56 protein-coding genes and 1 pseudogene (2 of these 57 cut by a window edge) are annotated in these 56,035 nt (G+C 71.4%); 39 read left to right on the top strand and 18 right to left on the bottom strand.

The features are described from left to right. Nucleotides 1-825, bottom strand: partial view of a methyltransferase gene (locus ACH34T_RS23765; protein WP_396023096.1) — the 5' portion only. The gene continues 216 nt to the left of window position 1, outside the view; 825 of the gene's 1,041 nt are visible here — the first part of the coding sequence; its start codon is at nt 823-825; the stop codon falls past the left edge of the window. 225 nt (nt 826-1,050) lie between these two features. Here ACH34T_RS23765 and ACH34T_RS23760 point away from each other — a divergent pair, with 225 nt between their 5' ends. Then, nucleotides 1,051-1,677 carry a DUF1524 domain-containing protein gene (locus tag ACH34T_RS23760; protein WP_396023095.1) on the top strand — a complete coding sequence of 209 codons (627 nt, stop codon included), beginning with the start codon at nt 1,051-1,053 and terminating at the stop codon, nt 1,675-1,677. 307 nt (nt 1,678-1,984) lie between these two features. On the opposite strand, the gene ACH34T_RS23755 is transcribed toward ACH34T_RS23760, so the two are convergent. Further along, complete coding sequence (locus ACH34T_RS23755; RefSeq protein ID WP_396023094.1) at nt 1,985-2,485, bottom strand: HAD domain-containing protein; 501 nt, start codon at nt 2,483-2,485, stop codon at nt 1,985-1,987. A 113-nt stretch (nt 2,486-2,598) separates the two neighbouring features. Between ACH34T_RS23755 and ACH34T_RS23750 the strand changes: the two genes are divergently transcribed. Further along, nucleotides 2,599-3,462, top strand: coding sequence for a class II glutamine amidotransferase (locus ACH34T_RS23750; protein ID WP_396023093.1), 864 nt, complete (start codon nt 2,599-2,601; stop codon nt 3,460-3,462). Between the two features lie 54 nt (nt 3,463-3,516). Next, a complete protein-coding gene (locus ACH34T_RS23745; protein ID WP_396023092.1) occupies nt 3,517-4,329 on the top strand; it encodes a PIG-L family deacetylase in 813 nt (270 codons plus the stop codon). 44 nt (nt 4,330-4,373) lie between these two features. On the opposite strand, the gene ACH34T_RS23740 is transcribed toward ACH34T_RS23745, so the two are convergent. Next, on the bottom strand, nt 4,374-5,045 hold the full coding sequence (locus ACH34T_RS23740; protein ID WP_396023091.1) for an ARPP-2 domain-containing protein: 672 nt from the start codon (nt 5,043-5,045) through the stop codon (nt 4,374-4,376). 16 nt (nt 5,046-5,061) lie between these two features. On the opposite strand from ACH34T_RS23740, the gene ACH34T_RS23735 reads away from it, so the two are divergent. Both ACH34T_RS23735 and ACH34T_RS23730 read left to right on the top strand, forming a co-directional pair. Next, on the top strand, nt 5,062-5,733 hold the full coding sequence (locus ACH34T_RS23735) for a hypothetical protein (protein WP_396023090.1): 672 nt from the start codon (nt 5,062-5,064) through the stop codon (nt 5,731-5,733). A gap of 71 nt (nt 5,734-5,804) precedes the next feature. Beyond that, nucleotides 5,805-6,512: an APH(3') family aminoglycoside O-phosphotransferase gene (locus ACH34T_RS23730; protein ID WP_396023089.1), complete on the top strand. Its 708-nt coding sequence runs from the start codon at nt 5,805-5,807 to the stop codon at nt 6,510-6,512. Here the strand turns inward: ACH34T_RS23730 and ACH34T_RS23725 are convergent. Continuing rightward, nucleotides 6,485-7,030: a GNAT family N-acetyltransferase gene (locus ACH34T_RS23725; protein ID WP_396023088.1), complete on the bottom strand. Its 546-nt coding sequence runs from the start codon at nt 7,028-7,030 to the stop codon at nt 6,485-6,487. The genes ACH34T_RS23730 and ACH34T_RS23725 overlap by 28 nt on opposite strands. A 43-nt stretch (nt 7,031-7,073) precedes the next feature. On the opposite strand from ACH34T_RS23725, the gene ACH34T_RS23720 reads away from it, so the two are divergent. Next, entirely contained in the window at nt 7,074-8,159 is a 1,086-nt protein-coding gene (locus tag ACH34T_RS23720) for an amidohydrolase family protein (protein WP_396023087.1), read from the top strand. 41 nt (nt 8,160-8,200) lie between these two features. On the opposite strand, the gene ACH34T_RS23715 is transcribed toward ACH34T_RS23720, so the two are convergent. Further along, nucleotides 8,201-8,563: a VOC family protein gene (locus ACH34T_RS23715; protein WP_396023086.1), complete on the bottom strand. Its 363-nt coding sequence runs from the start codon at nt 8,561-8,563 to the stop codon at nt 8,201-8,203. Nucleotides 8,564-8,709: 146 nt separating this feature from the next. On the opposite strand from ACH34T_RS23715, the gene ACH34T_RS23710 reads away from it, so the two are divergent. The 4 genes from ACH34T_RS23710 to ACH34T_RS23695 all read left to right on the top strand — a co-directional run bounded on the left by ACH34T_RS23710 (nt 8,710) and on the right by ACH34T_RS23695 (nt 12,943). Further along, complete coding sequence (locus ACH34T_RS23710) at nt 8,710-9,774, top strand: phosphotransferase family protein (protein ID WP_396023085.1); 1,065 nt, start codon at nt 8,710-8,712, stop codon at nt 9,772-9,774. Between the two features lie 272 nt (nt 9,775-10,046). Next, nucleotides 10,047-10,994 carry a TIGR03621 family F420-dependent LLM class oxidoreductase gene (locus tag ACH34T_RS23705; protein WP_396023084.1) on the top strand — a complete coding sequence of 316 codons (948 nt, stop codon included), beginning with the start codon at nt 10,047-10,049 and terminating at the stop codon, nt 10,992-10,994. A gap of 675 nt (nt 10,995-11,669) precedes the next feature. Next, a complete protein-coding gene (locus tag ACH34T_RS23700; RefSeq protein WP_396023083.1) occupies nt 11,670-12,086 on the top strand; it encodes a hypothetical protein in 417 nt (138 codons plus the stop codon). Between the two features lie 62 nt (nt 12,087-12,148). After that, nucleotides 12,149-12,943 (top strand): IclR family transcriptional regulator, encoded by a 795-nt coding sequence (locus ACH34T_RS23695; protein ID WP_396023082.1) that lies wholly within the window; start codon nt 12,149-12,151, stop codon nt 12,941-12,943. A 162-nt stretch (nt 12,944-13,105) separates the two neighbouring features. On the opposite strand, the gene ACH34T_RS23690 is transcribed toward ACH34T_RS23695, so the two are convergent. The 3 genes from ACH34T_RS23690 to ACH34T_RS23680 form a co-directional block, all read right to left on the bottom strand. Further along, nucleotides 13,106-13,747, bottom strand: a complete 642-nt coding sequence (locus ACH34T_RS23690) for a hypothetical protein (protein WP_396023081.1) — start codon at nt 13,745-13,747, stop codon at nt 13,106-13,108. Between the two features lie 1,010 nt (nt 13,748-14,757). Then, on the bottom strand, nt 14,758-15,213 hold the full coding sequence (locus ACH34T_RS23685; protein ID WP_396023080.1) for a hypothetical protein: 456 nt from the start codon (nt 15,211-15,213) through the stop codon (nt 14,758-14,760). A 136-nt stretch (nt 15,214-15,349) separates the two neighbouring features. Further along, nucleotides 15,350-16,108: a siderophore-interacting protein gene (locus ACH34T_RS23680; protein WP_396023079.1), complete on the bottom strand. Its 759-nt coding sequence runs from the start codon at nt 16,106-16,108 to the stop codon at nt 15,350-15,352. 460 nt (nt 16,109-16,568) lie between these two features. Here ACH34T_RS23680 and ACH34T_RS23675 point away from each other — a divergent pair, with 460 nt between their 5' ends. The 3 genes from ACH34T_RS23675 (at nt 16,569) to ACH34T_RS23665 (ending at nt 20,001) form a co-directional block, all read left to right on the top strand. Beyond that, nucleotides 16,569-17,660: a winged helix DNA-binding domain-containing protein gene (locus ACH34T_RS23675; protein ID WP_396023114.1), complete on the top strand. Its 1,092-nt coding sequence runs from the start codon at nt 16,569-16,571 to the stop codon at nt 17,658-17,660. Nucleotides 17,661-17,919: 259 nt separating this feature from the next. After that, a complete protein-coding gene (locus ACH34T_RS23670; RefSeq protein WP_396023078.1) occupies nt 17,920-18,183 on the top strand; it encodes a hypothetical protein in 264 nt (87 codons plus the stop codon). 849 nt (nt 18,184-19,032) lie between these two features. Then, nucleotides 19,033-20,001: a DUF2786 domain-containing protein gene (locus ACH34T_RS23665; RefSeq protein ID WP_396023077.1), complete on the top strand. Its 969-nt coding sequence runs from the start codon at nt 19,033-19,035 to the stop codon at nt 19,999-20,001. Nucleotides 20,002-20,078: 77 nt separating this feature from the next. Here the strand turns inward: ACH34T_RS23665 and ACH34T_RS23660 are convergent, their stop codons facing one another. Next, nucleotides 20,079-20,291, bottom strand: coding sequence for a helix-turn-helix domain-containing protein (locus ACH34T_RS23660; RefSeq protein WP_396023076.1), 213 nt, complete (start codon nt 20,289-20,291; stop codon nt 20,079-20,081). A 774-nt stretch (nt 20,292-21,065) separates the two neighbouring features. Here ACH34T_RS23660 and ACH34T_RS23655 point away from each other — a divergent pair. The 3 genes from ACH34T_RS23655 to ACH34T_RS23645 all read left to right on the top strand — a co-directional run bounded on the left by ACH34T_RS23655 (nt 21,066) and on the right by ACH34T_RS23645 (nt 25,970). After that, nucleotides 21,066-21,599: a 2,4'-dihydroxyacetophenone dioxygenase family protein gene (locus ACH34T_RS23655; RefSeq protein WP_396023075.1), complete on the top strand. Its 534-nt coding sequence runs from the start codon at nt 21,066-21,068 to the stop codon at nt 21,597-21,599. 548 nt (nt 21,600-22,147) lie between these two features. Beyond that, nucleotides 22,148-23,107 (top strand): hypothetical protein, encoded by a 960-nt coding sequence (locus tag ACH34T_RS23650; protein WP_396023074.1) that lies wholly within the window; start codon nt 22,148-22,150, stop codon nt 23,105-23,107. Between the two features lie 2,077 nt (nt 23,108-25,184). Next, nucleotides 25,185-25,970 (top strand): hypothetical protein, encoded by a 786-nt coding sequence (locus ACH34T_RS23645; protein WP_396023073.1) that lies wholly within the window; start codon nt 25,185-25,187, stop codon nt 25,968-25,970. 88 nt (nt 25,971-26,058) lie between these two features. Here ACH34T_RS23645 and ACH34T_RS23640 read toward each other — a convergent pair whose 3' ends face one another. Then, a complete protein-coding gene (locus ACH34T_RS23640) occupies nt 26,059-26,844 on the bottom strand; it encodes a hypothetical protein (protein WP_396023072.1) in 786 nt (261 codons plus the stop codon). 169 nt (nt 26,845-27,013) lie between these two features. On the opposite strand from ACH34T_RS23640, the gene ACH34T_RS23635 reads away from it, so the two are divergent. Next, the gene (locus ACH34T_RS23635; RefSeq protein WP_396023071.1) at nt 27,014-27,949 is read left to right on the top strand and encodes an aldo/keto reductase; all 936 of its coding nucleotides are present in this window, start codon (nt 27,014-27,016) and stop codon (nt 27,947-27,949) included. 70 nt (nt 27,950-28,019) lie between these two features. Next, nucleotides 28,020-28,922, top strand: coding sequence for a serine/threonine-protein kinase (locus tag ACH34T_RS23630; protein WP_396023070.1), 903 nt, complete (start codon nt 28,020-28,022; stop codon nt 28,920-28,922). Nucleotides 28,923-29,065: 143 nt separating this feature from the next. On the opposite strand, the gene ACH34T_RS23625 is transcribed toward ACH34T_RS23630, so the two are convergent. Then, on the bottom strand, nt 29,066-29,728 hold the full coding sequence (locus tag ACH34T_RS23625; protein ID WP_396023069.1) for a hypothetical protein: 663 nt from the start codon (nt 29,726-29,728) through the stop codon (nt 29,066-29,068). Nucleotides 29,729-29,858: 130 nt separating this feature from the next. Between ACH34T_RS23625 and ACH34T_RS23620 the strand changes: the two genes are divergently transcribed. The 4 genes from ACH34T_RS23620 to ACH34T_RS23605 all read left to right on the top strand — a co-directional run bounded on the left by ACH34T_RS23620 (nt 29,859) and on the right by ACH34T_RS23605 (nt 34,307). Beyond that, on the top strand, nt 29,859-31,142 hold the full coding sequence (locus tag ACH34T_RS23620; protein WP_396023068.1) for a citrate synthase: 1,284 nt from the start codon (nt 29,859-29,861) through the stop codon (nt 31,140-31,142). 163 nt (nt 31,143-31,305) lie between these two features. Then, on the top strand, nt 31,306-32,529 hold the full coding sequence (locus ACH34T_RS23615) for a cytochrome P450 (RefSeq protein ID WP_396023067.1): 1,224 nt from the start codon (nt 31,306-31,308) through the stop codon (nt 32,527-32,529). A gap of 129 nt (nt 32,530-32,658) precedes the next feature. Next, nucleotides 32,659-33,561: a hypothetical protein gene (locus ACH34T_RS23610; protein ID WP_396023066.1), complete on the top strand. Its 903-nt coding sequence runs from the start codon at nt 32,659-32,661 to the stop codon at nt 33,559-33,561. Nucleotides 33,562-33,653: 92 nt separating this feature from the next. Next, on the top strand, nt 33,654-34,307 hold the full coding sequence (locus ACH34T_RS23605) for a hypothetical protein (RefSeq protein WP_396023065.1): 654 nt from the start codon (nt 33,654-33,656) through the stop codon (nt 34,305-34,307). A 522-nt stretch (nt 34,308-34,829) separates the two neighbouring features. Here ACH34T_RS23605 and ACH34T_RS23600 read toward each other — a convergent pair. Next, nucleotides 34,830-35,516: a winged helix-turn-helix transcriptional regulator gene (locus tag ACH34T_RS23600; protein WP_396023064.1), complete on the bottom strand. Its 687-nt coding sequence runs from the start codon at nt 35,514-35,516 to the stop codon at nt 34,830-34,832. 95 nt (nt 35,517-35,611) lie between these two features. Here ACH34T_RS23600 and ACH34T_RS23595 point away from each other — a divergent pair, with 95 nt between their 5' ends. Further along, nucleotides 35,612-36,310, top strand: a complete 699-nt coding sequence (locus ACH34T_RS23595; RefSeq protein ID WP_396023063.1) for an alpha/beta fold hydrolase — start codon at nt 35,612-35,614, stop codon at nt 36,308-36,310. 15 nt (nt 36,311-36,325) lie between these two features. Here ACH34T_RS23595 and ACH34T_RS23590 read toward each other — a convergent pair whose 3' ends face one another. Both ACH34T_RS23590 and ACH34T_RS23585 read right to left on the bottom strand, forming a co-directional pair. Then, nucleotides 36,326-36,916 (bottom strand): DUF4291 domain-containing protein, encoded by a 591-nt coding sequence (locus tag ACH34T_RS23590; RefSeq protein ID WP_396023062.1) that lies wholly within the window; start codon nt 36,914-36,916, stop codon nt 36,326-36,328. A gap of 472 nt (nt 36,917-37,388) precedes the next feature. Further along, nucleotides 37,389-38,093, bottom strand: coding sequence for a TetR/AcrR family transcriptional regulator (locus ACH34T_RS23585; RefSeq protein ID WP_396023061.1), 705 nt, complete (start codon nt 38,091-38,093; stop codon nt 37,389-37,391). A gap of 89 nt (nt 38,094-38,182) precedes the next feature. Here ACH34T_RS23585 and ACH34T_RS23580 point away from each other — a divergent pair, with 89 nt between their 5' ends. Further along, nucleotides 38,183-39,079: a TIGR03620 family F420-dependent LLM class oxidoreductase gene (locus ACH34T_RS23580; protein ID WP_396023060.1), complete on the top strand. Its 897-nt coding sequence runs from the start codon at nt 38,183-38,185 to the stop codon at nt 39,077-39,079. A gap of 207 nt (nt 39,080-39,286) precedes the next feature. Here the strand turns inward: ACH34T_RS23580 and ACH34T_RS23575 are convergent, their stop codons facing one another. Then, a complete protein-coding gene (locus ACH34T_RS23575; protein ID WP_396023059.1) occupies nt 39,287-39,943 on the bottom strand; it encodes a response regulator in 657 nt (218 codons plus the stop codon). Between the two features lie 7 nt (nt 39,944-39,950). Continuing rightward, entirely contained in the window at nt 39,951-41,105 is a 1,155-nt protein-coding gene (locus tag ACH34T_RS23570; protein ID WP_396023058.1) for a sensor histidine kinase, read from the bottom strand. A gap of 143 nt (nt 41,106-41,248) precedes the next feature. Between ACH34T_RS23570 and ACH34T_RS23565 the strand changes: the two genes are divergently transcribed. The 4 genes from ACH34T_RS23565 (at nt 41,249) to ACH34T_RS23550 (ending at nt 43,944) form a co-directional block, all read left to right on the top strand. Next, nucleotides 41,249-42,178: an ABC transporter ATP-binding protein gene (locus tag ACH34T_RS23565; RefSeq protein ID WP_396023057.1), complete on the top strand. Its 930-nt coding sequence runs from the start codon at nt 41,249-41,251 to the stop codon at nt 42,176-42,178. Then, nucleotides 42,175-42,951, top strand: a complete 777-nt coding sequence (locus ACH34T_RS23560) for an ABC transporter permease subunit (RefSeq protein WP_396023056.1) — start codon at nt 42,175-42,177, stop codon at nt 42,949-42,951. Before ACH34T_RS23565 ends, ACH34T_RS23560 begins: the two co-directional genes overlap by 4 nt. Nucleotides 42,952-43,166: 215 nt before the next feature. Then, on the top strand, nt 43,167-43,427 hold the full coding sequence (locus tag ACH34T_RS23555; RefSeq protein WP_396023055.1) for a hypothetical protein: 261 nt from the start codon (nt 43,167-43,169) through the stop codon (nt 43,425-43,427). A 94-nt stretch (nt 43,428-43,521) separates the two neighbouring features. Next, nucleotides 43,522-43,944, top strand: a complete 423-nt coding sequence (locus ACH34T_RS23550) for a hypothetical protein (protein ID WP_396023054.1) — start codon at nt 43,522-43,524, stop codon at nt 43,942-43,944. Nucleotides 43,945-44,173: 229 nt separating this feature from the next. Here the strand turns inward: ACH34T_RS23550 and ACH34T_RS23545 are convergent, their stop codons facing one another. Beyond that, nucleotides 44,174-44,482, bottom strand: a complete 309-nt coding sequence (locus ACH34T_RS23545; RefSeq protein WP_396023053.1) for a hypothetical protein — start codon at nt 44,480-44,482, stop codon at nt 44,174-44,176. A gap of 626 nt (nt 44,483-45,108) precedes the next feature. Here ACH34T_RS23545 and ACH34T_RS23540 point away from each other — a divergent pair. Beyond that, on the top strand, nt 45,109-45,975 hold the full coding sequence (locus ACH34T_RS23540) for a helix-turn-helix domain-containing protein (RefSeq protein ID WP_396023113.1): 867 nt from the start codon (nt 45,109-45,111) through the stop codon (nt 45,973-45,975). A 195-nt stretch (nt 45,976-46,170) separates the two neighbouring features. Here the strand turns inward: ACH34T_RS23540 and paaI are convergent, their stop codons facing one another. Next, a complete protein-coding gene (paaI, locus tag ACH34T_RS23535; protein ID WP_396023112.1) occupies nt 46,171-46,569 on the bottom strand; it encodes a hydroxyphenylacetyl-CoA thioesterase PaaI in 399 nt (132 codons plus the stop codon). 152 nt (nt 46,570-46,721) lie between these two features. Between paaI and ACH34T_RS23530 the strand changes: the two are divergent. The 10 genes and pseudogenes from ACH34T_RS23530 to ACH34T_RS23485 form a co-directional block, all read left to right on the top strand. Continuing rightward, nucleotides 46,722-46,952, top strand: a pseudogene (locus tag ACH34T_RS23530) (nitroreductase/quinone reductase family protein); the annotation flags it as partial. Between the two features lie 98 nt (nt 46,953-47,050). Continuing rightward, nucleotides 47,051-48,130, top strand: a complete 1,080-nt coding sequence (locus tag ACH34T_RS23525) for a phosphotransferase enzyme family protein (protein WP_396023052.1) — start codon at nt 47,051-47,053, stop codon at nt 48,128-48,130. 368 nt (nt 48,131-48,498) lie between these two features. Continuing rightward, a complete protein-coding gene (locus ACH34T_RS23520; protein ID WP_396023051.1) occupies nt 48,499-49,365 on the top strand; it encodes an NAD(P)-dependent oxidoreductase in 867 nt (288 codons plus the stop codon). Nucleotides 49,366-49,478: 113 nt separating this feature from the next. Then, complete coding sequence (locus ACH34T_RS23515; RefSeq protein ID WP_396023050.1) at nt 49,479-49,868, top strand: VOC family protein; 390 nt, start codon at nt 49,479-49,481, stop codon at nt 49,866-49,868. A 31-nt stretch (nt 49,869-49,899) separates the two neighbouring features. After that, nucleotides 49,900-50,505, top strand: a complete 606-nt coding sequence (locus tag ACH34T_RS23510; RefSeq protein WP_396023049.1) for a class I SAM-dependent methyltransferase — start codon at nt 49,900-49,902, stop codon at nt 50,503-50,505. A gap of 130 nt (nt 50,506-50,635) precedes the next feature. Further along, nucleotides 50,636-51,610, top strand: a complete 975-nt coding sequence (locus tag ACH34T_RS23505; protein WP_396023048.1) for a hypothetical protein — start codon at nt 50,636-50,638, stop codon at nt 51,608-51,610. Beyond that, nucleotides 51,607-52,785 (top strand): hypothetical protein, encoded by a 1,179-nt coding sequence (locus ACH34T_RS23500; protein ID WP_396023047.1) that lies wholly within the window; start codon nt 51,607-51,609, stop codon nt 52,783-52,785. The genes ACH34T_RS23505 and ACH34T_RS23500 overlap by 4 nt, the downstream gene beginning before the upstream one ends. A 7-nt stretch (nt 52,786-52,792) precedes the next feature. Beyond that, nucleotides 52,793-54,265 carry a hypothetical protein gene (locus tag ACH34T_RS23495; protein WP_396023046.1) on the top strand — a complete coding sequence of 491 codons (1,473 nt, stop codon included), beginning with the start codon at nt 52,793-52,795 and terminating at the stop codon, nt 54,263-54,265. Further along, the gene (locus ACH34T_RS23490; protein ID WP_396023045.1) at nt 54,262-55,614 is read left to right on the top strand and encodes an AAA family ATPase; all 1,353 of its coding nucleotides are present in this window, start codon (nt 54,262-54,264) and stop codon (nt 55,612-55,614) included. The genes ACH34T_RS23495 and ACH34T_RS23490 overlap by 4 nt, the downstream gene beginning before the upstream one ends. A 144-nt stretch (nt 55,615-55,758) precedes the next feature. After that, nucleotides 55,759-56,035 carry the 5' portion of a hypothetical protein gene (locus tag ACH34T_RS23485; RefSeq protein ID WP_396023044.1) on the top strand. Its footprint extends 239 nt past the window's final position, so the window shows 277 of its 516 coding nt (coding positions 1-277); the start codon lies at nt 55,759-55,761; its stop codon lies beyond the right edge, outside the window.

Raw genomic sequence — 56,035 nt, 5'->3', positions numbered from 1 at the left:
GATCCGCGCGCCGGGCCGCATCGCGGCGCGGCAGTTGCGCAGGATCGCGGTGGCCCTCTCGTCGTCCCAGTCGTGGATGACGCTCTTGAGGACGTAGGCGTCCGCGCCCCCGGGCACGTCCTTGAAGAAGTCGCCCGTGACGACCTCCACCCGGTCGGCGACATCGGCGAGCGTCGCGGACGCGGCGGCGAGCCCCGCCGGCTGGTCGAACAGCAGCCCGCGCAGCCCCGGCTGGGAGCGCAGGATCGCGGAGATCAGCGTGCCGTCGCCGCCGCCGAGGTCGGCGACCGTCCCGTAGCGGCCGAAGTCGTGCGCCTCGACGATCCCCGGCGCGACGGCGCGGGTGTGCTCGGACATCGCCGCGTTGAACGTCGCCGACAGCTCCGCGTTCGCCCCGGACTCGAAGAACTCGAACGGCGTCGTGCCGGTCACGCGCTCCCACGCGTACTCCCCCGTCCGCAGGGTCTCGGTCATGTCGCCCCACGAGCGCCACACGTCCGGGCCGCAGAACAGCCTGATCAGCGAGCGGATCGAGTCGGGGGCGTCGGCGCGGAGCCGCTGCCCTTCCGCGGTGAGCGCGAACAGGTCGCGCTCCTTCTGCTCGACGACGCCCAGCCCGACGAGGCCGCGCAGCAGCCGGTGGAGGGACGGCGCGTGCGTGCCGGTCTCCCCGGCCAGCTCCGCGCTCGTCCGCGGGCCCGCGGCGAGGGCGTCGGCCAGCCCCAGCTCGGCGGCGGCGTGGATCATCTGCGCCGGCATGTACCCGAAGGCCAGGTCCAGCAGCGGCGACCTCGACTCCGTCTTCGACGACTCCGTCTTCGACACGATCGGCTCCCCCTTCATGTGGTCGACCTGCTCCGACGCTACGGAGCGCGCGGCGCGCGGTCTTGGACGAATGGCACCTCCGCGCCGGTGATCTTCCCCCGCCTGCCGACTCCGGCCGACGCCGTTACCTGATCGTGTCGTCCGCTAACCGAACGTACATTTCCGGTTTATCGAACTGTTCGAGACTGACGGCTCCTGCTCCCAAGAGCGAAGAAGGAGCCTTCCGTGAGACGCACGGGGATCACCGCCATCGTCACCGCCACCATCCTGCTCGCCACCACCACCGCCACCACCGCCAACGCCGCCCCGCCGCCGCCACCCGGCGCGGAGACGGCGGCCCAGCACCTCGCCGCGCTCACCGTCCGCGCCGAAGGGTCCGACTCCGGCTACGACCGGGACAAGTTCCCGCACTGGAGCAACCAGGGCAACAACTGCAACACCCGCGAGGTCGTCCTCAAGCGCGACGGGGACAACGTCAGGACCGGGTCGGACTGCGCGCCGACGTCCGGCTCGTGGACCAGCCCGTACGACGGCGCGACCTGGACGCAGGCGTCCGACGTCGACATCGACCACATGGTGGCGCTCGCCGAGGCGTGGCGCTCGGGCGCCTCGTCCTGGACGACGTCGCGCCGCCAGGCGTTCGCCAACGACCTGACCAGCTCCCAGCTGTGGGCGGTCACCGACAACGTCAACCAGGCCAAGGGCGACAAGGACCCGGCCGAGTGGACGCCGCCGCGCGCCTCGTTCCACTGCATGTACGCCAGGTCCTGGATCGATGTGAAGTACCGCTACGAGCTGACGCTCGACTCGGCGGAGAAGTCGGCGCTCAGCCGCCTGCTCGGCACCTGCTGACCCGCTCCTTCTCCTGCTCCGGCGGGGCCCGCGGCACCCTCCACGGCCCGGGCCCCGCCGGTTCACCCCACCGCCCACCTACACCCCCGACCGACCCAGCTCCGCCCGACCGGTCGCCTTCACCCGAACGGCCCAGTTTCGCCCGAACAGCCCAGCTTCCGCCCGGACGGTCAGCTTCGCCCGGACGGTCAGCTTCGCCCGGACGGTCAGCTTCGCCCGGACGGTCAGCTTCGCCCGGACGGTCAGCTTCGCCCGGACGGTCAGCTTTGGTCGGCGGCGGTTCGCCGATGGGCCCGGGGTGGCGCGGTCAGCGGGTCAGGGCGTGAAGCCAGGTCTTGGCGGTCGTGAGGTGGTCGTCCGTCAGGCCGGACATCGGGTCGATCTTCACGAGCAGGTGCTCGGCGACGTCCGGCTCCCCGGCGATGCACTCGGTGGCGTCGGGCTCGTCTTCGAACCAGACGAACGGGCGGCCCTCCGTCCACGCGGCCACGTGCCGGGCCTTCCACGCGCCGAGCGTGCCCGCCTCGCCGAGGCCCGGGAACTGCGGGATCGGGACGAACGGCAGCTCCGGCAGCCCGACCCGGGGCGAGATCCACACGTTGGCGTTGTCGCACCAGTAGCTCGCCCAGGCCAGCTCGGCGCCCGTGGACTCCGCCAGGTCGAGCAGCGACGGACCGTGCGCGGGATTGAGCCACAGCTTGAACGTCATGCCGTTCGGCGAGCACCGCTGCCGTTTGAATCCGCGGTGCGGCCTCTCAAATGGGTTGAGAACCCCGTCCACGTCGAGAAGTACCAGCGGCGACCCCATACCCGTGACCGTACGACATCGGGAGCCCGCCCGTCGAAGGTCGTTTTCGTCGCGCCGCCCCTGCCGGGACCGGGACGAGTAATAGGTCGCGGCTGCGCGGGCATCGTGCGGTCATGTGCCGACTGTTCGGGATGACCACCGGGGGGCCGCGGGTCCACGCCACGTTCTGGCTGCTCGACGCCCCGGACAGCCTGCGGTCCCAGAGCCGCCGGATGCCGGACGGGACGGGCCTCGGCTGGTTCTCGCTCGGCGAGGAGCCGGTCCGCGACCGCGCGCCGATCGCCGCGTACGAGGACGCCGACTTCAACTCCGAGGCGTGCGCGGTCGTGTCGCACACGTTCATCTCGCATGTCCGGTACGCGTCGACGGGGGCGCCCGACGTCCACAATTCCCACCCGTTCGTCATGGACGACCGGCTGTTCGCCCACAACGGCGTGGTGCGGGGCCTCGACGTCCTCGACTCGTGGCTGACCGACGTGGACCGCGCGCAGATCCGCGGGCAGACCGACTCCGAGCTGGTGTTCGCGTACATCACGGCGGAGATCAGGCGGCACGGCGACACCACGTCCGGGCTGGTCGCGGCCGTCCGGCGCATCGCCGCCGAGCTGCCCGTCTTCGCGCTGAACGTCCTGCTGGCTGAGTCGCGGCGGATGTGGGCGCTGCGCTATCCCGGCACGCACGAGCTGTGGGCGCTGCGGCACGAACTGCGCGAGCCAGGCGAACCCGGCGCGACCCGGCGCCTGGACGCGGGCCGCGAGCCCGGCCGGATGAAGGTCGCCGCGCACCGGGAGCCCGCGCCCGCCTGCGTCCTCGCCAGCGAGCGCCTGGACGACGACCCAGCCTGGCGGCTCCTCGCCCCCGGCGAGCTGCTCGTGGTGGACGGCTCGGAGGCGTCCTCGACGCACCCGTTCGACGAGCCCGCGCACCCGCTGACGGTGGACGACCTGTCGGCCGCGGAGTCCACCTCCCAAACGTGATCAACTCGGGCGTCCGGGACGTAGAGTGGACGGCCGAGACGTGAGGAGTCCCGGATGAAGCACGAGCTCACGCTGATGGCCGTCCACGCGCACCCCGACGACGAGGTGCTGGGCACGGGCGGCCTGCTCGCGCGGTGCGCCGCCGAGGGCGTCCGCACCGTGCTGGTGACCTGCACCAACGGCGAGCAGGGCGACGACTCGGGCGGCGTCAAGCCCGGCGAGCCGGGGCACGACGCGGCCGAGGTGGCGGAGCGGCGCCTCGCCGAGCTCCGCGAGTCCGCTGGGCTGCTCGGCATCGACCACGTGGAGCTGCTCGGCTACCGCGACTCCGGCATGGTGGGCTGGTCGACGAACGACGACCCCCAGGCGTTCGCGAACATCCCGCTGGACGAGTCCGCCGGGCGGCTGGCCGAGCTGATGGAGCGGTACCGTCCGCAGGTCGTCGTCACCTACGACGAGGACGGCGGATACGGGCACCCCGACCACATCCAGGCGCACCGCATCGCGCTCGCCGCCACCGAAAGCACCGGCATTCCGGACAAGCTGTACTACGCCGCCATCCCGCGCTCGGGCATCCGCCGCATGTTCGAGGCCATCAAGGACGCGGGCGTGGAGATCGACTTCGATCCGCCCGAGGACTTCGGCACCCCCGACGAGCTGATCACCAGCACGCTGGACGTGTCCGCGCACGTGGAGGCCAAGCGCAAGGCCCTGGAGGCGCACGCGAGCCAGGGCGAGAACATCTTCCTGCTGCGGCTGCCGGAGGAGATGCAGCGGAGGGTGTTCTCGTTCGAGTCGTTCGTCCGCCACTACTCCCGTATCAAGGGCCCCGACAAGGAGGACGACCTGTTCGCCGGGCTCAGGTGACCGTCCTCGCGCGGTCCCCGTACCTCCTGTCAGGTTGCCCCCGCCTAGGTGGCCTTCCTCGCCTGTGCTCGGTAGTGGTCGAGGACGTCCTGGCGCAGCAGGTGGCCGAACCCGGACCGCTCAAGCCGCAGCGCCAGGCCCGCCCTGCCGGCGCCGAGCGCGGCCGCCGTGGCGCCGAGCCGCCAGTCGTGCTCGGCCAGCCGCTTGAGCAGGTAGCCGCGCCTGACCTGCGTCTCGGAGAGCCGGAACGTCTTCAGGTAGGCGATCCGGCCGTCCTCGCCGGTGATGGTCTCGCCGATGTGGTTCTCGCGGCCGAGCGCGAACGACGGCAGGGACCGCGCGAGCTCGAAACCGTGCAGGCGCTGCACGACCTGGCGTGAGCCGTCCTCGTCGAAGAGCCGGCCCGCCATGACCTCGTCGTGGAACTCGGCCCATTCGGCGTGGCATAGCTCTGCCGCCGTCCGCAGGTCGTCCAGCGACTTGACCTCGGTGTCGTCGAGGCCCGCGGACAGGTCGCCCGCCGGCATTCCCAGCAGCCCGTGCATGTAGATCAGCTCGCCGAAGAGGTCCTCGACCAGGGTCGGGTGCAGGGCCCGGTAGTCGTCCGGGCGCGGGACGGCGAAGGCGCTCGCGAGCGTGTCGCCGACGTAGACCAGCACGCCGCACTGCCCCGGATGGATCTCGAAGATCCTGAGCGCGTCCTCCAGGCCGCGCACGTCGAGCCCGAGGCCCGTGCGTCGCCGCGAAGCCCTCCGCCACCGTGTACGGCAGTTCGTAAACGGCCGCCTGCACATAGTGCGCGCGCCGCCACTGCTCGAATATCGGCGTCTCGAACGCCTGCACGGTGAACGGCGCGAAGAGGAAATTCCGCTGCTCACCGCGGAGCCGCAGATGCGCGTGCCGTGCCGCGACCTTCACGAGCGTCCGGTATTTGACCGAGTCGAACGCCGGGTCGCGCCGGGCGGCCATCCAGTCGCGGATGATGGCGCGCGTCCGCCGGTTGTTCACCCCGCGCCGCCTCAGTTCCCGGAAAACCCGGTAGACTCGGTGCTGCGGCATCATTTCCAGCCGCCGCGCGATAAGGCGCCCTTCGGCCTTCCGCCGCTCGACGTCGCCGGCCCGCACGAGCAGGTTCCTAATGATGATCGCCGCATTGTGGTCGTTGATGTCCAGCGCGAGGACGGCCGAGTACATCTCCCGGTAATTCGTCAGCACGTACTCGTGCAGGAATTCGAGGCTGAGCCGCTGGTCGCCGGGATAGTGGTGGAACTCCCGCTGCCCGGTCGAGGTGATCGCCGCGTTGACGAACATCAGCACGTCCTCGCACGCGACCAGCTCCGCGAACGTCTCGCTCATCGTTCCGGAAGTCACACCGAAGTCCCGCGGCCGGCCCCCGCACCGTAACACCGGCGCACACGCCCCGGCCTCCGAATATCCGCGCGCGCCGGACGCCGGAATGTGGAACTCTTCGTCCTGTGTGGGAGAGGGTCACGGTCGGCCAGTCCGGAGCGGTCGTCAGCAGGCGGAACGGGGTCTACCGCAAGGAGTCCGACGACCCGTCGGCCGACCTGGCCGGCGAGGGCGAGCGGCTCGGCTGGCTGCGGGAGCAGGGCCTTCCGGCGGCCGAAGTGCTCGAATGCCGTCCCGGCCTGCTCGTCACCAGGGAGGTGCCGGGACGCTCCTGGGCCGGCCCGTGGCCGCCGGAGTCGCTGCCGCGGATCATCGACGCGCTGGCCGATCTGACCCGGGCGCTGCACGCCCTGCCCACTGCCGGCTGCCCGTTCGACCAGCGGCTGGACGTGACGGTCCCCGCGGCGCTGTCCGCCGACGTCGACCTCGACGACCTGGACGAGGAACGCCGGGGATGGACACGCGACGGCCTGGTCGCCGAACTGCTCGCCACCCGCCCGCCGGACGAGGACCTGGTCGTCTGCCACGGCGACCTGTGCGCCCCGAACGTGTTCTTCGACCCCGGCACGTGCCGGGTCACCGGCCTGATCGACACGGGCCGGCTCGGTGTGGCCGACCGGTGGGTCGACCTGGCGATCGCGACCCGTTCGATGACCGACGAACGCAATCCGCAATACGGCCCCTGGGCCGCCGACCGCTTTCTGGAGAGGTACGGCATCGCCCCCGACCCGGCCAAGACGGCTTTCTACCGATTGCTGGACGAATTCGTCTGAATAAGATCACTGCACGGGTCGATGAGCCAATGGTTGGCCCGGACGATCCGTCCGGCGAAGACGACGTCCTGCTCTTCGAGAAAAGTGAAGCCGAGCGAACGGCAAATGCCGTTGGACGGAGCGTTCGTCGTCGCCGGAAAGGCGTGCACGAGCCCCCAGCGGTCCTCGTGGCGCGCCCTTTCGAGAAGCATCCGGACGGCGCGCTTTCCGACCCCCCGGCCCTGGAACTCCGGCATCACCATCCAGCCGATCTCGGAGAACACCGCGCCGTCTATCTCGTGGTGCCAGAGCGTCACCGTGCCGGCCACGACGTCCGGGCGCTCCCCGCACGGGACGATCATCTTGATCAGCGCCGTGCCCGCCGCCGCGTCCTCGACGTCGCGGCGCACCTTCTCCTCGATCCCCGCGCGCGGCAGCGGCCCGCCGAGCTCGGCCATCATGACGGGATCGCAGCGCATCCTGACGTAGGCGTCGACGTCCCCGAGCTCGACGTCGCGCAGACGCACCTCCGGCTTCACGGCTGCAATTCTCTCAAAAACGCCGCCGCCCTAGATTCGGTTCATGACGAGCTGGACCTTCGAGGGACTGTTCCTACCAGAGGGGCGGGCAGGAGCGACCGGGATCGACGACCGGGGCCGGTGGGCACCGGCGCCACCGGACGGCGGCGAGCGAATCCCCGGCCGCTTCCTCCTGCCCGGGCTGGTCGACGCGCACTGCCACCTGACCGTCGGGAGCGGCGCGGACGGCCGTCCACGGCCCCTGACCTTCGGCGAGGCGCGCGCGAATCTCAGAACGGCGCGTGAGGCGGGCATCACCGTCGTCCGGGATCTCGGCAGCCCCGGCAGCATGGCGTTGCGGCTGCTCGACGAAGCGGACGGCGTGAACCTGATCGCCTGCGGCCGCTTCCTCGCCCCGCAGGACCAGTACTTTCCCGGCCTCCACGCTCCGGTCCCCGCCGACGCCCTCATCGAGGCCGCGCGGGCGGAGATCGCGGCCGGGGCGCGCTGGGTCAAGCTGATCGGCGACTTCCCGCTGGTCGGACGCGGCCCGATGCGCCCCAGCGACGCGGTGCCGGCCTATTCCGCCGGCGACGTCCGGCGGCTGGTGGACGCCGTCCACGGCGCGGGCGCCAGGGTCGCCGCGCACACCACGACGGGCTTCGCCGGAGACCTCGTGCGCGCGGGCGTCGACTCGATCGAGCACGGCGACGGCATGAGCGAGGCGGACGTGCTCGCCCTGGCCGAACGCGGCGGCGCGTGGACGCCCACCTTGTGCGCATCGGTCAGGGAAACGCCCGAGGAGGACCCCGACCGGCGCAGGCGGCGCCTGGAGCGGCGGGAACGGGTGAGCCATCTCCTGGGGCTGGCGCGCACGCGGGGTCTCAGGATCCTGGCCGGGACGGACGTGGTCGGCAGCATCGCCGGGGAGGTCGCGCTGCTCGTCGAGCTGGGGCTCACTCCCGAGGAGGCCCTGTCCGCGGCCAGTACGGCGGCGAGCGACTTCCTCGGTGCTCCGGGCCTGCGGCCGGGCCGCCCCGCGAACCTGGTCACCTACGACGACGATCCGCGGGACGACCCCGCGATCCTGGCGCGTCCGGCCGCGGTGTTCGCATCGGGACGCCGCGTCACCATCGCTCAGCAACGATAAGTCAGGGACGGTAGGTGCCGGTCAGGGGCGGTAGGGGCCGCTCAGGGGCGGTAGGTGCCGAAGTACCATTCGTTGCCGTCCAGGTCGTGGGCCGCGTAGTCGCGGGAGCCGTAGTCCTGGTCGGCGAGCTCGCGGAAGATCTCGGCGCCCGCGGCCTTGGCGCGGTCGTGGTGGGCGTCCGGGTCGTCGACGGCCACGTAGACGGCCGACTTGCCGGGTTCTCCCTTGCCGAACATGAGGAGGCCGGTGTCGTACTTCATCTCGGCGTGGACGACCTTCCCGTCGTCGCCCCGGTAGACGTTCACGGGCTCGAAGCCGAACGCCTTCTCCATCCACACGATGGACGCGGCGGGATCGCTGCAGTTGATCAGCGGGTAGAAGGTCCTGCGGATCTCCAATGTCATGGCGTCCTCCCTGGTCGCTGGCTACATGCCCAGTCTGCGGGGAACGGATCCGGCCGTCTTGGACGAATGTGACCTCGGCGCCCGGGCCGCGCCCTGAACTGCTGTTACCCTCCGGTCGTCGGCCGTGTCGGGAGGGGACCCGCACCGTGCAACCTGAGCAGATCGACCGCGCGCTCGTGGACTTCGACGTCCTCGCCCGCTGGATGGACGGCCGGGGCCTGCCGCACGGGCGGTTCGAGGACGTCCGGACGCTGGCCGGGGGCACGCAGAACACGCTGATCCGGTTCCGCCGCGCGGGTCGCGACTATGTGCTGCGGCGCGGCCCGAGCCATCTGCGGGCCCGGACGAACGACGTCCTGCGCCGGGAGGCCCGGGTCCTGGCGGCGCTCGACGGCACCGGCGTCCCCGCGCCGCGCCTCATCGCCGCCTGCCCGGACGCGTCCGTCATGGGCGGCGCGGTGTTCTACCTGATGACCCCGGTGGAGGGGTTCAACCCCACGGTCACGCTGCCGGAACCGCACGCGGGAGACGGGTCCGTCCGGCACGGGATGGGGTTGAACGCGGCCCGCGCCCTGTCGGCGTTGGGCGCGGTCGACCACGAGGCCGTCGGGCTGAGCGATTTCGGCAGGCCCGCGGGTTTCCTGGAGCGGCAGGTGAGCCGCTGGCTGTCGGAGCTCGACTCCTACAGCAAGCTGGACGGCTACCCCGGGCCCGACATCCCGGGCGTCGACGCCGTCGCCCGCTGGCTTGAGGAGCGCCGTCCGGCCCGGTGGCGGCCGGGGATCCTGCACGGCGACTACCACCTGGCCAATCTGATGTACTCGTTCGACGGCCCCGAGGTCGCCGCGATCGTCGACTGGGAGATGTGCACGATCGGCGATCCGCTGCTGGACCTCGGCTGGCTGCTGGCCACCTGGCCCGATCCCGCCGACGGCAGCGCGGCGCTGGCGGGCCCGCTGGGCGCGGCGGGCGGACTCCCGTCAGCGGACGCGCTGGTCGCCGCCTACGCCGAGCGGGCGGACGCCGTCGCCGGGCGCGATCTGTCGTCCATCACCTGGTACGCGGTGCTCGCGTGCTTCAAGCTCGGCATCGTCCTGGAGGGCACGAACGCCCGCGCGCACGCCGGGAAGGCGACCAGAGAGACCGGCGACCTCCTGCATTCGATCACCCTCGGCCTGTTCGCCCACGCCCAGCGGCTCATCGCCTCCTGAAGCGCCACCCCGCACGGCGACTCGCCCCTTCCAGGGGCATCTCGTCCCTTTCCGCAGGTCCGGGGGCCGGCGTGACCTGGGTTGCAAAACGACCCGCCGCGACGCAGCCTGGTAAGTAACCGGCGGGAACGGGGCAGTCGGTGACGCCCTTACGCCGCACGGACGGCGAATCGAGCCACTCGCCCCGTTCCGCCGGTCACCCGAGGCGGAGACCAAAGCCCATGTCGGATTCCTGCCAGCGCGTGGACGGCAGCCCGGGGCATGCTCATCGCATGGACAGGAACTTCCGCTTCGGCGTCGTCGGCGAGTCGATCCGCTCCGGCGCCGAGCTTGCCCTTACGGCGCGGCGTGCCGAAGACCTCGGCTACGACGCATTGGTCCTGCGCGACCACTTCGTGACCGAGCCGTTCGGCGCCCAGCTCGCGCCGATGGTGGCGCTGGCGTCCGCCGCGTCCGGCACGTCGACGCTGCGGCTGGGCACGATGGTCCTCGCCAACGACTACCGGCACCCCGTGATGCTCGCCAAGGAGGCCGCGACCCTCGACCACCTGTCGGGCGGACGGTTCGAGCTGGGCATCGGCGCGGGCTGGCTCCGCGAGGAGTACGAGGCCGCGGGGATGCCGTTCGACCAGCCCGGCGCCAGGGTCGGACGGCTGGAGGAGTCGCTGCGGATCCTGCGGAGCCTCCTCGCCGGGCAGAAGACCACGTTCGCCGGCGAGCACTACCGCGTCGAGGGCCTGACGGTGTTCCCAGAGCCCGTGCGGCGGCCGCCGATCGTCGTCGGCGCCGGGAGCAGGCGCATGCTCGGCCTCGGTGGGCGGTACGCCGACACGGTGGGCGTCCTCCCCCGCGCCCTCCCGGACGGGACGATCTCCGACGAGATCACCGAGCGGCTGCCGGAGACCATCGCCCGCAAGGTCGGCTGGGTCCGGGAGGCGGCGGAGGCCGCGGACGGACGCGACGTCGAGCTGAGCATGATGGTGACGCCGACCTTCGGCCCCGATCCGCGCCGCACCGCCGCGCGGGTCGCCGTCCTGCGCGGCTGGGGCGCGTCGTCGACCGAGCTCGTCCTCGACATGCCGTCCCAGTTCGTCGGCCCGCCGGAGCACATCGCCGAGCAGATGATCACCCGCCGCGACCGGTACGGCTTCACCTACTACCAGATCCCGGACTCGGTGATGGAGGAGTTCGCACCCGTCATCCCCCTCCTCACCGGCTGATCCGACCGGCCCTCACCGGCTGAGCCTGGCAGCGGACCCAGAAGTTCTTGGCCGTCCGGCGGGGAGCGTCGCCTTGCGGGGATCCTGGCGTCCCGGAGTGCAACCGCCGCCCCGCCGGGGCGGCGCGGGGCGGCGGCCGTCAGTGCCGCGTGCCGGGCGGGCAACGCGGTGACGAGGAGTCCGGGCCGACGTCGCCGACCGGGCTCCCGGGAGCGCGACCCCGCCGTCCCCCAGGACGGTGATCCAGGGCACGAGGCAGGACGGCGAGGCCGCGCTCGGCCCAACACCCACCGAGCGGAGAATGACGGGACGCACGGCACACGCAGGACGCACGGCACACGCAGGACGCACGGCACACGCAGGACGCACGGCACACGCAGGACGCACGGCACACGCAGGACGCACGGCACACGCAGATCGTGCGGCGCGCGCGGGCGGCGGGCCGGGGGCGGCGGGCGGACCGTGGCCGCGTCCCTCTCGTGTTTCGTGGCCCGGGACCGCCGACGGCTTGGGAACGGGCATGCGGCGAGCATGTGTCCGGCCACCGGCCACCACAAGTCCCGCGTTTCAGTGAGTGAAACCACGCGGCGGCGCTGCTCGCGGCCGCCGAACGTCCCGTGGTGATCGGGGCGGCGGAGTGGGCCGGGCCCGGACGACGTCGCTGACCTGATCGCGGTGGCCGGGCAACTCGACGCGGCCGGTTACCACCAGCCGTCGAACGACGCGATCGGCTCCCCCACCGGCCATCCCCCGCACGCCGGGATGCTGTCGCCGCACAGCGCTGAAGAACACACGCTCGACCAAGGTGGCGGCGCCTCCGCGAAACGCGGAGAATACGGCGGCATGGATCTCGCTCCGCCGGAGCTCGACCGGCCAGGCGCCGCCCGCCTGTTCGGCAACGACGCGATCAGGGCCGGCTCGGCGGCGGAGCCGCCGGACGCGGTCGAGCCGCGGGACGCGGCCAACGGCGTGCGGGCGCTCGACGCACCGCCGCTCATCGAGGCCCCGATCACGGAGCACGGAAGGTCCCCGATCACGGGGCGCGGAAAGGCCCCGATCACGGGCCATGGGAGAGGTCCGCGATGCCGTTGACCAGGCCCGCCGCCGGTTCTCCCGCGCTTGCCGACGGGCGCGATCAGGGTGACCATCGGGGTATGGACCTCCAGCCCGCGGGCGAGGAGCCGCCGCGGTCGGTGCTGGCCCGCGGCCTCAGCCTGCTGGACGCGTTCGGATCCGGCGACACCGAGCTGAACCTGACGCAGCTGTCCGCCCGCACCGGCCTGCCGAAACCGACCGCGCACCGGCTGCTGGGCGAGTTGGTGAGGTGGGGAGGCGTCGAGCGCACCGAGTCCGGCTACCGGCTGAGCATGCGGCTGTTCGTCCTGGGCCAGCGGGCGCCGCGGCCGCGCGGGCTGCGCGAAGCCGCGCTCCCCTACCTGGAGGACCTGTACGAGGCGACGCACGAGAACATCCACCTCGCCGTCCTGGACGGGACGGACACGCTGTTCCTGGAGAAGGTCAGCGGGCGCCGTTCCATGCCCATCGTGTCGCGGGTGGGCGGCCGGCTGCCCGCGTACTGCACGGCGACCGGGAAGCTGTTCCTCGCCTTCGGCCCGCCCGAGCGGCTGGAGAGCGTCCTGGACGCGGGCCTGGTCCGCTACACGCCGCACACGATCGTCATGCCGGGGCTGCTGAAGCGCGAGCTGGCCCGCACCGCGGACCGCGGTTACGCCGTCAACCGGGAGGAGTCGGAGGCCGGGGTGTCCGCCGTGGCGGCGCCGATCCTCGACCTCCGGCGCCGCGTGATCGCCGCGATCTCCATCACCGGGAACGTGTGCCGGCTCGATCTGGACCGGCTGGCCCCGGCCGTCCGGACGGCCGCGCTGGCGCTGTCGAGGGAGCTGGCCCGGGAGCCGGCCGGTGACGTGAAAACGGGGATTCCCCGGTGATCTTTCGATACCGGGGAATCCCCGATTTTCCATGCACCGGCAGCCCTGTGCCGGGTCTGGAAGCGGCCGCGCCCGCTTTGTGAGCCATTTCACTGACGGCGAGTTCGCGTGCAGCGATGCCTTCAGTGGCGCCTTCAGCGGCGGCTCGTGCGCGGCCTCACATCATGAGCCGAAAGGCCGGGGAGCGCCCTTCTTACCGGCGCCGGGGCCCCAGTCGAGGACTTCCCACTTGACGCCCTTCAGGTGTCCCTCGCCACCACCGGCGTTGTACTTGCTCTTGGGCTTCCCACCGTCGAGCAGGTACCGGAAGGTGTAGGTGTCGAGGTCGAGCATGACGCCGTTGTGCGACGGCCTGCCCGGCCCGCGGTCACCGACGAAGCCCGTGATGCTGCGGCCCTTGTAGGTGACCTTGACCTTGGTGTGCATGGGCCAGCTGGGGCTGGCGAACAGGCCCTTCTGCATCGGCTTCCCGCCGGCGGGCGCGCCGGTGTCGCCGTTCACGCCGGACCCGTCGTCCCAGAAGTAGGACGCGGTCGTCTTACCGCTGAGCAGCACGTTCCGGTCCTTCTTCGCGCGCTTGCTGTCGGACGCGGAGTCGCCCTTCGAGTCGGACTTCGCGTCGCTCCTGTCCGAGTGCTTCTCGGAGGCCTTGTGCTGGCCGGTGGCCACGGCCTCCTGGGACAGGTTCGGATTCTCGCTGGGAGCGGAGTCATCGCTGGCGGCGGCTACGCCGGCCACGAGCATGCCCGCGAGGGCGGTGCCGGTGACGCCGGTGAGGATGACGTTGATCGCTCGCTGCTGCATGAATTTCCTTCGTTCGGGGTACAGGGCTGCCGTTCGGCGCCGGGCGGCGTAAAGCCGGGATCCGGGCAAGGGGGAACGGCTCCGAGACTCAGGACTCGGGAGATGCCGCCGCGAAGAACACCCGCATGGAACGGTCCACGGACATGGCGGACCGCGCCCGTGATCAACGGCGCACGATCGTCTTCGGACGTGCGTGTGTCACGGACTTCGATGAAGCGGGAGAAGTGCCGACCGGGGGCTCATGGGCCCCACACGGTTGCGCGGCCGGTGCATGGTACGGCCGCAGTTCGGCGCTGTGATCCCGCCTGGCGGGCGGGACGCGACGGCTATGCGATTGGCCGGGTCAACGGTTCATGACCCTGACCTGGGGTTGACTATATACGGCATTACCGTGCTTTCGCCAAACGGGGGATTTCTTTACCTTTGAGAAGGTAGATCTTTTTGCCGGAACTAAGCCGGAACGCCTTTCCCATAGGGGTTCCGGGCCAGTCGCCTTGGACCGTCCGCCGGAAAAAGGATCTTTAACCTCGCGACTCCGAGCCCCGCGCGGGCGTGGTCGGCACCTTCTCGTGGCTCACACCTGAGGCGCGGATGCCCGGGCCATGCCCCTGAAGGGGCGAGGCCTTCAGGACGGCGACAGGGCCGTCACGGCGGGGCGAACGTCCAGTCAGGGCAGGGAGCAGCGCCGTCAAGGCGACGGGCAGCGCCTCCGGGGCCGAGGGGCACAGCGCCTCCGGGGCCGAGGGGCAGCGCCTCCGGGGGGCAAGGAGCAGCGCCTCCGGGGCCGGAAGAAGAGTCGGGGCGGGAAGGGCCGTCAAGGCGGGAGAAGCGGGGAACTCGCGAACGCTGAGCGATGAATGAGGTCGTGCAAAGCGCGGGCTAGGGTCGCCCGCTCAGACGGGCTCGCGCCCTGGGGCCGATTAGGCGCGCGGTGAGTGGCGACTTGGGTACGCACCGTCCAGGTCCTGAGAACCCCCGCGGCACGGACAGTGCGGGGGTTCTGCGCCGGGTCAGCGCGGTGGGTAGACCGGCGCGGGCACGAGCGGCGTCGGCCCCGTCCCACTGATGTACACCGAGGCATCCGGCTGCTGCGGGATGAACGGTGACTCAGCGTAAGTTGGCTGCCCGAACGGAGACACCGCGGCCACCACGGGTCCCTGCGCCGCCGGGACGGCCTGGGCCGTGGGCGGTGGGACGGAGGGCGGCACGTGGGTGCCGTCGGTCCGGCGAGGCTCCCCGGACGGCGCGGCGTCCCGCCCCAGGCGGCGTTCGGCCAGCAAGGCCATCAGCGCGCGCGCGGCGTCGGCGTCCATCCGAAGCAGGACGCTGGGCGTCCCCGCCTGGTCGACGAAAGGGGAGATCGAGGGGTCGGTAGGCAGCTGCGGAAGCGCGGCTCGCATCTCCTCGCGGAGATCCTGGGCCAGTCGCAGCGCCTGTCGGTCACTGTCGCTCAAGTGTGCGTTCATCGCGATCTCCGGGGAGTTCACGTGCGGGAGGTCCGCGCTCATCCTGCTAGGAATGGCGTGCAGGTGCAAGAGCTAATGCACGTGCATTTTTAGCCGGCCTCCCCCCGTAACCCCGCCGTCCCTCGCTCGTTCACGATCACTCCATCCCGCGCTTGCCTGGCGTCCAGAACGGTTTGACCAGCACGGATCTGCGCGGCCAGCCCCGTTCGCGCACCAGGTGGGCGCGGACGGCCTGCACGGTGCGTGCCTCTCCGGCCACGTACGCGATTCCCGGCTCCGCCGGCAGTTCCAGGCCGCGCACGGCGTCGACGAGCGTTTCCGAACCGGCGGCCGAGGCGTCCCCGCGATGGCGCCAGGTCAGCTCGTCGCCACGCGGCAGCGGCAGCCGATCTTCCGGGTGAGCGACCTCGATCACGCCATGCACCGGGTCGTCCCGTCCCACCGCACGGAGCATGGCGCCGAACGCCACCGAGGCCGTCTCCTCGCCGGCGAACACGTGGTAGGCGGCCGGACGCAGTCCGAAGGTCCCCTCCGGCTTGCCGAAGACGACCTCCTGCCCCGGCCGGGCGTCCCGGAGCCAGCGCACGCCGGGTGCGTCCGCGTCATGGTCCATGACGCACAACTCCATGACACCGGCGTCCGCGTCGTACTCCCACACCGAGTAGGTGCGCAGCGCATGGAGGACGGCTCCGCTGACCCATGTCCGGGCGGCTGTGACGTTGACCACATGCATGCGGACCTGCTGACCGGGCGTCCAGTCCAGACCGGGTACGCCGCCGATGCGGATCCACCGCATCCGTCCGGGGCCTGGGCGAACCTCCTCGATGCGGCCGCGCACGAACATCAGGTCGAGAATCCGCCCACGGACACCACGGGCGCTCACTCCAGCCGCCACCGTCTCTCCTCGCGATATATCTCATTGATCCGGAGACACGATATATCTCTAGTTGCCTCCACGCCAGAGATCCCGCGACCGGCGACCGTGGAAACGCCGTCCAGGAATCTGAGGCACGGGCACATCGACCGGCGAACGCCGAACGCCACCCAGACGGCATCAACGCAATGCCATCGGCATCGACGCAATCCCAGCGACGCCAACGCGCCCCCCTCGCGACGCCAACGCGACCACAACGGTGTCAGTGCGACCCCCAGCGACGTCAACGCGGCCCCAGCGACGTCAATGCGGCCCCAGCGAGGTCAACGCGATCCGTCGGCATCAACGCGATCTCTGCTTCGCCGACGCGATCCGAACGGCGCCGACGGGCGATCCCGGCCGCACCGGGGCGATCCTGGCGACGGGGTGAGCCTCCGGCACCGAGCCCTGGCGGGACGGGCATCCTGGACGGGTGACAGACATGCTCAGCGTCCGAGCCCTCAACCGAGCCACGCTCGCACGGCAGCTCCTGCTCGCGCGGGAGCCGATCGCGGTCACCGAGGCGGTGCGGCGGCTGTGCGGGATGCAGGCGCAGGAGCCCAAACCGCCCTTCCTGGGGCTCTGGACGCGACTGGACGGCTTCCAGGTGTCCGACCTGTATGCCGCACTGCACGACCGGTCGATCGTCCGCGCCACGATGCTGCGCGCCACGCTCCACTTGATGACGGGCGACGACTACAGGGCGTTCCGCACGGCGATGCAGCCGATGCTGGACGGTTCACTCCGCGTCCTGGGCGACCGCGCCGAAGGATTGGATCTGCAAAGGGTCGTCCCGGCGGCGCGTGCGCTCCTCGAACAGGAACCCCGCACGTTCAACGAAGTGCGTGCGCTGCTCCAAGAAGAGTTCCCGGACGTCAACGATCGGGCCCTTGGCTACGCCGTCCGGCTCTGCGTGCCACTGGTCATGGTTCCGACCCAAGACAGGTGGGGTTTCCCCCGTACGTCGCAGTTCACGCTGGCCGAAAGCTGGCTGGGCGCCGCCCCTGCGTCGGAACCCGCGACAGAGGAACTGATGCTCCGTTACTTGGCGGCCTATGGGCCAGCGTCGGCCGCTGATGCACAAACGTGGTCCGGGCTGCCCGCGACCGGCGAGGCGTTGGAACGGCTACGTCCCGGCCTCCGTGTCTTCACCGACGACAAGGGCCGGGAACTGTTCGACCTCCCCGACGCCCCACGGCCCGGTGAGGACGTCTCGGCACCGGCACGGTTCCTGCCCGAGTTCGACAGCCTCGTCCTGGCGCACGCCGACCGCAGGCGCATCATCGCCGACGCGCACCGTCCGTCCCTCACCACGAAGAACCTTCGCGTCCGGGCCGTCTTCCTCTGGGATGGCTTCGCGCGCGGCATCTGGGAGACCGAGTACAAGCGGAAGGTCGCCACACTGCGGCTGCGCCCCTTCGAGCCCCTCCCGAAGGCGGCCGTCGACGATCTGACCACTGAAGGGGAGTCACTCCTACATTTCATCGAACCGGACGCAAAGGAAGCAGTCGTGTCCGTCGTCGAAGATGAATGACGCACACCGCAGGCGATCGTCCGTCCCCGCCGTGTGAGTCGCGTTCGGTTGTGCGCGGCAGACCTTATCGATCCGGCCTGTCCGGCGGAAGCGTCCATACGCCGCCACATGCGGACATGACACTGTGAGCGTGGACAACTTCGAATAGTGATCAATCCGATACCTGCACTGATTGAAAGATCCACCAGATGGGTTCAAGCTGTCTCCGACGTCTGGAATGCCCCGCCCGTTCCTTCCGACCGCCGACAGGACACGACCAATGTTCGAGATCTGGGAGACGAGCGAGCCGGCCCGGCTCATCAGCGACGCGGGGAGCCTGAAGGTGGCGCTGGAGAAGGTCGACACGATGTGCCGGCTCCGCCACGACCAGGCCGTGGCGCACGTCGGCGAGGCCGGAGAGGGCTACCACTTCGAGATCAGGAACCGCGAAGGCAAGGCCCTCGCGCGGCTCAGCTACGTCCCGGACACGTCCCGCGCCTACCAGAGCGTCGTGGTCGAGGAGATGCGCGGCGACGACGACTAGGACCGCCGGCTCGGCCCTTCTCAGCCCCTGACCGAAAACGGCCAGGGGCTTACACATGCCGCCACTCCGTCCGCATCACCGAGGCCGCCCGAACGGCCGGGCCTGTCCAGACGGCCGGGCCCGGTCCGCACCCCTGGGTCCCGTCCACACCACCGGGTCCGGTCCACACAGGCCCCTCCGAACGACCGGGTCCGTCCGCACCTCTGGGCCCGTCCCACATTGCCGGGGCCGGTCCACATTGCCGGGCCGGTCCACTTTGCCGGGCCGGTCCACTCGAGCGGGTCTGGGCCACACGACCGGGTCTGGTCCACACGACCGGGGTCGGTCCATGGAGCCGGGTCTGTCCTCACCGGCGGGTGCTCCGCATGCGAACCGGCCAAGGGTTTCCTGTGCCGACGGCCCTGTCCGTGTCGGTGAGGCGCGAGTCTGTCGTCGTCGGATGGCAGGATGCGTGGTGACCATGTGACGCCGGACGACGGGAGTGCCGTGCGGAACACGTGGCAGCGTTCACGGCCCGGGGCGGCGGCGACCGGGGCCTCACTCGCGGAGGCCGCGAACGAATTGACGACAGCGGCCGTACGCGCGCTGGCCCGAAGCGACCCCGCCTCCTTCAACCGCTTCGTTGCCGACCTCATAACACCCCCAAGCACGATCGGCGGGGGCGCATGGAGGCTCGCCGCCGACCGCTGTCTCACCGCCCGGATGCGACAGGCGGTCACCACGGCCTGGGAACGTGGTTGGCAACCGGCCGATGTGGTCAGGTTCACGTCCCGTCGTCGTACGGCCAGGCACGCACGTCTGGCAACGGACGCGATCGCAGGCGAACTGCGAACCTATTCAGGCGCGAGCGTGGACGACCGATGGCGCGAGCAACTCGCCGTCCTCCGAGCGGAAACGTGGTGGGTGGACGACGACGAGTACTCAGACGCCTGGTGCGTACGCGAAGGCGTGGAACGTGGGGTCTACGTTGCGTCCGCGGTGGAACTCGTCCACCTGCTGGAGTGCCTGCCAAGGCTGCCGAGCATGCGCCCTCCCCCGGGCACGTCCGGCGACGGAGGCGCACCTAGCACGGACCGTCCCAGCGCATCGACGGCATCACGCGACCGAGCACGAGAGGTCGACCAGCGGATCCTCGGCAAGGTCAGGGCACTCCTGGCCAAGGCCGAGTCGACCGAATTCCCCGAGGAGGCAGAGGCGCTCAGCGCGCGCGCCCAGGAGCTGATGGCGCGGCACAGCATCGACCATGCGGTGCTGGCCGCGGAGACCGGCGATACGGGCGGTCCCGCCGGACGACGCATCCCGGTGGACAACCCCTACGACGCGCCGAAGGCTGTTCTGCTCACGGTCGTGGCCGATGCCAACCGCTGCCGGGCCGTGTGGCATCGAGAACTGGGATTTTCCACGGTCCTGGGGTTCCCTGCCGATCTGGCGGCGGTGGAGATGATGTTCACGTCGCTGCTCGTCCAGGCGACGTCCGCCATGGTCCATGCGGGTCCCAGGCGCGATGCGCGGGGACGGTCACGGACGCGTTCGTTCCGCCACGCCTTCCTGAACGCCTACGCCGCCCGTATCGGGGAGCGGCTGCGAGAGGCGGCGAACCGGGCGGCCGCGGGCGCAGGAGGGAAGGATCTGCTTCCCGTGCTGGCCGCGCGCGACCGAGCCGTCGAACAGGCCGTCGACACGATGTTCCCGAACCTCGCCAAGGGACGGTCGGGTTCGGTGTCCAACTACGAAGGCTGGGTGGCCGGGCGGGCGGCCGCGGACCTGGCCAGCTTGAACGGACGCCTCGAGGTCACCGGGGCGTTCCGCCGTACCTAGCGCACGGCGTCCCCCCGGGGGGCGAGGGGGACATCCGATCATGTGTTCGTTCTTCCTTTTCCTTGTCTCGGGAGCGGTCAGGCCTTCCGGCGCCGGGTGTTACCACCCCGGCCCCGCAGCTCCACGCCTGCCTCCTTCAGGACGTTGTAGATGAACCCGTACGACCGGCCGGTCTCGGCGGCCAGATCACGGATGCTCTCTCCGGACTGGTACCGCGGAGCCAGTACCTTGGCGAGCCGCAGGCGTTCCTCACCGACGACGCGGGTGCCCCTAGACATTGTTCGGGCCACGGGGACCTCCTGTTCGCAAGGCTGTGTAGCGGGGGCCGTCCCCGCAGCTCACAGCAGTGTTGATCTCCCCAACGTACACATTCCCCTGATTACGGCGTCGATGCCGCGCGAATCACCGCGAATTCGGCCGAAGCTGGTCTTTTTCGTGGTGAACGGCGTGTCGCCGCCGGACGGGACGCCCCGGAAGCCTCCCACCGGACCACCCGCCGCCCCCTCAACGGCGAACACGACCGCGACCGCCGCCCGCACCAGCCCGGCCCAGCACCAGGAGCCACGATCCAGCGGCCCCCACGATCAAGAATCAGCCCAGGTCAGACCCCCTGAGCGCACGATCATGCCTGGCCCCTGCCCTCGCCCGGCGGCGCAGCCCGCAACCACAATCACGGCGACGGCCGCCTCGGGTCCCGCGAATCAGCCCAGGCCACCTCCACCACCCACCCCACGCGCAGGACCACAACTATCCCCCGGGCCGGGCCGGGCCCGCGCCCGGCCACCGAAACGGCAACGCCGGACCCACCAACCAAAGCCTGAGACAGCCCGGCACCCACAAGGACGAATCGCGCGCCCGACCCGAGACTTGGCTGGTCGTCGGCTGGATGACCTCGGGCCGGTCCGGGCGCAGACAAGTCCGGCTCATCTACCTGCATCGCACTACGATTGCCGCGGAGACAGCGGAAACGGCGGAGACGGGCGGCAGCCCTGGAGATCGGGAAGACGGCGCCGGGCCTGACGCGGTTGACTGCCGGCCAACAGATCGTGCACGTGGAGGACGCCATGCCCGAGGACGCAACGACAGAGTTCTGGAAGAGCCTGAAGCCGCTCGAGAACTCTCAGAAGCCGGACGCCTTGCCCGAGCTCTACCTGTCGAAGGTCGCCACCGACGACGACCGCTACTACGTGCCGTTCACCGAGACCGTCGGCTCGCGCCCCCTCTGGATCAACGTCAAGGACAACTCCTGGTCGGACATCCTGCGCGCCACCAGCGCGGGCCTGGTGAACCGGCACTACCACCCACATGAAGTGTTCGCCTACACCATCTCCGGCAAGTGGGGTTATCTCGAACGTCCCTGGACCGCGACCGCCGGGGACTTCATCTACGAGGCGCCCGGCGAGGGCCACACGCTCGTCGCCTACGAGAGCGGTGAGCCGATGAAGACGATGTTCATCGTGAAGGGTCCGCTCATCTGGCTGGACGAGAACGGTGAGGCGGACGGCTACTTCGACGTCCACGACTACATCGCTATGTGCCGCGAGCACTTCGAGAAGGTCGGCCTAGGGGCAGACTTCATCGACCCCCTCTTCCGCTAGGGGAACGACGACCAAACTCGGCCTCCTTCACCGCACCCAAGAGAAGCACTCCGGAGGAGGCCGAGAGGGGCCTCCACCCCGGGCAACATCCAGTGGAACGAACACGCCCCCACAACAGACCCTGGAAATCGTCGTCGGCCTCGGAAGAATCCCCCTCCCCCAACCTCGCCGTCGACGCCGAGACCGCCCTAGAACGTAACTAGCTCACGGCCGCTGGCAGCCCACAGATCGCCGCCTGGGACAAGTCCCGGGACCCTCCCACAGCGATCCAGACGACTCGCCGACCTCACCGACAGCGACACCGTCACGCCGTCGCCAGCCAGGCCCACCACCCGCCCCTTCACCAGCCCGACCTTTCACCAGCCCGCCCTCCCCTAGCCCGCCCTTCACCAGCCCGCCCTTCACCGGCTTGCCGCGATTCACACCCAGTGCCGCCGCCGTCCCCCGCCCGCGAGCGCAAGTTATCCACAGACCGGGCTTCTGCTGCCTCCGGCCGATCCGGCAGCGCATGCTGGGCAGGACTGTCGCGGCTAGGAAGGAGCGGCCTGATGGCCACGATCACGTTCCCGGTTCCGTCCACCACGACCTCCCGGTTCGCCGTCGCCGCCGATAGCGTCCCGCAGGACCTCGCCGACCTGCTCCATCGAACGAAGCCCGCCCCATTCCACGCCCACATCGCCGGACGGATCGGCTCGCCCCAACTGCAGGTCACCCGGGAAGACCTCAGATGCCTGCGCTGGGACCCAGGCCAGATCAAGGCGGCCCAGCCCGAAGACCGGCAGGCCGCCCGCGCCTTCAACGACGCGGCCGAGTTCGCCGTCGTCACCGCCTTCGCGCCCATCACCGACCAGCCCCGCGGCGTCCAGGTCGCCCGTTCCGCCGCGTGCGCCATCGCCGAAGCGGTCGGCGGGGTCACGGCCGACCTCGTCACCGGCCGCATCCTGTCCCCGTCCACCACCGAGAGGACGCGTTTCGTGCTCGCCGACCATTGGCGCGGCGACGTCCTGCCGCCGTTCCGCTCCAACGGTCATTGCACCGCCGCGGAGCCCGAACTGGACCCCGAGGGCGTGAACGGCTGCGCCTGCGTCCGCCTGCGCACCCGCGGCCTCCGCCGCTTCGGCCTGCCCGAGCTCCAGATCCGCGACGTCGCCTGCCCGCACGACCTGGCCGCTCTCAACGTCCTGCGCACCACCGCCCGACGGCTCCTGACCGAACACTGGTCCTGGCTCGCCACCGGCCCGGCCGCCCGAACCCGGACGATCCCCGACAACCTGTACCTCGCGCACAGCGACTTCGACGACTTCTGGGGCTCCAGGCGCCGCGCCCACCTCAGATCTCCGTCCCCGTTCCAAGTGCGCCTCTCCCTACTGGCCCCGCGCCTCCTCACCGTTGACCCGCCCGCGGACTTCGAGGGCACGATCAACGACTGGCTGTGGGGCGACACACTGCCCCTGGGCATGTACGACGTCCTGGAATCCCCCGCAGACCCGTTCCCCACCGCCGCCTGACCACAAAGCGGGAGAGGCGACGTCCAACCCACCACTCCAACCCTGAAGTCCTCAACGAACCAACAGCGCGCGCGACCTCCGCCAGCGCGCGCGACCTCCGCTCGACCGAACCCGCGGCGGCACCTCGATCACCGAGGCGCTCACACAGGCTCCGGTTGCGACCAATCACCGAGGAGAACCGGCCACCCGCCATGCGGCTCCAGCTCGATCCGTACCTATGGGCCCGCTCCTATAGGACGAGAACGAGGTGTTCGACAACGCCGAGGACACGGCCAAACAAATCACCGATCCGATTGCCGCCCGCCCGTCACCCCACCCACCACGCTGATCCGCATCCCGCCAGAACGGATCCGCCCTGACCACCCACACCCTCGCCCCGTGAGCAGCACGTGCATGCCCACACCATGCGCTTCGCGGAGGGCCTCCCCGGCGGCGGTCTCAAGGATGTTCCACGTCGACCAGCGCGTCGGGCTGGACGAGGTTCTTCGCCGCAACGCTCCGTACGCCCGCAGGCGGCCGTGTGGCCAGTCTCCCGTTGGCCAGCACCTCCTTGGAACACACAATCCAGGGAACAACCCGGCTCGTCGAAAACATGAGCGCCGCCCGCCCCGCGGCCCCACGGCCCCACGGCCCCAGACTCCAGGGAACAACCCGGCTCGTCGAAACGTGAGCGCCGTCCCGCCACCGGAGACGCCCCCCATCGCCTCCACTCTCGCCCAACAGCACAACCACGCCTCAAAGCCAAGAAGCCGACACGCGACCGCGACACTGTCCACACCACGGAGTCCAGGAACAGCCAAGTCGCCATAGACACGGGTACCGCCCCGGCCGCCCGCTGACCGTCTCTAGCGCGTCCCATGCGCTAGGTCAACGGCACAGCCAGGCCCTCAGCGCCGACGACCTCCGGACGGGCGCGACGCCGTCCTGCACGGACTCCGGGGATGGCGAGTTCGCCAAGACGTGGGGCGTCCGATCACCGGTAGCCGCCTCCTGTGCCGCGGCCAGTCGGCCTCGTCCGCCGAGGCGGCCTCGTCGTGCAGCGCCGCGATCGCCGCCTGCACGTGCGGTTGTGCGGTGCGCGCCGGTCCCCGGCCGCGTCCCGGTGGCGATGGTAGGCCGGTTCGGATGGCCGGGATCGTGCCGGACCGGGTCGACAAGGTGTACTCGGCACGTCACGGCTCGGGCCGGTGGTCCCCCGCGCGCCGCCGGCCACCGCCCCGGCCAGGCGGATCTCGAAGAAGCTTCGTGATCGACGACGCCGAGTGAGACATAACACATCAGGGCGGTTACTCAGGCATGCCTTGCGAGATCTCACAAGGCAGGTCGAGCACCTGCCGGATTACGCGCACCTCTCAGGCAACCAGAACATCTCCAAGTCGCGTCGCCGGTCAATCTCCTCTGAACAGGCCAAATGCCGGCTGTGCAAATTGCGCGGCTCATGCGACGAACACTGTCGCGATACATACGGACGATTCGGATATGACAGTCATATCGACCGGGGTGCCGATAGTCGACTTCGAATGATCTTCCATTCGACTGCGAACATTGCTCAACGCTCCGTAGCCGAAGTGACTACGATCGGCATTCTCACGGTGACCGACGCGATCCCCCCGGGGCGAAGATGAACCGTTTCCTAGCACAGCCCGCACCTGCCGTATTGATCAGCGACTTGATTCGCTGCACCAGCGGAGTGCTGGGTTGTACGGCCTTGGTCGGCGCCATCTCCATTGGTCTGGCCACGCCCGTCGACGCGTTCACGCTCGCGTCGCCGGAGCCGCGCAGGTCCATACCGCCGATCTGCCGTCACGCCGTGATCGTCGGTGACAGGCACACGGCGCAGAAGTGCAAGGAGGCATGGCTGGCGATGTACGAGAGGTCTCGCAGACGATCGGGACGCGGACGCGAATTCGCCCGCCGGGGCGACCGATTCGACTGGAAGCTCAAGGTCAGAGGACGGTCCCCATCGCCAAGGCAGCCCGAAGCGCCCGCCCCCGGGCCCACGGTGTCGGATGCCCCGAGTACGGCGGCTCCGGCACCGAAACGCCCGAAGACCGCCACGCCGCGCGTCCCCTCCCCGATGCCGACTCGCACCCGAGGCCAGGCCCAGGACCTCGACTCACGTCCGTCCTCACTGCAGCCGGTGCTGCTGCTCGGCCTGCTCCTGCCCGCCGCGGCGGCGATCTGCTATCCGTTCCGGCACCGCATCTACGCCGCGGCGGGGCTGCCCGCATTCTCCGCGACCATTGCCGCGACCGGCGGGCCTCCGCCCGCCCGGTACACCTATCAAGCCGCGATCGACCCGTTCGCCGCTCCGGCCACCGGTCTCGCCGGCCCTGGCGCCGTCTCCACCGCCCGGATACTGGCTCTCACAGCCCTCGACGAGCACAGCGAAAGCTCTCTTGTGGTCGTCCCGCGGCCTGACGCCACGGTCCTCTTCGGCCTGGGCGAGGACGAACTCCTCGACGACGACACCGCCGGCCTCTTCATTCCCGGCAACCTCGACGCCGCCCTCGCCTACCTCGAGACCGAACTCGCGATCCGCCGGAACACAGGTGCCACGCAGGGACGACGCCTCCTCCTGGTGGCCGACTGCGCAGGCGAGGCCGAACGAATCAGAGCCCTCCTCGATCGCCACCCAGGCGGCCTTTCCGCAGTCCTCCTCGGCGCCTGGACAGGAGATCAAGCGGCCATTGACGACGAGGGCCTGGTCGACGCCCCTCCAGCGCTGGCCTCCACCCTCCCGGCGAGGCTGCCCGCGATATCCCGCACCGAGGCCCGCGACCGCCTGCTCGCGGCTCTGGCCCGCCAGTACAACGACCAGAAACCCGCCTCCAGGCGCCGCTCCGCCCCACGCCGTCCTTGACCACCCGCACCCACCCACCGATCAACGAACCTCCAGTCACGCTCGACTCCCACCCCCAGCCCGACGCTACGGCGGTGGATGGGATCGTTTAGGACGGCGCTCGGTTTTGCCTTGCGATTTCCGCCCTGACGGCGGAGAGGCCCTTCATCGCGCGGCTGAGCGGGCCGATGTCCGGCGGCAGGTCGGTCTCTCCGTCCAGGTAGGCGGTGCAGCGGAGCAGCCAGCCGCGGACGACGTCCTCGATCCGTGTCTCGGAGCGTCGTGTGCGTTTCAGGGCCAGTTCGCGTTTCTCCTCGGCGACCTGGCGGACCAGGTCCTCGTCCGCTCCGAGGGCGTGGACGTCCTCAAGCGAATAGCGGCCCAGCCGGTCCGTCGCGAGGCCGCGCTCGCCGGCGACACGGTCGAACGTCTTCCGGGGCCAGGCGAGGATCATCGCGGCGCCGCCGGCGTCGACCGTGTCGATCAGCGGGCCCTTCCGGGCGGCGACCACCGATCGCACGGAGGCGGGGTCGAGGCGGTCCAGGTCGCGCAGGAGGTAGACCGGAAACCCGCGGAAGCTGCTGATGACGTTGAGGTCTCCCTGCGCGACCAGAACCTCCACGTCGCGCCGCTCGACGTCGAGGCCCAGTCGCGCGGCCAGCCTCGCGGCGGCCCGGGCGGATCCGATCGGCGGGTCGTCGCCGAATCGTGCGATGACGTGCTCGCCGCGTCCCCGGCACTCCTCGGCGAGGCTCGCGGACCATCGCTCGCCGTCGAGATCCGGCGCCGGAATGATGCCGTGCTCCCGGCCGACGCGCATCTGCCATCGGGCGAGCCCGAGACGGCCGGCGAACTGGTTGGCCCCGTATTGGTCACGAGTGATCTGTGCGGGCATTGCCGTGCCTTTCTTTCGGCGATGGACGTTGACTCGACTTAGCTTCGCCCACGGGGCCTGCGAAGGGCGCAAGAACTTGGTTCTGTGGATAACCCGGTGGGCGATTTGTCATGTCTTATCAGTGCATTTCTTAACTTGTATGCGGAGTTCGGCGTGCCAGGCTGTGAGGATGAACGCGATACAGCGGCTCGGGATCGGGCTGGCGGCGCTTGGGCGGCCGGCGTACATCAACGTGGGCCGAGCGGACGAATTGCCGCGTCACCGGAGCGTGGAGCGGATGCGCGCGGCGACTTGGGACGTCCTCGACGCGGCCTACGCGGCCGGCATCCGGTGGGTGGACGCGGCGCGGTCGTACGGCAGGGCCGAGGAGTTCCTCGGTGGTTGGCTCACCGCACGGGCCCCAGAAGACGTGACGGTATCGAGCAAGTGGGGATACGCCTACGTCGGCGAATGGAAGACCGACGCGCCAGTGCACGAGGTGAAGGAGCACAGTCTCGACCGTTACGAGGCCCAATATGAGGAGACACGCGCTCTTCTCAACGGATATCTCTCCGTCTACCAGGTGCATTCGCTCACCGAAGAGAGCCCCTTGTTCAAGGACGCGCGGCTACAGGCCGTTGTTGCGGAAGCGGCCGCGGACGGTGTCCGGGTGGGCTTCTCCACGTCGGGTCCAGGGCAGGCCGACACGATCCGTCGCGCCATGGCGCTGGAAGTGTCCGGGCAGCGGCTCTTCAGTACCGTCCAGTCGACGTGGAACATCCTTGAGACCTCCGCCGGGGAGGCCCTCCGCGAAGCGCATGGTGTGGGCATGCATGTGCTGCTCAAGGAGGTGCTGGCCAACGGAAGACTGGCCACACGGCCGCCTGCGGGCGTACGGAACGTTGCGGCGAAGAACCTCGTCCAGCCCGACGCGCTGGCGCTTGCCGCAGCCCTCAGCCGGCCATGGGCGGACAAGGTTCTCATCGGCCCGGTCAGTCCCGCACAGCTAGCCGCCAACCTCGCTGCGGCAGAGGTGTCGCTCGACGACGACCTCGACGTCCTGGCCGGCCTGAGCGTCCCACCCGAAATCTATTGGGCCGAACGGAGTGCGCTTCCCTGGACGTGAAGGGCCATCCGGTCGGACGAGCGGCGAGGGCATGACACGATTGAGCGCGCCCCAGCATGATCGGATATCCATGCAGTCAGAGCTTCCGCAGAAGATCGGCCCGTACCGCGTGGTCGCGCGGCTCGGCTCCGGTGGGATGGGCGAGGTGTTCCTCGGGGCGTCGCAGAGCAGACGGCTGGTCGCGGTGAAGGTCATCCGGCCGGAGCTCCTGGACGATCCCAGATGGCGGGCGAGGTTCCGCCGCGAGGTGACCTCCGCGCAGTCGGTCAGCGGCTTCTACACGGCGCCCGTCGTCGACGCCGATCCGGACGCGGACCAGCCGTGGCTGGCGACGCAGTACATCCGGGGCGTGAGCCTTTCCAAGGTCGTCCAGGAAAAGGGTCCGCTCCGCGAACAGGCCGCGTGCCAGTTGGGCGCCGGGCTGGCCGAGGCTCTGATCGCCATCCATCGCGCGGGGATCGTCCACCGGGATTTGAAGCCGTCGAACGTCCTGCTCGCTTCGGACGGGCCGAGGGTCATCGATTTCGGCATCGCCCGGCCGCTTGACGCGCTGCCTCTGTCGAGGACGGAGATTCTGGGGACGCCGGCGTACATGTCCCCGGAGCAGGCTCTCGGCGACCCCGTCGCCCCGCAGAGCGACGTGTTCTCCCTCGGCTCGACTCTCGTGTACGCGGCGACCGGTGCGGCACCGTTCGGGACCGGCCACAAGGTGCGCGCCCGAATCGTCCATCGTGCACCGGACCTCGACCGGCTGCCCGATCCCATGCGCGGGCTGGTGACACGCTGCCTGGTGAAGGAGCCTGGGGAACGTCCGTCGCCGGAGCAGGTCCTCGTCGCGTTGTCCACGCTGCTGGACGCTCACTACGGCGAGGAGTGGCCCCCTGTAGACGTCGAGCAGTTGATCGGTGTGCAGGAGCGGACGCTGGTCGAGGTCACTGCGGAACTCCCCACTCTCCGCGAACCGCACGGATAAGGGCCTGGGAGAGGACTCCCGCAAGGCCGCGGTAGGGAGTCTCTTGCTGCCTCCGCGAGGTCACGCCGGTGGGTGCGGGCAAGGGTCTTCACGAGGCGCCTGCGCCAAGCCCAAGGCTAGGCCTGTGCACACTGCGGTCTGTCTCAGGGCAAGCCGTCCACGAGCGCGTCCCAGAAGGCGGTCTCGTACGCGTGCAAGAGGCGGGCTGCGCGGACGGCCTCTTCCGGGTCGTCTCCGGAGGCGAGACCGGAAGCGATGACGTCCAGGGCCTGTTCCTCGAAGCCGGGCGGTGACCCGGCGAAGAAAGTGAAGAACCCGACGTCCTTCTCTTGGAAGCCGTAGTGGGCCCGGAGGGCTCGCGCGGTACGGGAACAGTACGCGCCCCACTCCTCCAGGTTGGCCAGCATGGCGAGAGCCACCTCGCTCGCGGTTCCGAAGGCCGCCCTCTGCGCGAGGTAGGCCGGATAGACCTGCGCGAACGGTCTCGGCTCGTACGCGCTGAGATTCTCGTCACTTTCGCCGAGCGCGGCCGCGAAGTCGTCGAGGAGCGCCAGCGCCCGTCCCTCGCCCTGCGCGAGCCCGAGGAACAGCTCACCGGCGGGCGCTTCGGGAAACCGCGCGGCGAGCAAGGCGAAACTCCGCCGATCGCTGCCGACGATCCGGTACTCCTCCGCGGCCAGCCAGATCAGGCGTTCCCGGGGCATCCCGCCTGATTCCAGCACGTCGACGAAGCGGTTCGGGGTCGTCGCGTCCGCGATCTGGCGGCGCGCGCGGGCGGCGAGCTCAGTGGCGGTGTGTCCGGACATGGATCCACCGGACCACCCGCGCGCGCCCGCCGTCAACGAGGCGGCCGCCGATCGGCGTGTGTGATCACCTGGATACGATGACGAGCGGAACATCTACGCAGGTGTTGGACGCAGTTGGGAGTGAGCGCGCATGTCGGATTTCGAGCTCGGCCACGCGGGCGGCCGGATGCCCCTGGAGGTGACCGAGTCGACCGAGGGCCCCTCGGGACTGGTCGTGGGCAGCCTCCTCAAGGAGACCGGTCACGTCACGCTCGATCCCGGCTTCACCAACACCGCGTCCACCACGTCGGCGATCACCTACATCGACGGTGAGGCGGGCATCCTGCGCTACCGGGGCTACCCGATCGAGGAACTTGCGGAGCGGTCGTCCTTCCTTGAGGTCGCCTACCTGCTGATCTACGGCGAGCTGCCGACACCCGACCAGTTGAGCGAGTTCACCGACCACGTCCGCAATCACACGCTGCTCGACGAGAAGTTCCGCGCGTTCTTCTCCGCCTTCCCGCGCAGGGCGCATCCGATGGCGGTGCTGTCGTCGGCGGTCAGCGCGCTGTCGACGTTCTACCAGGACAGCCTCGACCCCTTCGACCCCGAACAGGTCGACCAGTCGAGCGTCAGGCTCATCGCCAAGCTCCCCACCATTGCGGCCTACGCGTACAAGACGTCCAACGGTCAGCCGCTGCTGTACCCGGACAACTCCCTCGGGTACATCGAGAACTTCCTGCGCATGACGTTCGGGCTCCCAACGCAGCCGTACGAGATCGACCCGGAGATCGTGCGCGTCCTGGACATGCTGTTCGTCCTGCACGCCGACCATGAGCAGAACTGTTCGACGTCCACCGTGCGGCTGGTCGGGTCCAGCCAGGCGAACCTTTTCTCGTCCGTGTCAGCCGGGGTGGACGCCCTGTTCGGCCCGCTGCACGGCGGCGCCAACCAGGCCGTCCTGGAGATGCTGGAGCGCATCCACGAGAGCGGGGACGATGTCGACTCGTTCGTGGAACGCGTCAAACGCAAGGAGCCCGGCGTCAAGCTGATGGGTTTCGGGCACCGCGTCTACCGCAACTACGACCCGCGCGCCGCGGTCGTGAAGAAGGCGACGGGCAAGGTCCTGGACGCTCTCGGCAAATCCGACCCGCTGCTGGACCTTGCCATGCGCCTGGAGGAGGTCGCGCTGAGCGACGACTACTTCGTCGAGCGCAAGCTCTACCCGAACGTGGACTTCTACACCGGCGTCATCTACAAGGCGATGGGTTTCCCCACCAACGCGTTCACCGTGCTGTTCGCGCTCGGACGGCTGCCCGGGTGGATCGCCCAGTGGCGCGAGATGATGAACGACACGTCCACGAAGATCGGCCGTCCGCGCCAGGTGTACGTGGGGCCGGGCGAGCGCCACTACGTGGAGGCGTCCGCCCGCTGACAGGCTCCCGCCCCCAGGCCGCGTATCTGGCTGTGGGGCGGGCTTTCAGCGTCACGCGCGTAGAGCGGGCGGGTTCGCGAACCCGTCCGCTCTTGACCGCGTTCTGGGGTCAGCCGGGTTAGCCTGAAGGCGGCGACTCCCCAGCGGAAGGCGGCTCCCACGAATGCCCTCCCTTGTCGAGAAGAAGCTGTCGAGCCTGGATTTCTGGGCGAAACCCCAAGCCGAGCGGGACGAGTTCTTCACCGCGCTCCGGGCGGAGGACAGGCCGGTGTTCTGTCCCATGCCTGACGGGCCCGGGTTCTACGCGCTGACCCGGTACGAGCAGGTGGCGGAGGCGAGCCGCAAACCGGAGGTGTTCAGCTCCGCGCCCACCGCCGTCGGCCTCGTCGATCCGCCGCCCCAGCTCACCGAGTACGTCGGCTCGATGATCAGCATGGACGATCCGCGGCACGCCAGGCTCCGCCGGATCGTCTCCCGCTCCTTCACACCGCGGCTGATCGAACGGGTCACCGGAGACGTCGCGGCCCTGGCACGCCGCATCGTCGACCAACTGGCCGAGCGGGGACCCTGCGACTTCGTCGAGCACGTCGCCCTACCGATGCCCCTGCAAATCATCTGCTCGATGATGGGCATCCCCGACTCGGAATACGACGACGTCATCGACGCCACCAACCTCGTCTTGGCCGTCGGTGATCCGGACTACGTCAGCGCGGACGGCAGAGACCGCACGACCATCCTCGCCGAGAAATTCTCCTACCTGCACGGGCTCATGGCCGACCTCGGCCGGCTGCGCCGCGAGAAGCCCGCCGACGACCTGGTCACCGCGCTGACGAACGCGAACGTGGACGGCGAGGCCCTCGACGACGGCGACCTCGGGCGCTTCTTCGCCCTGCTCGTGATCGCCGGCAACGAGACGACCCGCAACGCGCTGTCCCACGCCGTCGCCCTGCTCACCGAGCACGCCGCCCAGAGGGACGTTCTCGTCGCCGACCTGGACGGACGGCTGCCGAGCGCCGTCGAGGAGATCGTCCGCTACGCCTCGCCGGTGACGTGGATGCGCCGCACCCTGTCCCGCGACCACGAACTGCAGGGCCACGTCTACCGTTCGGGCGACCGCGTGATCCTTTACTACAACTCGGCCAACCGGGACGAGAACGTGTTCAAGGATCCCCATGTGTTCGACATAACGCGCTCCCCCAACCCGCACGTGGGTTTCGGGTCCCCCGGACCGCATTTCTGCCTCGGCGCCCACCTGGCCCGCCGCGAGGTGACGGTGCTGCTCCGCGAGCTGTACACGCGTCTGCCGAATCTTCACGCCACGGAGGCGCCGGTCCGGCAACGCAGCAGCTTCATCAACGGGATCAAAGCCCTGCCCTGCGCATTCTGATCGCCTTTATTCTGACATTCCCGATTATTCCCCGGGAGGTTATCCACAGAGTTCGCTTTCCCTTCTTCCGCTCGCGAATCTCCTCGAAGCTGGACTCCACCAGCCGGTTCAAGGCCCGAGGAGACCGCCATGCCCGTCACGATCACCGTTCCCGAAGAGACGTCCGCCGGCTTCGTCGTCGCCACCGACAGGGACCCCGGCGACCTCCCCGCGGCGATCCTGCGGCGGCTCCCCGGCCCGTTCGCCGCGGCGGTGTCGATCCGACTCGGCACGCCCCGCCTCGCCCTGACCTGCCACCCCGCGGCGGACTCCCCGTGGGACCTCAGCGGTGTGACGGGCGCCGACGAGGACGACGCCGACCGGGTCCGGCAGGCCACGCGCCATGTCGGCGTCACGTCCGTCCTGCCGGTCAGCGACCTGCCGTCGGGGCCGCACCTCGCCCGCGCCGCCGCCATGACGATCGCCGAATCACTCTGCGGCGTCCCCGTGGACCTCGCCTCCACCGAGGTCCAGCCCATCGTGCCGTTCGGACGCTTCGACGAGTTCGTCCTCGCCGACGGCTGGCTCGGCGCCTCGCTGCCGCCCTACCGGAACTCCGGCGGCTGCACGGCCGAGGAGGACGACATCGACGGCTGCGCCTGCGTCGAGCTCACCACCCGCGGCCTGCACCGATTCGGGCTGCCGGAACTGGAGATCACCGGCGTCGCCTGCCCGCATGACCTGGCCGCGCTCAACGTCCTCCGCACGACCGCGCAACGGCTGCTCCCCCTGGGCAGGCATCCGGGCGAGCACACCCTGCCCGCCGAACTGTTGCTCACGAGCATCGACTTCGCGGCGTACTGGGGAAACCGCGACCCGATGTGGGACGACGGGCCCCTCTCCATACACCTGACGGAGGCGGCCCCCAACCGCCTGGCCATCCGACCGCCGGCGGGCTTCCCCGGCACGCTGAACGAGTGGCTCTGGGACGAACTCCCTCCCGTCCTGCACGAACTCCTCAGCTGCGAAGCCGACCACGCCGCCCCAACGTGACGGCCTGTCCCACGGGCGCGCCGACTCGCCGCAGGGTCTGCGGCGCCCGGCGGGTGATGAGCCTGGGCCCTGAGGCGCTAGCGTCGGCCGGCATGGAGAACGATCGAGCGCCGGGGTCGTTGGCGGAAGTGCTGGCGGACGTCGCGGCTGAACGGGATGCCCAGGATCGGATGTGGGGCGTCCAGGAGTTCCCCGATGGAAGCGGGCCCGAGTTCGCCGAAAGTGCGGAGAGGGCAAAACGGGAATGCGCCGCGGCCTGGTCACGTGGAGAGCTGACGTGGCGGCATATTCTGACCGAGGAGTTCTTCGAAGCACTCGCCGAATCGGATCCCAGCGCTCTTCGGACCGAGCTCGTCCAGACGGCGGCGGTCGCGGTGAAGTGGATCCAGTCCTTGGACCGCCGCCACGGCGCCACGGCGCACCAAACCAGGGCGGGCTCCGGACGCGCCGAGAAACTCGTCCGGGACCGCGTACCCGAGATCATCAGGGTGGACGGACGGCTGCCGGAGACCCGCACCGCCCCACCCGACGAGCACGCCGGACTGCTGCGCGCCAAGCTCTACGAGGAGGCCGGTGAGTATGTCGCGAGCGGAGACCCCGCCGAGCTCTCTGACCTTCTGGAGGTCGTCCACGCCCTTGCGGCACTTCATGGAGTCACCCCGGGCGAACTGGAGGAGCAGCGTTCGGCCAAGGCGGCGGCGCGCGGAGGCTTCTCGAACCGCACCGTCCTCCGCCTGAAGGAGTGAGACACGCCCACATGGCGACGCGTCGGGAGAGCGCCTTGCGGGTGGGTCGGCGGGCGCCGCGCTGACCGCGGCGGCGCGCCGACCGAAGCGGCGCCTTGGCCGGAGCGGCGCGCTGACCGGAGCGGCGCGCTGACCAGGGCGGCGCGTTCACCAGGGCAGCGCGCTGAGCAAGGCGGCGCGTTCACCAGGGCGGCGCGTTGGCCGAGGTGGCGCGCTGACCGGGGCGGCGCCTTGGCCGAGGCGGCGCGCTGACCGGGGCGGCGCGTTGGCCGAGGTGGCGCGCTGACCGGGGCGGCGCCTTGGCCGAGGCGGCGCGCTGACCGGGGCGGCGCCTTGGCCGAGGCGGCGCGCTGACCGAGGCGGCGCGTTGGCCGAGGCGGCGCGTTGGCCGAGGCGGCGCGTTGGCCGAGGCGGCGCGTTGGCCGAGGCGGCGCGTTGGACGGGGTGGCGGGTTGGTCGGGCGGCTGGTGGTGACGGCCTGGAGCGTTTGCGATGGCGTGGGGGACTGCGTGTCCTCCGCTTTTAGATGGAGTCCGCGACGGGTGCGGGGGTGGTCGGAGGGCGACGGAAGCAGGTGAGGAATCGTGTCGCGAGGGTGGTGTCGCCGTCGAGGTGGAGTTCGCCGGATCTCATGGGTTCCGCCGGTGGGCGGCCGCCGAAGACCAGGGTCCTGAATGTGGTGACGTCGGTGGTGAGCGTGGCGTCGGCGTGCGGTGGCTGTTCCGCGCGAGCGACGTGGAACCGTTCGGAATCGATCTCCGCTGCGAAGAGGTCGTCCTCGAACCGCAGGGCCAGGCGGGCGGTCAGGCCTGAAGCGGCGGTCGGGTCGAATGTCGTTCTTAGTGCGAGCATCATCGCGTCCACGCTCAGTTCGGCGGTGGGCGTCACGTCGAGAGGGCTGCGACTGCCCCAGCGCGCCAGGGCGAACAGGACCGGTTCGAGGTCCAGGCCGCGAGGGGTCAGTTCGTACACCCGGGCGCTGGCGGGAGGTCCGAGCGTCCGATGGCGGACGACCCCGGCCTGTTCGAGGTCGCGCAGGCGCTGCGACAGGACGTTCTGGCTCATCCCCGCCAGACCCCGGTGCAGCGCGGCGAACCGCTTCGGTCCGAGGAGGAGTTCGCGGACGACCAGCAGCGCCCATCGTTCCCCGACCATGTCGAGCGCGCGCGCGATGCCGCACGGATCGTCATATGTCCTGCGTCCGGCCATCAACAGATCTTACTCCTAAAGTAGGAGCAGATGCTATGAATGTGGGGGTGCTGCCGGTATCGTCGCACCCCGGCGAGGTGCAAGGACGGAGGCCCATGGCGACCTACACACTCATCCCCGGCGCGGGAGGGCAGGCGTGGTACTGGCACCGGCTCGTCCCGGAGCTGCGGGCTCGGGGCCACGACGTCGTGGCCGTCGACCTTCCGACCGGTGACGATTCGGCGGGGCTGCGCGAGTACGCCGACGCCGTGGTGGAGGCGATCGGCGGCCGGGCAGACGTGATCCTGGTGGCTCAGTCCATGGGCGGCTTCACGGCCCCGATCGTCTGCGAACGGGTGCCGGTGGATTTGCTGGTCATGCTGAACGCCATGGTGCCGGTCCCCGGCGAGACGGGCGGCGCCTGGTGGGACAACACCGGCCAGGCACAGGCCATGGCCGACTTCGCGGCTCTTGAGGGACGGACCCTCTCCGCGGAGCTGGACGTCAAGGAGAGCTTCCTCCACGACGTCCCACCGGAGGTGACGGCGGAGGCGTTCGCCCAGGGCGAGCCGCCGCAGTCGTCGAAGCCGTTCATGGAGCCGTGGCCGCTTCAACGGTGGCCGAGCACGCCGACCGTCTTTCTCCAGGGGCGGGACGACCGTTTCTTTCCGCTCGAGTTCCAGCGTCGCGTGGTGGGCGAACGGCTGGGCATACCGGTGGACGAGATGCCCGGCGGGCACGCGGTGGCGCTCAGCAGACCGCGAGAACTCGCCGAACGCCTAGAGGAATACCGCACCCGGCTGGCGTCCTCCTGAATTGAGCGAATGCCGTCAGTCCGCGCCGAGGTGATGGGCGAGGGGGGCGGGCAAAGGGTACGCGCGCTCCTTGGGGAGGAGGGCCCGAGCCTGGGTTGTTCGCCCTTCCTGGAGCGTCCGGTGGATTCTGCGGACTTTGGGAGTGCAGTCCTCGATGTCGCGGATCCAGTCGTCGACGTAACGGTCGATGATGTGCCGGCTCAGGCCTATCTGGATGCTGCGCGCCTCCAGTTTTCGTCCTTGCAGGGAACGCTCGGGATCCCATTGGACATGGACGAGCGCCCCGGCGAACCGGCGGCGCCATTCGTCGGAACTGCGGAAGACACGGCGGTCCGGATCTGTGGGGACGGCCTGGGCAAGCGCCTCCTCCCAACCGGCCCGGGTGATCCGGACGGCGAGGATTGTCTCCTGTCCGGGCTTGCGGCCCCAGTTGCTGCGGGCCATCAACCAGAGGAACGACGGCTTTATCCACGTCATGCGGTTCCGGGAGAACGGGGGGACGAATGTGCCGTGCTCCGCGGCTGGACGGCCGATCTGCGGGGCGTACGCCTGGTAGACGGTGATCGTGTCGCGGTCATAGACGGCCCGGATCTCGCGTGTTCGCATGGTGCGGCCACGCTCCCCCAAGACGGGGACGATACTCAACTCATTTTCGAGTGCCGACGGGCGTGCGCAGATGTCGATGCGTCGCGAAGTCGTGCGCCATCCGTACCGGAGGTGCCGGGTCAATCGAGCCTAGGCCGCTCCGTGCTTACGGCGTGGATTTCGTTTCTCATCGTGAGCCGAATGCGCGAGGCAGGCGGCCCGTCCTTCAGGTTGCCGAGGGCGCAATTGTCACCGGATGGCGGCGGGTAACCGGATCTGAGCTTGGCTCTGAGCGCACCATGGGATCGGCGGCACCCCTGCATTGTGAAACATGAGGTGGAGGCCGTTTGCGCTTAGCCGCTGTTAGATCGCGTAAATTCCTCGTAACGCAAATTTCGGGTGGGCGACTGAAGGCTCGTCTGTGGCGTGGTGCGCGTGGGGCGTGGTGATGGACTGGGTGGTTCGGGGTGCGTTGCGGTGTGGGTTCGAGAGGTCAGGTGCGTTTTGTGCGGCGGCGGTGCGCCTTCTGGCGGCAGGACGCGCTGCAGAAGCGGGCGGGACGGCCTGTGACGGCGGGCGTGAGCGGCGTCGCACAGAACTCGCATCGGGTTTCGTTACGGGCAAGTGTTTCGTTGCGTTTCGTTTCTGGGCGAAGCGCGTCGCAGGCCAGGGACGCCATGCGGCCCGGAGGGCCGTCGCGGCGGCGAAGGCGTTCCATGAGCATGGCGCCGACCAGGAGTGTCCGGACGTCCTGGACGCTCACGTCCGGGCGGACCGCGCCGGCGGTCTGGGCTCGGCGGAGCAGAGCGTCGAGGGCCAGGGTGAATTCTGCGTCCTCGCCTGACTTGTCGAACGTCCCCATGTCCATCGCGAGCGCGTCGCAGAGGGCGTGGTTGTACATCGCGCGTTCGATGACCCAGGCAAGGAAGCCGAAGAAGGCCTCGGCCGGGTCGTCGTCCGCGGCGATGAGGGCGCGGGCCTCGTCGATGATGCGCTCGATGCGGTCGGCGACGACGGCCTTGAACAGGGCCTCCTTGGTGGCGAAGTTGCGGTAGACCGTCCCGGCGCCGACACCGGCGCGGCGGGCGATCTCGTCGAGCGGGACCAGGCGGCCGTCAGCGGCGAACGCCTCGAACGCCGCCTGGAGGATGCGGTCGCGGTTCCGGCGGGCGTCGGCGCGCTGCGGGGAGGCGGTCACGGCGTCCTTCCTTCCGCGGGTTGACAAGCGGGGCGCTCGTTCCGCTACCGTTTAGAAGCGGGTTGAACGTTCCGATTATAGGAGAGCCGATGACGGTTGTGGACGAGGCGAGGAAGAGGCTGGGACGGGTCGGCGTGGGCCTCGTGACCCCGATCGCGCCCGCCGAGGAATGGCGGCGCGCGGCACGGCGTGTCGAGGACGCGGGCTACGGGACGATCTGGGTGAACGAGGGCATCGGGGGCCGCGAGGTATTCACGCAGCTCAGCGTGATGCTCGCCGCGACGCGGCGGGTGGTGCTCGGGTCCGCGATCGCGAACCTGTGGGCGCGGCATCCGGCCACCATGCAGGGCGCCGCCTCCGTGCTGGCCGACGCCTATCCGGGACGACTCGCGCTCGGCGTAGGCGTCAGCATGGGCGCGCTCGTCGAGCAGAGCGGGCAGAAATGGACGAGTCCGCTGGGCCGGATGCGCGACTATCTCGACGGGATGGACGCGTCCGTGGCGGCCGCGCCGGTGCCCGAGGTGCCGTTCCCCCGGCTCCTCGCGGCGTTGAGCCCGAAGATGCAGGGCCTGGCGCGGGAGAAGGCGGACGGCGCGCTCCCGGCGGCCATGCCCGTCGAGCACACCAGGCTCGCCCGCGAGCGGCTCGGCCCGGACAAGCTGCTCGTCGTCATGCAGACCGCGATCCGTGAGACGGACCCGGAGAAGGCGCGCGGCATCGCGCGCGGGACGCAGATGCTGGACCTTCCCGGTTCGCCGTACACCCGTTCGCTGAAGAATCTCGGCTACGAGGACGCGGCCCTGTCCGGCGGCGGTTCGGACGAGGTCATCGACGCCTGCTTCAACTGGGGCGACGACGACGCCATCTGCGAGAGGGTCCAGGACCATCTGGACGCGGGCGCCGACCACGTGTGCGTCACGGTGTTCACTCCGGACCTGGCATCGTCCGCCGACGAGTTCGAACGACTCGCCCCCGTCCTCCTCTAGCCGCTGCCCGTTGTTCCTCTAGCCGCGTCCGTCCTCCTCTGGCCGCTGTCCCCGGTCCCCCTCCAGCCGCAGCCCGGTCCTCCTCTGGCTGCAGCTCGGGCCTCCTGCCGGGTTCGTCCTCCTTTGGATGCGGAACGGATTCTCTGGGCGCGTCGCTTGTGCTCCCTGGTAGCTGCGGGCTGGTGTTCTGTGGCTCTTCGCTGAGGGTCAGGCAGGGCGGACCAGGCCGGATTCGTAGGCGGCGATGACCAGTTGGGCGCGGTCGCGGGCCTGGAGTTTGGCTAGGAGGTGTCCGATGTGGGTCTTCACGGTGGCGGGACTGAGGTGGAGGTGTTCGGCGAGTTCGGCGTTGGACAGGCCGCGGGCGATGAGGGCGAGGACCTCGCGTTCGCGGTCGGTGACGCCGTCCAGGCCGGGAGGCGACGGCTGGACGGGCCCGGGACGGCGGACGAACTCGGCGATCAGCCGCCGGGTCACCGAAGGGGCCAGCAGGGACTCGTCGGAGGCGACGACGCGGACGGCGGAGAGCAGGTCGGCGGGCGGGGTGTCCTTGAGCAGGAAGCCGCTTGCCCCGGCGCGGAGCGCCGAGTACACGTAGGCGTCCAGGTCGAAGGTCGTGAGGATCAGGACGCGGACGCCGGGGAGGTCGGCGCAGATCCGCCGGGTCGCCTCGATCCCGTCCATCTCGGGCATCCGGACGTCCATGAGGACGACGTCGGGGCGTTCGCGGTCGGCCAGCTCGACGGCCTCCGCGCCGGTGCCGGCCTCGCCGACGGTGCGCAGGCCGGGCGCGGTGTCGAGGAGGACGCGGAAGCTGCCCCGCACCAGGGCCTGGTCGTCGGCGACGAGGACGCGCAGTTCCAAGGGGCTCCTAGGGTTCGTACGGGAAGGCGGCGGACACGGCGAAGCCGCCTTCGGGACGGGGTCCGGCGGTGAAGTCCCCGCCGTACATGGTGACGCGTTCGCGCATGCCGATGAGCCCGTGGCCGTCCCCGCCGGGCAGGACACGCACGCCGGGGCCGTCGTCGGTGACGTCGATGCGGACGCGGAGCCCGTGGGCCTCGACGCGGACGCGGCAGCGGGCGGGCGCGGCGTGCTTGACGACGTTGGTGACCGCCTCCTGGACGATGCGGTAGGCGGAGAGGGCGACGCCTTCGGGGAGGTCCTCGGCGTCCACGTGCAGGTCGACGTGGACGCCGGCCATCGCGGCGCGCTCGGCGAGGCCGGTCAGGTCGGCGAGGCCCGGGGACGGGGCGAGGTCGGCGCCGGCGTCGCCGGGCGAGCCGGGACCGCCGCGGAGCACGCCGAGGAGGTGCCGCATCTCGGCGAGGGAGCCGCGGCTGGCGGTCTCGATGACGCGGAGGGCGTCGACGGCCTCGTCCGGGCGGGCCTCGGCGACGTGGACGGCGACGCCGGCCTTGACGGCGATCAGGCTCATGCTGTGCGCGACGACGTCGTGGAGTTCGCGGGCGATGCGGAGCCGTTCGTCCGAGACGGCCTGGTCGGCGAGCTGCCGGGCGGAGTGCGCGGCGTGCGCGCGGCGTTCGCGGACGCCGCGTCCGAGGGACCAGGACGCGCCGAGCAGCGCGGCGCCGAGCAGCGACCTGCCGATGATCACGGCGTGCCAGTCCGTCGGCCCGACCGTGGCGCTGGCGAGGATGAGGACGCCGCTGACCGTGCCGATCAGCGGCGTGGGGATCCAGCGGCGCCGGCGGCGGGTGAGCGCGACCGGGTAGAGGGCGAACGCGGCGGCGGCGAAGAAGTCCCAGGGCAGGCCGAGCAGCAGCGTCGCGGTCGACACGGACAGGACGGCGGCGAAGACCGGGACGGGCCAGATCCGCCGCGCGGCGAGCGGCAGCCCGGTCGCGGCGGCGAACGGGACGGCCAGGAGCACGGAGACGTCCGTGTCCCCGGCGAACACCAGCAGGGCGAGCGTGTACACGACGGCCGCGACGGCGTCCAGGCCGATGAGGCGGCGCCGGCCGAGGCGCCGGGAGAGAGGGGCGCGCAGCTCGGATTCGTCCACGTCACGACGGTATCCGGACGGTCTGGACGGGCGCGTCCTACCGGGGTCGGACGCGGCGGGACGGTCTCGGAGCACGGTCTGACGCGGGAGCCCCGACCGCGTTCCGATGTGCGGCGGGACCGTCCCGTACGACCGTCGACGGCATGATCGAAGTACGCGAGCTGACCAAGCGGTACGGCGCGACGACGGCCGTGGACCGGCTGTCGTTCACGGTCCGGCCGGGCACGGTGACGGGGTTCCTCGGGCCGAACGGGGCAGGGAAATCGACGACGATGCGGGTCCTGCTGGGGCTGGACGCGGCGACGTCCGGCGCGGCGCTGGTGAACGGCGGCCGGTACGCGGCGCTGCGGCGTCCGATGCGGGAGGTGGGCGCGCTGCTGGACGCGGGCGCCGTGCACGGCGGGCGGCGGGCGTTCGACCATCTCGGGTGGCTGGCGCGCGGCAACGGGATCGCGGCGCGGCGGGTGACGGAGGTCTTGGAGCAGGTGGGCCTGGCCGGGGTGGCGCGGAAGCGGGTCGGCGGGTTCTCGCTCGGCATGCGGCAGCGGCTCGGGATCGCGGCGGCGCTGCTCGGCGACCCGGGGGTGTTGATGTTCGACGAGCCGGTGAACGGCCTGGACCCGGACGGCGTCCGCTGGATCCGGGAGCTGATGCGCTCGCTGGCCGCCGACGGGCGGACCGTGCTGATCTCCAGCCATCTGATGACGGAGATGGAGCTGACCGCCGACCGGCTGATCATCATCGGGCGGGGACGGCTCATCGCCGACACGTCGGTGCGGGAGCTCGCCGACCGGTTCCGGCGCGGGGTGCTCGTCCGCACGCCGCGTCCGGCCGACCTGACGGCGGTGCTCGTCGGGGCGGGGGGCTCCGTGGAGTCCATGCCCGGCGGCGCGCTCACGGTCACCGGGCTGGACGTCGCCGCGATCGGCGACACCACCGCCGCGCACGGCATCCCCCTGCATGAGGTGACGCCGCACAGCGCGTCGCTGGAGGAGGCGTACATGGAGCTGACGGCCGAGAGCGCCGAGTTCGGGGCCGGAGCGGCGGCGGGCGCGGGGACGGTGACGTCGTGATCGACGCGGTGGCGGCGGAGTGGTACAAGCTGCGGACCGTCCGTTCGACGGGCGCCGTCCTCGGCACGGTCGCCGCGTTCACGCTGCTGTGCGTCCTGTGGTCGTGGTACGTGGCCCGCTACTGGGACGGCCTGTCGGCGGCGCGGAGGGCGACGACGGAGACGGCGCCGGCGGAGCAGCCGCTCGCCCTGGCGCTGCCGGTGTGCGCGGTGGTGCTGGGCGCGCTCGCGCTGACGTCCGAGTACGCGACCGGGATGAACCGGACGAGCCTGGCCGCTTCGCCGCGGCGGCCGACGCTGTTCGCCGCCAAGGCGGGGGTGGTCGGGGCGACGATGCTCGTCGCCGCGGCGGTGAGCCTGGCCGCCGGGTCGCTGGCCGGGCAGGCGATCGTGGGCGACCGGCCGGTGCCCGCGTTCCAGGGCCCGGCGGCCGACGACGCGGCCCGTCTGCTGTGGCTGGCGCTGGCGACGGCGGCGGTCACGCTGATCACGTTCGGGCTCGGCGCCGTGCTGCGCTCCACGGCCGCGACGATCACGATCGGGCTGGCGGTGGTGTTCGTGCTGCCCGTCCTCGCGCGCGTGCTGCCCGGCCCGTGGGACGAGCGGATCTGGTCGCTGCTGCCGGACGCGCTGCCCGGCCAGATCGCCGCCGCGCCCGGCTCGTCGGTCGACCACGGCGTCCTGTCCGCACCGCTCGCGGCGATTCTCATGGGCGTGTACGTGGCCGTCGCGCTGGGGATCGGCGCGCTCTCGTTCATCCGCAGGGACGCATGATGCGCCGCCGCCCCGCCCCCGACGCGCACCCCAGGCCGGGCCACCCGCGCGATGCCGGGAGTCGGCGCGAGACGGCACGCCGGCGCGACGCCCCGAATTGCCGCGCGGTCGGGCGCTGGCACGCGGTCGGGAGCTGGCGCGAAGACGGGCGCTGCCGCGAAGACAGGCACTGGCGCGAAGACGGGAGGTGGCGCGAGGGCGGGAGGTGGCGGGAGGTGGGGGATGCGGTTGCGGCCGAGTGGTGGAAGCTGCGGTCCGTCCGCTCGACGTACTGGACGTTGGCGGCGGCGGCCGCGTTCCTCGTGGTCGTCCTGCTGCTGGCCGTCCAGATGGCGCGGATCTGGGACGGTCTGTCCGCCGAGCGGCGGGCCGACTTCGAGCTGCGTCCCCTTCAGCAGCTCGGCGGCTGGGGGGCGGCGCTCTGCATGGCCGTCCTCGCGTGCTGTCCGTCACGTCCGAGTACCGCACCGGCATGATCCGCACGACGCTCACCGCGATGCCGCGGCGTGGCACGGTCCTCGCCGCCAAGGCCGCGGTCGTCGGGACGGTCGCCTTGATCGCGGGCAGGCCGTGTCGATCGGCGCGTTCCTCGGGACGAGGCTCGTCGTCGGCGACCGGCCGTTCCCCGACCAGCGGGCGTCCGTCGCGCACGACCTGCCGGTCTTCGCCGTCGCGGGGACGTACGTGGCGGTGTTCGCGCTGATCGGCGTGTCGCTGGGCGTGCTGCTGCGCTCGGCGGCGGGGGCGCTCGTGTCGGTGGTCGTCCTTTGGCACGTCCTGCCGCTGCTGGTCGACCACCTGCCGGAGCCGTGGAACGAGCGGGCCGGTTCGGTGATGCCCGGCGCGCTTCCCGACCAGATCGCTGGGCTTAGCGCGGACCAATCCATCTACGGCAACCTGCTGTCCCCGGGCGCGGCGGTGGCGGTGATGCTGGCGTACGCGCTCGTTCCGCTCGTGCTCGGCGCCTTCGTCCTCTCGCGCCGTGACGCCTGAGACCCGCGACGCCTGAGACCGATGGCGTCTGAGACCGATGGCGTCTGAGACCGATGGCGTCTGAGACCGATGGCGTCTGAAGCGGCGGGCCATGGAGTGACGGCGAGGGCGGTGACGGCCTCGGGTGCGGCGGGTGATCGGGCGGGGTTGCGAACGGCGGCGTCCCGGTTCGGGGCGCCGCCGTGGGTGGTTCCGGGCGGGGTGGCGCTCGGCGCGCCTGCCTGGAGGCTCAGCGCGCCTGCAGGGAGGACGCCCGGAGCGCCAGGCGTTCGCGGAGCATGTCGATGGCCTCGACGATGCGCGGCGCGGCGGCCTGGGCGCGGACGAGACGGCCGTCCAGGTCGGCGACCGCCTGGGCCAAAGCCGGGCGCGGCAGCGACGGGTCGGCCACGACGCTCAGCGTGACCTGGACGGACGTCACGCCGCCCGCCGACTCCAGCGCCTGCCGGACGGCGCGTCCCGCCGCCGCGCGCTCGTGCGCCGTGACATCGCCCGAGGTCAGGAACCGGATCTCCGGTCGCTCACGGGTCGCGTTCATGATTCCCCCAGCTGCGCGGTGTGTTCCCCTCTGCGGAGAGGCGACCGCGGATCACCTCTCTGAACAGTGAACGCCGCATCCGTCCCAGAACTCACCCGCATTCGACGAGAGCTTCATCACCCGCGCCCCGCTCCGGCCGCCGGGGCGCGCCCGGTTCTGGCATGATCTGCTCGGCGATGGGTCCCCGAATATTCACCTGAATGCGGAGCGTCCTTCATTCGGAGATGAAACCGCGCCGCGCGAAATGGCCGAGTCCCGCGATTGGTCGGCGGCGCGGCCGGGCAACGCCGGTCCATTTGCGCACGACCCGCCGGGAAATGACAGCCCCGTCCGACCGGGCAGTCAAGGGACGCCACGTTCCGCAGCCGTTCGACCACCGGCAGCACTGGTCACAGGCCGTGTCCATGGGCTCGGCACCGGACGCCGGCCGCCCGGCCGCCCCACGCCGAACAGGCGACCTTACGCCGGGGACGCGTAATTCAGACTTCCCAAAAAGGCGGCCGCATCCTCTAACATAGGGCGGTGCCGTTCAGTGCACCGAGTAGACCCGTCGACTGGCTGGTGACCCCTTGGCCCAGGATTCAGCTGCCCCTACACCTCCGTCCGAAGGTGATCCGGCCGGACGGCTGATCGATTATCCCCGCCGCGGCGGGCCCACCGTGCTGCGCATTCTGCTCGGCGCTCAGCTTCGCCGGATGCGGGAGGCGCGCGGCATCTCCACCGAGCAGGCGGGCTACGAGATCCGCGGCTCGCATTCCAAGATCAGCCGAATGGAGCTCGGCCGCGTCGGCTTCAAGGAGCGCGACGTCTCCGATCTGCTGACCCTGTACGGCGTCTCGGACCCCGGCGAGCGCGCGACGCTGCTGGAGCTGGCGAAGGAGGCCAACACCCCCGGCTGGTGGCACCGGTACGGCGACGTCCTCGCGAGCTGGTTCGAGGTCTATCTCGGCCTGGAGGAGGCGGCCTCGCTGCTGCGCGCCTACGAGCTGCAGTTCGTCCCCGGCCTGCTGCAGACCGAGGACTACGCCCGCGCCGTCGTCCGGCTCGGGTTCTCCGACGCCGCCGAGGACGAGGTCGAGCGGCGCGTGCAGCTCCGCACGATCCGGCAGAAGCGGTTCAGCTCGCCGGGCGCGCCGACGCTGTGGGCCGTCGTGGACGAGGCGGTCGTCCGCCGCCCGCTCGGCGGCCGCGAGGTCATGCGGCAGCAGCTCAAGCATCTGATCGAGATGTCGGAGCTGCCCAACGTGACGCTGCAGATCGTGCCGTTCGGCGCCGGCGGCCACGCCGCGGCGGGCGGGCCGTTCACGATTCTGCGGTTCGCCGAGCCCGGCCTGTCCGACGTCGTCTACCTGGAGCAGCTCACCAGCGCGCTCTACCTCGACAAGCCGACGGACATCGACACCTACATGCGCGCCATGAACAACCTCTGCATCACCGCCGCGCGGCCCGACAAGACCGCGGAGTACCTCAGCAGCATCCTGAACGAGCTCTGACGCCGCGTACGTCCCGACCCCGGGCCCGCTCTCCCCCGAGCGACCCGGGGTTCTCTCGTCCGCCGGACCGGAGCGCGAGGCGCGAGGCGAAGCGAGCGGCGCAGGAGGGCACCGGGCGGGCGCGGGGCGAAGCGGGGGGCGCGAGGCGGAGCGGGAAGCGCAGGAGGACGCGGGGGGCGCGGGGCGGGTGGGGTGCTAGGTGGACGACGGGTCGAGGACGGGCTCGTCGCGGCTGCGGCTCCCGCCGCGGAACTCCGCCACGACATCGCCGCCCGGGACGCGGCGGACCGTCACGTCGTAGATTCCGCTGCGGCCGTAGCGGACGCGTTCCACCGCGGTCGCCTCCAGGACGTCCCCTGCGCGGGCGGGCGCGACGAACACGACGTCCGCGGACGCCGCGACCGTCACCGCGTCATGGGTGTTGCACGCGTAGGCGAACGCGGAGTCGGCCAAGAGGAAGACGTAGCCGCCGTGGGCGATCCCGTGTCCGTTCACCATCGTGTCGCCGACCGTCATCCGCAGCCGGGCCCGTCCGGGCGCGATCTCGGTGACCCGCATCGCGAGGTCCTGCGCCACCTTGTCCCGTGCGTACATCGTCTCGGCGCAGCGCCGCGCCACCTCAGCCTCGTCCACCAGAACAGGGTATGCAGGGCCGGAATCGGAGCGTTTGCCCGGGAAGGTGATCCGGGGCTCGGCGGTCGAGCGCAAGGGCCGTACCGCAGTAGGCGGGGCACGAAGAGAGCGCCTACCTTGTCGTCGCGTCCAAGGGCGGCGCCGACGACGATCCGCTCTGGTACAAGAACGTCCAGGCGAAGGCCCAGGTGAAGGGCGACCGGTTCACCGCGCGGGCCCGGACCGCGACGCCGGAGGAGAAGCCCGCGCTGTGGTCGAAGATGACGGCCGTCTGGCCGGACTACGACGTGTACCAGACGAAGACGAGCCGCGACATTCCCGTGGTCGTCCTCGAACGCGTCTGAGACGCGCGGTTTCCCTTTCGCGGTGCGGGGCGGGCGTGTAGCGTCGTTGTAGAACATTCATTCGGCCATCGTCCGTCCGACGCAGCCGAGGTGCCGGGGTGCCGACGTCACAGAGTGCTGACACCGAACCGCCGCCACGGCTGCTGAGGCGCTGGGAGATCGACGCGGGCGACGCCGGCGCGGTCGGCGACGTCAGGGCCGGTCGCCGGTGCTGGCGGGTCGACACGGCGGACGGCGCGTTCTTCCTGACGGAGTACGCCGAGCCCGACCGCCGGCGCGTGCTGTTCCGGCACGGCGTCACCGCCGCGCTGGACGAGGCGGGCCTGCCGGTCCTCGCGCCCATCCCGGCGCGCAGCGGCCGGACGCTGGTCACCGCCGCCGGGCGCGGGTACGTCCTGCATCCGTGGGTCGGTGGACGCGGGCGAGGCGGGCTGGAGCTCACGTTCGGCCAGTGCGAGGCGCTCGGCGAGCTGCTCGGCCGCCTCCACGCCGCGCTCGACGAGCTGACGCCGCCGGTGCAGCAGAGCCTGCTGATCCCGACGCCGCGCGCCGCCGCCGCGTCCGCGGCCGTCGAGGAGATGCTGCGGGACGTCCCGGACGACGGCGACGGCACCGACTTCGACGCGCTCACCGGCCGCCGCCTGCGCGAGCGCCGCGACCTGCTCGCCGAGTTCGCCGACCATCAGCCGCCGGAGATCGAGGTCAGCACGGTCGGCCATCTGCACGGCTCGTTCCACGCCGGGCATCTGCGGTACGGCGGGTCGGGCAACGTCACGGCCGTTCTCGGCTGGGGCTCGCTCACGACCGGTCCGGTGGCCGGGGAGGTCGTGCGGGCGGCGGCGCGGCTGTTCGCGTGCGACGACGAGCGCGGGCTCGACCTGGACCGCGTCCAGGCGTTCGTGCGCGGCCACCGGTCGGCGTTCCCGCTGGACGCCGGGCAGGTCCAGTCGGCGGTGCACCGCGAGTGGTGGGAGCGGCTCTGTGACGTGGCGCCGCTGCGGCACCGGTACCTGGGCGAGGACGGCTCCGGCGCGCGCGGCCCCGCGGCCCCCGCGGCCCTGGTGGCCTGGTGGTCGGCGCAGCTCGACCGGACCCTGGACGCGTTCGCCGCCCCGTACACCGCACCCGACCCCGCCGACTACGCGGGCACGCCCGGCGAGAGCCCCGCCTTCGCCTGACCGCCGCGTCCCTCCCGGTCGGCGGACCCGGCGCGGCCTCCCGGCCAACCCGGCGCGGCCTCCCGGCCGACTGGCTCGGCTGGCTCGGCCTCCCGGCTGACCCGGCGCGGCCTCCCGGCCAACCCGGCGCGGCCTCCCGGCCGTCTGGCTCGGCTGGCCTCCCAGCCGACCGGTGTGGCCCTCCGGCCGACCGGCGCGGCCTCCCGGCTGACCCGGCGCGGCCGCCCGGCGGACTGGCTTGGCTGGATCGGCGGCCTCCCCGGCTGATCGGCCCGGCTCTTCGGCTGATCGGCGCGGACCGCCTCGCCGGGGTGGGGACGCGGCGTAGGGTAAGAGTTCTGGATTGCACAGTCTAAAAGGAGTTGACGATGACCGCAGTGGCGATGCTCGGCACCGGGATCATGGGCGCGGCGATGGCCCGGAACCTGCTCAAGGACGGCGACCGCGTCACGGCGTGGAACCGGACCCGGTCCCGCGCCGAACCCCTCGCCGGCGACGGCGCGACCGTGGCGGGCTCCCCCGCCGAGGCCGTCGCCGGCGCCGACGTGATCATCACGATGCTGAACGACGGCGAGACGGCCCTGTCCGTGCTGGCGCAGGCGACGCCGGGGCTCCGGCCCGGACAGGTCTGGGCGCAGATGGGCACCGTCGGCGTCGAGGACGTGCCGCGCCTCGCGGCCTTCGCGGCCGAGCACGGGCTCGTGTTCGCGGACGCGCCCGTCCAGGGGACGAAGCAGCCCGCCGAACAGGGGAAGCTGATCGTCCTCGCGGCCGGGCCTGAGGACGCGCGCACCGTCCTCGACCCGGTGTTCGACACGGTCGGGGCCAGGACGCACTGGCTGGACGAGGACGGAGCGAGCGGCGCCGGCACCCGGCTCAAGCTCGCCGCCGTGAGCTACGCGATCTCGCTGACGTCCGTCATCGCGGAGTCGGTGGCGCTGACGAAGGGCCTCGGGCTCGACCCGGCCCTGTTCGGCGAGGTCGTCACCGGCGGCCCGCTCGACAGCGTCTACCTCCAGGTGAAGATGAAGGCCATGCTCACGGACGACTTCGCGCCGAGCTTCGCCGTCCGCAACGCGGAGAAGAACACCCGGCTGATCCACGACGCGGCCGAGTCGGCGGGCGTCCGGGTGGACGTCAACGACGCGTCGGGGACGCGGCTCCGGCGCGTCATAGAGCAGGGGCACGGCGACGAGGACATGGCCGCCACCTACCGGGCGAGCTTCCCGTCCTGATCACGTCCTGCAAAGCGGGATCCCAGCCCGACCGCGGCCCGACCGCGGCCTGATCGGTCCGGCGGGGCGTGGCGGCGCCGGGCGGCCGGGCGGCAGGGGCGAGGATGGCGGGCATGGACGTGCTGAGCAGCCGCATCCTGCTGCGCCCGGTCGACCCGGCACGCACCCAGGGCTTCTACCGTGACGTGCTCGGGCTCGCGGTGTACCGCGAGTTCGGCCCGGCCGCCTCGCCCGGCGTCGTGTTCTTCCTCGGCCCCGGCTTCCTGGAGGTGTCGGGGCACGGCGCCGGCGGGCCGGGCCCGTCCCCCATGATCTGGCTGCAGGTGCGGGACGTCCGGGCGGAGCACGAGCGGCTCGCGGCGGCCGGGGCGCGCGTCACGCGGGAGCCGCGCGAGGAGCCGTGGGGCCTGGTCGAGATGTGGATCGAGGACCCGGACGGCGTCAAGATCGTTATCGTGGAGGTCCCGGACGGCCATCCCCTGCGCCGCGACCCGCGCTCCTGACCAGGAGGCGACGACGACCCCGGTGGTGACGATGAGCGACGACTACTGGAACCACAACACGCACTACCACGGCGTCGTGCTGCGCGGCGTCCCGCGCGGATGCGGCGAGGCGCTGGACGTCGGCTGCGGGGACGGCCTGCTCGTGCGGCGGCTGGCGCCGCGCGCCCTGCACGTCACCGGCCTCGACCGGTCGCCCGAGATGATCCGCAAGGCGAGGGCGCTGAGCGCGGGCGTCGGCAACGTCGACTTCGTCGAGGCGGGGCTGCTGGAGTACGACCTGCCCGAGGACCACTACGACTTCGTCTGCAGCGTCGCCGCGATCCACCACATGGACTTCGTCAAGGGCCTGACGGCGATGCGCGGCGCCGTCCGTCCGGGCGGGAGCCTGGTGGTCATCGGCCTGGCCGGCAACGGGACACTGCGCGACTGGGCGTACGCGGCGGCGGGCGTCCCCGCGCACCGCTTCCACCGGCTCCGCAACCGGCGCCGCGCGGACGGCGGTCCCGGCGCCCCCGTCGCCGATCCGGACATGACGTGGGGCGAGGTGCGCGACGAGGCGCTGCGGCTGCTGCCCGGAGCCGTCTTCCGGCGGCACCTGCTCTGGCGCTACTCCATCGTGTGGCGCAAACCGCGCTGACCGTCCCGCCAGGCCCGCCCCACCCAGCCCGCCCCGCCCGGGCCCGCGTCCGGCCAGGCCCGCCTCGGCCAGGACGCGCCAAAGCTGGAAAAGGCTGGAAGTGTCGGGACGCGGTTGTACTGTCGGCCGCATGCCTCGGCCCCCCGGCGTCCCGACCCCCGATGAGCACCGGGGGGTGGCGGGGCGCAGCCACGGGGGCGAAACAGAGGCGCGCATCACCGAGCTGCGCGCGGCCGTGCGGCGGGCCATGGCGGCGGGCGACCGGCGGACGGCCCGCGAGCTGCGCGCCGAACTGCGGGAGGCGGAACAGGCGTGGGACGACGCCGTCCTCGGCGGCGACCCCCAGACGAGCGGCGACCCCCAGACGAGCGGCGACCTCCGGACGGGCGGCGACGCGGGGCGCGGGCTGCCGCGCGCCGGGCGGACGCCCGCGCCTCTGCTGCCGGTCCGCGAGCGGGTCCACCAGGCGCTGACCCTGATCGGCGCGCCCGCCGCGCCGAAGCTGATCGGCTCGGTGTACGCGGCGTTCTTCCCCGGCGAGATCCCGTCGGCCCGGCTGACGAGCCTGCGGCGCGACGAGGAACGCTCCTTCCGCACCGCGCCCCACGCGCGGCCGTACTACCTGTGCGCCGCGCTGACCGCCGACCTGCTCGCGCCCGCCCGCGGGCTCCTCGCTGTGAGCACCTGGCCGCTTCAGCGGCGGATCGTCGGCCCGCTGAGCCCGCGCACCGACTTCCTCACCGCCGCCGCCCGCCTCGCCGAGCACGCCGCGGCCGGACACGGGACGCCGTCGCCCGCGGTGCAGAGGCTGCTGTGGCGTTTCGCGTCCACCATTCCCGGCGCCGCGACCGGTACGGTCGGTACGGCCGATCCGGCCGTGCTCGCCGAGGCCGCCCGGGCGGAGCTGGACGTGCACCGGGAGGCCGACCGGCGGCGCCGCGGGTCCGCCGCCCGGCGCGCCCGGGACCGGCTCGACGACGCGGAACGCCTCTTCGGCGGCCGGCTCCGGACCGTGCGGGGCTCCGGCTCGGCACGGCGCCCCGGGCGGCGCTCCGCGAGCAGCTCCGCCACCAGCCCCGCGATCAGTGGAGAGACCGACCGATGACCGACACCGCGCCGGACCTGGACCGGCTGCGCGGCGCCGCGCCCCCGCGCAACCACGACGCCCGCACGATCGCCGCGCTGACGTCCAATCCCGGCTGCGCCCGCCGCGGCGTGCTGGACGCCGCCGGCGTCGACAAGGACGCGGTGGCGCGCGAGCTGGGCTTCCCCGCGCCGTTCGGCCAGTCGCGGTTCGCGATCACGCGCGGGAACGCGTTCGAGGCGCAGGTGAAGGCGGACGGCTGCGCCGAACTCCTGACGCTGCTCCGCGACGGCCTCGGCCTCGACATTCCCGAGGTGGACTACGACGACCTGGAGCTGGTCGCCGGGAACGAGGGCCGGGAGCTGCGGCACTCGCGCACCCGCCGGCTCCTCGCCCGCGCGCTGGAGACCGGCGAGGGCACGCTGTTCGACCATCCGCTGCTGCGGCTGGAGATCGCCGGGCGTCCCGCGTACCTGGAGCCGGACGTGATCGCGTTCCAGCTCGCGGGACGGCTGCACGTCGTCGAGATCAAGTCGTTCGCCGTCGTGGACGGGCAGGCCGAGCCGGAGCAAGTCGCCGCGGCGGCCCGCCAGTCGGCCGTGTACGTGCTGGCGCTGCGCCGCCTCGTGTCCGAGCTGGGGCATGATCCGGGGCGGGTGTCGCACGAGGTGTTCCTCGTCTGCCCGGAGAACTTCTCGAACCGTCCGTCGGCGACGCCGCTGGACGTGCGGCCGCAGCTCGCCGTCCTCGAACGGCAGCTCGCGCGCCTCACCCGCGTCGACGCGATCCTGGCGGAGCTGCCCGGCGATCTGACGTTCGAGCCCGGGGAGGCGCTCGACGCGTCCGTCCGGGCGGTGGACGCGCGGTACGCGCCGGAGTGCATGGCGGGCTGCGAGATGGCCCTGTTCTGCCGGGACGAGGCGCGGGCCTGCGGCGAGACGGGCGCGCTCGGCCGGTCCGTCCGCGACGATCTCGGCGGGGTCGGCACGATCGGCACGGCGCTCGCGCTGGCGGACGGGTCGCTGACGCCGTCCGACGACCTGGCGGAGACGGCCGAGCAGTTGCGGGCGGCGTCCCGGCTGCGCGCCGAAGCGCTGCACGGACGCGCGCACGGCGCTCTGCACGAAGGCACGCACGGCGCTCTGCACGAAGGCGTGCACGGTGCTTCGCACGGCGCCGCGCACGGGGCTGCGTGATCCGGCGGTGAGCGCGTTGACTTCGCTCGCCCGGCTGGAGGCGGTGGCCGCCGGGGTCGCACAGCCGCTCGCGACGGTCCGGCACTGCCATGTGGCGGACGCGCCGCTGGTGCTGGTCCCGCTGAAGCTCGCCGGGGAGGCGGCGGCGCCGCTGGCGGTGCTGGCCGGGAGCGAGCGGGACGATCCGGCGCTGCTGGTCGTGCCGCAGCCCCGCAACCGCGACCTGCGGTTCGCGTTCGCCGCCGACTTCGCCAAGCTCGTCCTGAACCACATCGAGACGAGCCACGGCGCCGTGGAGGAACTGCCGCCCGCCAAGGACGGCGAGGAACGCATCAGGTACGGGAACGCGCCGCAGCTCCTCGTCCCGAACTGGGGCGGCGTCGCGTTCCTGCGCCTGATGGGACGCTCCACGCGATTCCGCAGCACCGAGGGCCCGTACGCGGTCGACCCGGCGGTCCCGGTGCTCGGACGGTGGCTGACCTGGTTCGCCGACCGGCACGACCATCCCGGTTCGTCGCTGCTGGGCGCGATGACGGAAATGCTGCGGCTGCACTGGGCGACGGGCCAGAGCTCCCTGGAAGACGGCAACCTGGCCGCGCTGATGGGCTGGATCGACCCGCCGGACGGCCTGGACGGCCCGTCCGCCGCGTCCCGCGCCGAAGACCCCGTCGTCAGCCCCCCGGCGGGCCCGGCGACCGACCCCACGTTCGACAACGAGGTCCTCGCTCCGGCGATCGCCGCCTACGACCGTTCGGGCCCGGGTTCCCGCGCCGAGGAGAGGCTCCGCACCGTCCTCGCCGGGCAGCTCACCCCGACCTGGGACCTGATGTGGCGGGCCGTCGATCTCCTGCGCGCCCTGCCGGAGGGGGCGAGCGTGCCGGGGCGCTGGGAGCGCGACCGGGACGCCTTCACCTACTACCACCAGACGTTCGGCGAGGCGTTTCCGCAGGCGCGCCGCGACCCGCCCGTCCGCGCGGCGCGGCGGCTGCACGACCTCGAACGCGCCCAGGACGCCTACGACGCGCAGCGCGCCTTCGACGACCCCCTGGTCATGGCCGAGCACCGGCTGGCGGGCCAGGCGTTCGGCGGCGTCGTCACCGACTGCGACCCGACCCGCCTCGACGAGACGGGCAAGCGCCCCAAGCTCCGCCCCCACCTGCGCGTCGGCACGCGGGACCCGCTCCGCCTCGACCCCGGCACGACCGTGTGCGACGCCGCCCGCCCCGCCCTCAAAGGGAAGATCATCGAGACGGGCGACGGCACCGTGCTGCTGGAGCTGACGGGCGGGATGGGCCGCAAGCTCACCCCTGAACCGGGCGCCGTCCCCCAGGTCGGCGACCGCGTGTGCTTCACCTCCCTCATGGACGGCTCGTTCGGCGCGGCGAAGTTCCCCGACCGCGAGGACACGCCCTGGACGCACGGCGGCCCGCCCGACGAGTACGTTCCGACCAACGAGGACGGCGAAGAGGACTGGTCGTGACCGAACACGCAACCCGCCACCTGGCACCAGTGCAGACGGACGTTCTGGACCCGTCCGAGGCCGCGGCGCAGGTCGTCGACGCCGTCCTCGCCGACCTCGGCGGCGGGCACCGCGGCGTCGTGGTCGACTCGCCGCCCGGCGCGGGCAAGTCGACGCTGGTGGTCCGCGCGGCCGCGCACCTGGCCGGCGCGGGCGAGCGGCTGATGATCGTGGCGCAGACGAACGAGCAGGTCGACGACCTCGTCGAGCGGATCGCGGGCAGGCATCCCGGCATCACGCTCGGGCGTCTCTCGGCGTCGGGGTACGTGCCGTCCGAGCGCGTCCTGGCGCATCCGGCGGTGCGGGTCGCGCAGAAGGCCGGAGACCTCGCCGAGCACACCGTCGTGATCGCCACGGCCGCGAAATGGGCGACGCTGTCCGAAGGCTCCTGGCCGTGGGCGATCGTGGACGAGGCGTACCAGATGCGCTCCGACATGCTGCTCCGCATCGCGGGACGCTTCGAGCGCGCGCTGTTCGTCGGCGACCCGGGGCAGCTCGACCCGTTCTCCACGGTCGAGGTAGAACGCTGGGCGGGCCTGGCCTGGGACCCGATGCGCAGCGCCATGTCCGTCCTGCTGGCGCACAACCCGGGCCTGCCCGTCCACCGGCTGCCCGTGTCGTGGCGGCTGCCCGCGTCGGCCGCGCCCGTCGTGTCGGACGCGTTCTACCCGTTCACCGGGTTCCGCGCCGGGACGGCCCCGGGCGACCGGCGGCTGGAGTTCGGCGCGGGCGGAATGGGCACCACCTACGACCGGGCGCTGGAAGAGGCCGCCGCCACCGGCTGGGCGCTGTACGAGCTGCCCGCGCGGCACACGCTGCGCACCGACGCGGAGGCCGTCCGCGCGACGGCGGCGCTCGCCGTCCGGCTGCTGCAGCGCGGGCCCGTCGCGCACTCCGAGCTGGGGTCGAGCCCGGTGGACGCCGGACGCGTCGCCATCGGCGCGGCCCACCGCGACCAGGCCACCGCGATCCGCGCCGCGCTCGGCCCGCACGGCGGCGGCATCACCGTCGACACCGCGAACCGGCTCCAGGGCCGCGAGTACGACGCGACGGTCGTCCTGCACCCGCTGTCGGGACGCCGCGACGCCACCGCGTTCCACCTGGAGTCGGGACGCCTGTGCGTGCTGACGTCACGGCACCGGCACGCGTGCGTGGTGGTGGCGCGGGCGGGCATCCCCGAGCTGCTGGACGCGCACCCGTCCGCGGAGCCGGTCCACCTCGGCGTGCCGGTGAAGTTCCCGGACGGCTGGGAGGCCAACCAGTCCGTCCTCGCCCACCTGGCGCGGCACCGCATCGCGGCCGACGCCTGAACACGTGCCGGCGTCGAGGACGGCGCCGGACGCGGAACCGCCAAGAAAGATCTTGAACGTGCCGAAGATCGCGCCGACGGGTACGAGCCGGCCGCCGGACGGATACTGTGAGATTCGGGTGCCTCAGCGATCAGGGGGAGGGACATGGAGGACATCGGCTTCATGTGCGCCCGTTGCGGCGGCGAGGTCCACGACGTCACGCACAACCGCGAGGGGTCGCTCGACGGGGTCGGATACCGCCACAACCGGCGCGTCGAGCCATGGGACCACGAGCTGGAGCTGGCCGTCGGCGAACCCGCCCAGCACGACCAGGCCTGCGACTTCTGCGGCGTGACCGGGCCGAGGTGGCTCTACTACCCCACGCTCGACCCCGAGGACACCGACATGTTCGAGGTCGAGCTCGACACCACGCACCTGTCGG

The sequence above is a fragment of the Actinomadura sp. 9N215 genome, assembly GCF_044326345.1.
Classification (GTDB): Bacteria; Actinomycetota; Actinomycetes; order Streptosporangiales; family Streptosporangiaceae; genus Spirillospora.
The sequence above is the reverse complement of the archived record's forward strand: the minus strand, read 5'-3'. Positions and strand labels throughout refer to the sequence as shown.

Bases quoted from the DNA above. Each gene is read 5' to 3' on its own strand.
- ACH34T_RS23755 (WP_396023094.1), bottom strand. From the start codon at position 2,485: ATGGGGTCGCCGCTGGTACTTCTCGACGTGGACGGGGTTCTCAACCCA.
- ACH34T_RS23750 (WP_396023093.1), top strand. From the start codon at position 2,599: ATGTGCCGACTGTTCGGGATGACCACCGGGGGGCCGCGGGTCCACGCC.
- ACH34T_RS23745 (WP_396023092.1), top strand. From the start codon at position 3,517: ATGAAGCACGAGCTCACGCTGATGGCCGTCCACGCGCACCCCGACGAC.
- ACH34T_RS23720 (WP_396023087.1), top strand. From the start codon at position 7,074: ATGACGAGCTGGACCTTCGAGGGACTGTTCCTACCAGAGGGGCGGGCA.
- ACH34T_RS23715 (WP_396023086.1), bottom strand. From the start codon at position 8,563: ATGACATTGGAGATCCGCAGGACCTTCTACCCGCTGATCAACTGCAGC.
- ACH34T_RS23705 (WP_396023084.1), top strand. From the start codon at position 10,047: ATGGACAGGAACTTCCGCTTCGGCGTCGTCGGCGAGTCGATCCGCTCC.
- ACH34T_RS23695 (WP_396023082.1), top strand. From the start codon at position 12,149: ATGGACCTCCAGCCCGCGGGCGAGGAGCCGCCGCGGTCGGTGCTGGCC.
- ACH34T_RS23690 (WP_396023081.1), bottom strand. From the start codon at position 13,747: ATGCAGCAGCGAGCGATCAACGTCATCCTCACCGGCGTCACCGGCACC.
- ACH34T_RS23685 (WP_396023080.1), bottom strand. From the start codon at position 15,213: ATGAACGCACACTTGAGCGACAGTGACCGACAGGCGCTGCGACTGGCC.
- ACH34T_RS23675 (WP_396023114.1), top strand. From the start codon at position 16,569: ATGCTCAGCGTCCGAGCCCTCAACCGAGCCACGCTCGCACGGCAGCTC.
- ACH34T_RS23670 (WP_396023078.1), top strand. From the start codon at position 17,920: ATGTTCGAGATCTGGGAGACGAGCGAGCCGGCCCGGCTCATCAGCGAC.
- ACH34T_RS23655 (WP_396023075.1), top strand. From the start codon at position 21,066: ATGCCCGAGGACGCAACGACAGAGTTCTGGAAGAGCCTGAAGCCGCTC.
- ACH34T_RS23650 (WP_396023074.1), top strand. From the start codon at position 22,148: ATGGCCACGATCACGTTCCCGGTTCCGTCCACCACGACCTCCCGGTTC.
- ACH34T_RS23645 (WP_396023073.1), top strand. From the start codon at position 25,185: ATGCCGACTCGCACCCGAGGCCAGGCCCAGGACCTCGACTCACGTCCG.
- ACH34T_RS23640 (WP_396023072.1), bottom strand. From the start codon at position 26,844: ATGCCCGCACAGATCACTCGTGACCAATACGGGGCCAACCAGTTCGCC.
- ACH34T_RS23635 (WP_396023071.1), top strand. From the start codon at position 27,014: ATGAACGCGATACAGCGGCTCGGGATCGGGCTGGCGGCGCTTGGGCGG.
- ACH34T_RS23630 (WP_396023070.1), top strand. From the start codon at position 28,020: ATGCAGTCAGAGCTTCCGCAGAAGATCGGCCCGTACCGCGTGGTCGCG.
- ACH34T_RS23625 (WP_396023069.1), bottom strand. From the start codon at position 29,728: ATGTCCGGACACACCGCCACTGAGCTCGCCGCCCGCGCGCGCCGCCAG.
- ACH34T_RS23620 (WP_396023068.1), top strand. From the start codon at position 29,859: ATGTCGGATTTCGAGCTCGGCCACGCGGGCGGCCGGATGCCCCTGGAG.
- ACH34T_RS23615 (WP_396023067.1), top strand. From the start codon at position 31,306: ATGCCCTCCCTTGTCGAGAAGAAGCTGTCGAGCCTGGATTTCTGGGCG.
- ACH34T_RS23610 (WP_396023066.1), top strand. From the start codon at position 32,659: ATGCCCGTCACGATCACCGTTCCCGAAGAGACGTCCGCCGGCTTCGTC.
- ACH34T_RS23605 (WP_396023065.1), top strand. From the start codon at position 33,654: ATGGAGAACGATCGAGCGCCGGGGTCGTTGGCGGAAGTGCTGGCGGAC.
- ACH34T_RS23600 (WP_396023064.1), bottom strand. From the start codon at position 35,516: ATGGCCGGACGCAGGACATATGACGATCCGTGCGGCATCGCGCGCGCG.
- ACH34T_RS23595 (WP_396023063.1), top strand. From the start codon at position 35,612: ATGGCGACCTACACACTCATCCCCGGCGCGGGAGGGCAGGCGTGGTAC.
- ACH34T_RS23590 (WP_396023062.1), bottom strand. From the start codon at position 36,916: ATGCGAACACGCGAGATCCGGGCCGTCTATGACCGCGACACGATCACC.
- ACH34T_RS23580 (WP_396023060.1), top strand. From the start codon at position 38,183: ATGACGGTTGTGGACGAGGCGAGGAAGAGGCTGGGACGGGTCGGCGTG.
- ACH34T_RS23565 (WP_396023057.1), top strand. From the start codon at position 41,249: ATGATCGAAGTACGCGAGCTGACCAAGCGGTACGGCGCGACGACGGCC.
- ACH34T_RS23545 (WP_396023053.1), bottom strand. From the start codon at position 44,482: ATGAACGCGACCCGTGAGCGACCGGAGATCCGGTTCCTGACCTCGGGC.
- paaI (WP_396023112.1), bottom strand. From the start codon at position 46,569: ATGTACGCACGGGACAAGGTGGCGCAGGACCTCGCGATGCGGGTCACC.
- ACH34T_RS23520 (WP_396023051.1), top strand. From the start codon at position 48,499: ATGACCGCAGTGGCGATGCTCGGCACCGGGATCATGGGCGCGGCGATG.
- ACH34T_RS23515 (WP_396023050.1), top strand. From the start codon at position 49,479: ATGGACGTGCTGAGCAGCCGCATCCTGCTGCGCCCGGTCGACCCGGCA.
- ACH34T_RS23510 (WP_396023049.1), top strand. From the start codon at position 49,900: ATGAGCGACGACTACTGGAACCACAACACGCACTACCACGGCGTCGTG.
- ACH34T_RS23505 (WP_396023048.1), top strand. From the start codon at position 50,636: ATGCCTCGGCCCCCCGGCGTCCCGACCCCCGATGAGCACCGGGGGGTG.
- ACH34T_RS23500 (WP_396023047.1), top strand. From the start codon at position 51,607: ATGACCGACACCGCGCCGGACCTGGACCGGCTGCGCGGCGCCGCGCCC.